Below are 57,260 nucleotides of genomic sequence, written 5' to 3' on the forward strand. Positions count from 1 at the left end.
CGATGCCGGCTCAGATCCGTTCGACGGTGCGCTTTATGTGTTCCGCGCCAAAAGAGCCGACCGAATAAAGATCGTATGGTGGGATGGCTCCGGCGTGTGCCTCTATTTAAACTACGTGCATTCATACTACACCTCCTTCAGCTTCAGTTGAGGGTTTTAGCACCAGTGACGTCGTGAGGGCGGCGGCTCGATCGACAAGACGATTCCATCGGCTGCATTGCTTGCGGGGCAGGTTCGATGTGGGAATCTCGTATAGGCAATAGTGTGCATTGTAGGCATGCCTGGTAACGAGTCCATGTTCAGCCCACCTTGCGAGGGTCGTTTCGTGGATGTTAAGGCGCGCCGCGGCTTCCCGTTTTGTCAGCATTCCGCGATCTCGCAGTCGGTCATAGCGCGAGCGCAAGCCATAGCGATGGACGAGATATGCGACCCGCAAGGCCGTGAAGCGGGTCTCGTGGCGGCCAGGGCGCGCTGATCCACCCGGGCGATATCCTTGCTGGTTGAGAAGTTCGGCAATCTCTGAACAGATGTGTTTGTCGAGGAGCTTGTCGATCAACTCGACGATACCGGGTTGCGTCTTGACCTGCTGCGCGGAAGATTTTGGGCTCATTGTGGTGAGCGTTTGGATTTTGCCGCCCTTGAAGCGAACATGAATTTTGGTGGTTCGTTCCGCCGGCACCTTGATGAGGGTGACATCTTCGATGATGTGGGCGAGCAGCCGTTTGCGTTCACGATCCGGCGTGTCTGGATCTGCCCAAAGCTTTTTGAAGTCGACGGTCATCGCGGTCAGCCGCTCGCGAACAGCTTCATCGAGGAAGAGCTGATCCTGCTCTCGCGCGCGCTCGCGATCGTCGCGGGCTTCTCCCGCCTGGCGCGGAACAATGCTGACTGGCAGCGTTTGCTGGAGATCTGCGCACTAGCCGACACCCTGATCCTCGATGAGGATGGCGTCTACGATCCGTCAAGCTTCAATGACCGCCTCCTGCTCGGGCTCAAGGGCACAATGAGTGAGGCCGAGTTGCATGTGATCAAAGCAAGGCTGCGCGGCGGAATCCTCAACAAGGTCAGGCGCGGCGAGTACCGCTGCGTCTTGCCAACCGGGCTGATCTATGACCACTCCGGCAACGTGACGTTCGATCCCGACACTCAGATCAGGGAGACAATCGTCCATTTCTTCGACACGTTCTCTCGCGTGGGCTCCGCATGCCAGACCGTCAAGGCCTTTCGCAAGGAGGGCCTTCTGTTTCCCTCGCGTCTGCGCAACAGCGAGACCACGGTGTTTCGGACACTGACCGCGTCAACGGCGATACGCGTCTTGAACAATCCGCGGTATGCCGGCGCCTACGCCTATGGACGCCGGCGCTATCGACGAACCATCGACGGTAAGAAGACTCTGCAGCGGCGTGACCACGATGACTGGCTGGCTTGTATCCCGGATGCCCATCCCGGCTACATCACGTGGGAGCAGTTCCAGGAGAATCTCAAAATTCTCAAGACCAACGGTCCAAACGGCTTGAGAAGGCGAGGTTCTGCTGGCCGCGGATCGGGCATCATCGGGTGCAGCTGAATGCTGCGCAGTTGATGGCACTGGTGGATGGGATGGACTGGAAGCGGGTCCGGACCGCGGCGGACGGCGGCGGACGAACCTGGGCGACCATCGCAACGCTGCTGCAGACGGCGAAAATGAACAACGTCGATCCGTTCGCCTGGCTCGCCTTAACACTTCAGCGTATCGCCAACGGCTGGCCGAGCAGCCAAATCGACGCGCTTATGCCATGGAACCACGCAGCCTGACGGCCTCAGCTTGCCGCTTACGCTACTCGAGCGGGAAGGAATGGTAAAGCGGACCGTTCGTGCGGAGATGCGCTAGGTTTCCACCTTGAACGAAATTTCTCAGCTACTCCCGCAATAGGCAGCGAAGCGAAGCACCATGATCGTGCGACGAATGCCCATTTTCGGCCGGATAAGCCCAGTGGTGCGACCGGCAAGTCATTGATTATTCGTGATCCGTGGCTGACTCTTAATCAGCGGGTCCCAGGTTCGAGCCCTGGTGCGCCCACCAAGGAAAAGGCCTTCTTTTCCAGTACCTTCGCGAGATGGCGGTCGAGACCAATACGAGTCTCGTGCGACGTTTTTTGTGGACGGCCGTCGCGCGACCGCATTGCTACGCGACTTTCCCTTTGTCTCTGTATCTTCACCCCATTCGATACAGCGCGCAGATCGGATGGTATAGGTCGATAATGTGCTCGTCGTAGAATAGGATATTAGGGCGAGCAAAACGGACAATCTGCTGGCCCGTCGCCGCAGGGTACGGCTTGCTGCAAAACCAGAACCGGACCGTTCGGGTCGGGCGTTCGATTCGCTCCCCCGCTACGCGTTCCCACTGTTTCCTGCCAACCTACGATCTTCCCTGATCCCCCCACGCTTGTGGCAGCACCAGAAGCCACCGTCGCGCTACGCCTTCGCATCTGGTATCAGGCAGGAATATCCTCGTTTGGCGAGGCGCTCGTGGTACATGCCGGCATGGAGCGTGCCGTCTCCCGCCATCACACCTATCGTAGCGCCCACCAGCCCTCGGTCCGCGAGCGCGTCTGCGACGGCGTCCACGATGTGGAGGATCGGTACCGAGGTTCTGACCTTCCGCACATTGTCCGAAGGCGGGACAGCCTAGCCGCGACACGGATGTAGACGTTCGCATGGTCACGCCGCGCCAATGTCAATTTCGAGTTGCTTCAGAATCTTGCTGGGGGTCGTGTCAAGTGCTTTCGCCAAGCGAAAGAGCGTGACGATCGTGGGGGATTTCAGCCCTCGTTCGATCTGACTCACATACGTCCGATGAATAGTCGCCCGATCGGCCAGCTCTTCCTGCGAAAGGCGAGCAGAAAGCCTTAGGCCAGCAATGATTTTTCCGAAGGCCAGATTGGGGCTTTTCACACCCTCACAGTGTTGCCTTGAACACTAAAGGACTACAGACTATAGTATTCAAGCTCGCAGCCTTGGGGGCGCGGCTATTGGAAGGGATTATGCAGGAGACACCGCCGCTCGATCCTGATGTGGCTGACCTGGCTCCCACTGAGCCGGCGCCGACATTCTACGATGAGCAGCACGTTGTGACTTACATTCGCCTTCTGCAGGCCGAGGGTGAGGGGGCGGACTGGCGGGACGTGGCCCGAATCGTCCTACATATCAATCCGGAGCGTGAGGCGGACCGCGCGCACAACGCATACCAGAGCCATCTCTCGCGCGCTAAATGGATGACGGAACGGGGACGTGTCTTACGTGGTGTAGGGTCGAATTAGAAGAAATCCGTCGATTCAAGCGCGGATATAGAAATCGTATCCCCCAGCCAATGTGTGGTGATCCGGAGGCACCACGTGGTGTCAAACTAGGGACTTCCCACTACGCGGTCGTTTGTAACTATTGCGCCGCAATCCTTGTTGGCTGCTGCATATCGGAGGACGCAAAGCCTGAGTTCGACAGGCGGCCCCAGTGACAACCCGCTTCAGATGGTCATTGACGGTTGCGAACAGGTATGCGTCGAATGCCATTGGCACGGCGGTAGCCCTCGCCAGAGCGAGTTCGCGGAGGTCTTCCGAATAGGGTCGCATCATCCATGCTGGCCGCCGTTCCCCAGCGTGGAGTTTGAATCAGAAATCGTCTCTGGGAATCTCGATTCCGGCAAAAGAACATGCTCTAGGCGCGAGCCAATCGCGAGTCGCGTCAGGATCAGCCGAGCAAGTGTCTACCGCGTTGTCGGACGCGAATAAGGATGCGTGGCTGTTAACCACTCTTCTGTGCATCGTGTATGTAGGCGCAAATCTTCAAATCATGAGAGATCAATAATGCAGGTGGGGAAGAACGAGACGCTTGCTGGAGTTCGCTTGATCAAGTTGCGGGACTTTCTCAGGTTTCACGAGGTAAGCTTTCCCGCTGAGGCCATTGGAGAGCAGTTCAAGGTCAATGGCGGCCGGAAGCAGGAAATCGAAGAGGCCCTGGTCAGGGCGGGCTATGTGATACGTCACGAGAATGACAAAACACACTATCTAGTTGCACCTCTTGGGAGGCAGCTATGCAATGCGAGGTTCATCTCGCGTATTTCGAGAGAGAAGGCCGAAGCCTTACTCCAAACCTTTCTGGTTCGCGTGGTCAGCATCAATGAACGCGACGAGCTCACGCACAAGGTTACTGGGGTGCGCGTATTTGGCAGCTATCTCACCGATAAGGCGGATTTGGGCGACATTGATCTCGCGGTTGCGATCAAAGCTCGGCGTGAATCCCACGTCAAAGAAAGCGTAGAGCGGGCGAACCAATCGGTTAGGGCAATCCGCAGCTTTCTCGACAGGATCACCTTCGGTCGGTCCGAAGTGAAAAAGCTTCTGAAAGGGGGCAGTCCCTATCTGTCCATCCATGAATTCGATGAGGTGGATGAGTTGGGAATTCCCTACAAGGTGCTGTTCCCAAGCAATGGGGCCAACTAGACTAACAGTTCGGGGACTGCGTCACGGCAAAACGTGCCTTGAGCCCGATCGCCTGCCAGACACTCCAGAGCCCGGCTTCCGGCAGGAAGTTGGGACTCTTCCTACCCGCAAACCGCAGGATCGAAACCAAGGCGCCGCGCGGCACGATCGCGACTTCTCCTGCACCCGCCACGAGGGTTAACAGGCAATGCAACCAACGATTATGACCGTGCGACGGATGCCCATTTTCGGTCGGACAGGCCCGGGGATGCGACCGGCAAGTCATTGATTGTTCTCAATCCATGGTTGACTCTTAATCAGCGGGTCCCAGGTTCGAGCCCTGGTGCGCCCACCAAGCTTTTCAATAGCTTAGGTTAGCCCTCGTAGTTGTCATTCCGACAAACGGCCGCGTCTATTCCGACAAACCGGCTGCTTTTGTTCGCTTCTCGCGGCGCTTCCGGGTCCCCGAGATCAGCTGTTTACGGGTCCGCTTTGCATAGATCGGCAATTGCCGTGCAGACCTGTGGCGGCCGGCTGCGCGCAGTTCCGCGTCGGTCAGGTCGCTGTCGGCACCCTCGGTGAAGCCGCCGTGGCGGAACGAGGTGAATGAAAGCTCGGATCAAATGCCGGCCGCGGCGACAATGTCCTTCACGACGCTGCGCAGGTAGCGGAGGTCCGTGCGCTCAGTATCCACGGTGGCGGAGTACGCGACTTGCGGTGCGCGTGATCGCGCCTGAAGACCAGACCCGAAACCGTGACCTGCTTGATGGCATTGAGCTCGGCCATCAGTTCGGGGAAAAGTGATTCGCCCCGATCATCGAAAAGCGGCCACCAGGCTTCCTCGCCGTTTCTTCGGATGCACGAACTTCACGCTATTGGGCCGCTCCTTGGGGCGGTAGTGCGAAATCTCAAAAGCTCCGACGACATGCTCCTCGCTCTGCAACCACTCCGTCAGCCCGTGAGACCGCCAGCTGTCGAAGGCCGGCAGAAGAACGTACTCGGCGCGCTCAACGGCCGCATTGTAGTTCTCACCGAGTCCCTTCGCCTTGACGTGACACCCTTGCGCACGTGCCCACGTTGGAGGCTCGAAGAAGTAGGCCCATCGGCCGTTGCGCAACGGCTTTCGCCTGCAATACCGAGGCAATCTCAGAGCGGTCTTGGGAGGTTTCGTACTAGCGCCCGAAGAGAGCCTGCGCGAGCGCGACGACTTACAGGCCGACGTTCCGCTGGCCGAGGCGGTGTCCCGCCTGCGGGCGAGGGCCCGGCCGGGCACCCTTGCGGCCGAAGCATGCGACGGTCGGGGCTTCGGTGGGTGTTGCCCCAAGTAAGCGTTTCGAGCATCTGCGCGATGAGCACCATGCCCAACCTCTCATGACCCAATTCCCTGGCATTCTCCCGCGAGCAAAATCAATCGCATCTGACGGAGCGAATGATCGGGTCAGTTTTGCGCAAAATGCGCAATAGGTCTTGAATACTGCGCGATATGAGCATATATGGCCACCGTTTGCTCGTTTTTATAGCAAAACGCGCAAAATGATCGGAAGTGCGCGGTGTGCGGGAGGACAACAGAAATGCAGGTTCCAATTAAGCGGGCGATCGAGAGCGTGCCGGGCGGGATGATGGTGGTCCCTCTGTTGGTCGGGGCGCTTATTGCGACCTTCTTTCCCGATACCCCGAAGTTTTTTGGCTCATTCACCGGCGCACTGTTCTCTGGCGCGCTGACAATTCTCGCCGTGTTCTACGTTTGCATGGGCGCGAGCATCGACTTCCGCGCGACCCCCTATATTGTGAAGAAGGGCGGCACCCTGCTGATCGTGAAGGTTGGCGTGGCCGTTGTCCTCGGCCTGATCCTCGGCCGCATTTTGGGAGAGACTCCGGTCGCAGCTGGCATGTTCGCGGGTGTCTCGACGCTCGCGATCGTCGCCGCCATGAACGACACCAATGGCGGTCTCTATATGGCGTTGATGGGCCAATATGGACGTCCGCGTGACGTCGGCGCCTATACCGTCATGTCGCTGGAGAGCGGTCCTTTCCTCACCATGATCACTTTGGGCGTCGCCGGCCTCTCGGCATTTCCATGGCAGACCCTCGTGGGCGCTATCCTGCCTCTGGTGGTGGGTATGATCATCGGCAATCTCGACAGAGAGATGCGCGACTTCCTGAGCCGCGCGGTGCCTGTGATGATCCCGTTCTTCGCCTTCGCGCTCGGCGCCGGCCTCGATCTGTCGAAGGTTTGGCAGGCCGGCCTGCTCGGCCTCGGCATGGGAGTGGCCGTGGTGGTTGTGACCGGCATTCCGCTGTTCCTCGCCGATCGCATCACTGGCGGGAATGGTGTCGCGGGTGTTGCGGCGGCCTCGACGGCCGGTAATGCGGCGGCCGTCCCGGCGATTGTCGCCGCGGCGAATCCAGCCTATGCGGACGCGGCGCGGCCGGCGACTATCCTCGTCGCGGCGTGCGTCGTGGTTACCGCAATCCTCGTGCCGATCGTCACCGCCTGGACAGCCCGCTTTGTTGGTCGCGACGTCGAGGAGCCTGCAGAAGAGAACAACGTGGCTTCTGCCGGCAAGATGACCCCCGCGGCGCGCTCGGTTGTCACTGAGGCAAGTCACTGAGGCAAAGTCACTGAAGCAGGTCGCTGAAGATGGCCCCTAAAGCGTTTTCGAGCGAAGTGGATACCGGTTCGCGTCAAGAAAACGCGTCAAGCCAAAGCTGGCTGATCGTCGCTGACGATCTCACCGGTGCCGCGGACTGTGCGATCGCCTTCGGCAGAAGGGGGCGTGCGGCTGCGGTGACGTGGGGTGAGGTGACCGACGCGTCGGGCTACCAGCTGCCCGTCCTGGCCTACGATGCCGCGAGTCGAGGCCTTTCGGCCGAGGCCGCTGCAGCCCGCCATGCCGATGTGCTGGCGCGCCTTTGCGAAGACGGACGTATTCTTTTCAAGAAGATTGACTCGACGCTGCGGGGGCAACCTGCAGCGGAGACTGCCGCCGCGCTTGCGCATCTCAAGTCACGGTCGGGTCCGGCCCTTGGCGTGTTCGCGCCGGCCTTTCCGGCCACCGGCCGGACCACCATCGACGGGCGTATCCTGGTCAGAGGCCGCCCCCTCGAGGAGGCCGAGGTCTGGCACCGCGACCACACCTACCCGAATGCCGATCTTGTCGACGTTCTCGCGACCGCGGGCGTTCGCGGTGAGAAGGTCAAGCTCGCTGCCGTGCGCGGTGGCGATCTCAAAGCCACGTTCGCGAGGCTCGCCTGGGAGGGCGACGTGGTCGCGGCCTGTGACGCCGAGACTGAACACGATCTGCGTTTGATCGCGGAGGCGAGCCTGCATGCATCGCCCGCAACGTTCTTCATCGGCAGCGCCGGCCTCGCGCATGCGCTGGCCGGCCTCGAAGTCAGCCATGCCGTCGAGCCGCTGCGCATTCCCACGAGCGCATCCGGCACCCTGATCGTGGTGGGCTCGCTCGCCGGCGCATCTCGCGCCGCCGCGCGCGAGCTGGAGGCGACCGGCACCGTGGCGCATTTCCCGGTCGCGCCGGAAACGCTGCTCAACGATGGTGCCGGCCGGGCGGCGCTCGCCGCGGACGTGATGAAACGACTTGCCGGCGGCGGCGATACACTGGTTGAGATCATGATGGATGATCACCCCGACATGTCGCTCGGCCCGCAGCTCGCCAAGGGGCTCGCCGACGCTCTTGAGGCCGTCGCACCCGCGATCGGCGCCTTCGCTGCGACCGGCGGCGAAACCGCCGCGGCGATGCTGTCGCGCTTCGGTGTCAACGGTATCCGTCTTGCCGACGAAATCGAGCCGGGCGTATCGCTCGGCCTTACTCTTGGCCGATTGTCTGTTCCGATCGCCACCAAAGCGGGCGCGTTCGGTGACGAGAACAGCCTCATCCGCATCAGCGAGCGGCTTCGCGCCGTCCGAACCAGAGGAAGTTTCATATGACTCGTCCGACCATTGCGATCACCATGGGAGATCCGGCCGGTATCGGGCCCGAGGTGATCATGAAGGCGCTGGCGCAGCCGCAGGTGCGGGCGATCTGCAATGCGCTGGTGATCGGCGACTCCAACCGTCTGCGCAAGGCCGGTCAGATCGTCGGCGTGCCGCTTGAGGTCGATGCGTTGAGCGACGCGAAGCAGGCGAATTTTGCGTCGAAGGCCGTGCAGTGCGTTGACCTGAAGCTGGTGCCGGACGATCTGCCGTTCGGCAAGGTGTCGGCGACGGCAGGTGAGGCGGCATATCGCTACATCGAGAAAGCCGTGCAGGTGGTGCAGGCAGGGCTCGCGCAGGGCATCTGCACCGCGCCGCTTTCCAAGGAAGCGCTGCATGCGGCCGGCCACAAATATCCCGGCCATACCGAGCTCCTGGCGCATCTGACCGGCACGCCGGAAGTATCGATGATGCTGGTGTCGCCGAAACTCCGCGTCATTCACGTGACCACGCATATCGGCCTGCTCGATGCGATCGAGAAGATCGAGCCCGGCCTCGTCGAGCGTGTCATCGCACGCGGGCATGACGTGCTGGTGCGCGCCGGCGTCGCCAATCCGAAGATCGGCGTCTGCGCCATCAATCCGCATGCCGGCGAGAACGGGTTGTTCGGTCGCGGCGAGGAAGCCGCGAAGATCGCGCCGGCCGTGGAAGCCTGTCAGCGCAAGGGCTGGGACGTGCACGGCCCCCTGCCTGCCGACACGCTGTTCTTCCTGGCCGGCCGCGGCGACTACGACATGGTGGTCGCGATGTATCACGATCAGGGCCATGGACCCATCAAGGTGCTGGGGCTGGAAGCCGGTGTGAACATCACTGTTGGTCTGCCGGTGATCCGCACCTCGGTCGATCACGGGACCGCCTTCGACATCGCGGGCAAGGGCATCGCCGACGAGCGCAGCCTGATCGAAGCGCTGCGGCAGGCGGTCGATCTCGCGCCGAAGAAGGCGGCTTGAGGGGGCTGCCCGGGCTCCTCAGGATGAGGAGCGAGATGCGCGTTAAGCGCAGACATTGCGCGGCCGATGCATCGTGGTATCCATCGGCCGTGCCGCGAAGCCGATACGGTCGAGCTCGGCTGACGGCAATGAATCCGGGGGCTGAGGTTCGATGTCGATGCGCAGCAAGGAGCGTCACGCTCGTCTGTTGGAAGCACTGAACGCGGGAGAGATCGATGTCGACGATCTCGCGCGGCGCTTCGACGTTTCCGCTTCCACCGTGCGGCGCGACTTGCAGCATCTTTCCAAGAACAATGCCGTGCGCCGCACCTATGGCGGCGCCATTCTCACCGCCCACGCGAACGAGACGACGCTCGAGCAGCGCCTCGCGGTTCAGGGCAAACAGAAGCAGGCGATCGCGCGCGCGGCGATCGATCTGATCGAGGATGGCGACACGCTGATTCTCGATGCCGGCTCGACGGTCGCAGCCTTCGGCCGACTGCTGCAGCATCGGCGGCTGCGCATCATCACCAACAATCTTGCGCTGCTGCCCTTCTTCGCCAAGGCTCCGAGCATAGAGCTTGTGGTGTTGGGCGGCGCGCTGCGCACCACCAGCATGAGCACCATGGGGCCGCTCGCCAATGAGGCGTTGCGGCGCATGACCGCGGACCGCGCCGTCATGAGCGCCGACGGCGTGGTGAATGGCCGTGGCCTGTGCGAAGCGGATCTCGAACAGGTCGCACTGAAGTCGCTGATGATGCAGCAGTCGAAGGAAGTCATCGTTCTCGCCGACGCCAGCAAGCTCGGCCGCGCCGAACAGATGGCCTGGGCGCCGCTGCCGCCGCGCTGGACTCTGGTGACTGATGTCGGCGCATCTGAGGAGCAGTGCAAGCGTCTCGCCGACGCGGGAGCGCGCGTGATCGTTGCCGGCGTTCGCTGAGCCGGCATCGCAATTTTTCGCGTGATCGGAGAAAAATATCGACCGAGGCGGGGTTGCGGTAAGGAATCGCTGAACCGGGGCGCAATGCCGTCAACTTGAATCGCCATATGCTAGGTGGCGATCACCAAACGAGGTTCGCCATGGCGTGCAAGTCTTGGAGTGGTTCTTGGAACGGCACTTGGATCGGCTCTTGGATCAGCCGGCTTGGCGCGCCGCTCGTCGCTTTTGCTTTGACCGTCGCGCCGCTGGCTTCGCCGGTGCACGCCGTTGGGGACGCTCGCAAGGTGAGCGTGGTGTCGTTCGGCCTTTTCGGCGATCAGGGCGTGTTTAGAAGCGAGGCGACCGGCGCAGCACAGGTCGTAGCGGGTCGTTTCGGGAGCGGCCCAGTCAACGTGCAATTCAATTCGAAGAAAGGCGGAGGTGCAACGATTGAAGGCCTGGCTAAGTCCTTGCAGGCGGCGGCCAATGGGATGGACGCCGAGAATGATGTTCTGTTCTTGATTCTCACCTCGCACGGCTCCCCCGACGGGCTTGCAATCAAAGCCGGGCGGCTTACGCAAACGCTCACGCCGTCCCATCTCGCCGCCATGTTGGGGCGGACCGGCATGCGATACAAGGTGGTGGTCATCTCTGCCTGTTATTCCGGGGTCTTTATCCCTCGTCTCGCGAACCCCGATACGTTGGTCATCACCGCGGCCGATGCCGACCATTCATCGTTCGGCTGTCGGGACAAAGCCAAGTGGACCTACTTCGGCAACGCCTTTTTCAATATCGCACTCCGGCAAGCCAGAAGCCTGAAGAACGCCTTTGTCGTTGCACGCTCGCTCGTCCAGCAGCGAGAACTGCGCGCTCGCTTCGAGCCGTCGAATCCCCTGATGGCAGGCGGCGCAAACGTGCAGCCGTTGCTCATTGCGCGTCCTTGAGGACCGGCCGCGTTTGCGGCCGGCGCCGGTGGGTGCCGTCAACCTCGTCCATGTTGATCTGGTCACCGCATCGCGCCGCATGTCTGCTACGGGCCCCTTAGCGGACTTGATTGGCGTTATGGCTGACTTCCGCTTTGCCGGAGATAGCCGACTTCACCGCCAAAGGGAGAGACTGCTTCTGTCGGTGCCTCTCCGTCGGCCGAAGGCGAGGATCGTGGATGGCACTGTCACGTTCACTCATCAGCAGGTGAGCTTGCCTGACGCCGTTGCGAACTTTGGTGTGAACGAAAACAGCACGTATCTGGTGCGGTTTCTGGTGCGGTCGTCGCGCTGCGGGCAACGAGAACGAAGTAAGTCTATTGATCTCATTGGTGGGCCCGGCAGGACTCGAACCTGCAACCAGACCGTTATGAGCGGTGGGACAATCGTCGCCGCTGTTAAGTTTCCTGCCTTTTCGTCGAATTCGACCACGTTCGCCGCCCTTCGTGCGGGTTGTTATTGGCGCGAAACTGGTACGGATTGTCAGTAGTCGAATCTTGGACCAGGACGTTGCGTTCTGTAGGTGATAACGTGAGAACGCACTCAAGCCCAGCGATCGACGGCAAGCGACCTCCATACGGCAGCGCGCCGGCAGATCGCCGCGGCCGGCCAAGGTCAGCCTCATAATTCAGGCTATGGGAAGGAATCAAAAGCGGTTCATGACAAGCCAGGCGAAACATAACGTGAGTTTCTGGGAGCGTCTAAAGACAGAGGCATCTGCTGAGTGGCGCGCCTACACCGAGCATCCCTTCACGAACGGATTGGCAGACGGCTCGCTCGCCGAACCGGCATTTCGTTATTATCTTGCTCAGGATTACTTGTTCCTCACCGAGTTCGCGCGCGCCTACGCGCTCTCGGTCTACAAATCGCCCAAGCTTGCCGACATGCGTGAAGCAGCGGCCGGTCTTTCGGCCATCCTTGATGTCGAGATGAACCTTCATGTGACACTCTGTGCCGGTTGGGGTCTGTCCCCAAGCGACCTTGAACAGACCCCTCCGGCGGCCGAGATGCTAGCCTATACTCGCTACGTGCTGGATGCTGGAATGCGCGGCGATCTGCTGGCACTCAAGGTGGCGCTGGCCCCATGCGTGATCGGGTACGCGGAGATCGCGAAGCGGCTGGCTGCCCAACCCGATGCGAACGCTGCGACGAACCCCTATCGCGTGTGGATTGCCGAGTACGCTGGTGCGCCATACCAAGAGGTCGCGGCGAAAGCGGGAGCACACTTGGAACGTCTCGCTGATCTCTACGCCACCCCGGCCCGCGAGGCAGAGCTGATTGCGATCTTCAAGGAAGCTACTCGTCTCGAGGCAGACTTCTGGGAGATGGGCTGGCGCGCGGGCCAGCGTGTCGAATAGCGCTTCGGAAACTGTCATGCTTATAACCTGAAGGTCATCGGTTCGAATTTGTTGGCAAAGCTATCCGCAGATTTGGTCTCAATTGGGCTCTCTTTGATGATTTTGGTGGGTCCGGCAGGACTCGAACCTGCAACCAGACCGTTATGAGCGGCAGAATAGCGATCAGCTTCGTCGCCTTTGCCACGCATTCGGTCGCTTCTGCTCGCGTTTGTTACGTTTTGATGATGTCGCTCCCGCTTTGGTCGCCAGCCAGCGATCAGTCAAAACGTCTCGGTAACCTTGCTCAGGCGAGGGGGACGATCCGGGTCAAATCCGCGCGCGCATGCCGCCTGCTCGATCATCCGGTAGGCCGGAACGAGCATGGTGATCGGGTCGGTGGCGGGGGCATCCTCGACCAACCAAGGCAGCGAGCCATGCGGTCCGCCGCAGAGATGCAGCGCGATCTTTTGCTCACGCAATTCCTCTGCCAGTGCGTCCACCGTGGCCGCCGTTTCATCCATGAGGCGCATCATGACAACTGGCGTGCGCGACGATAGCGCGGCACGTGGCCCATGCTGCAGCTCGGCGGCGCTCAGTCCGATGGAGGGCAGGCGCATGATTTCCGAAAGCTTGAGCGCGATCTCCCTCGCCGAGCCCAGGCCCAGGCCCCGAGCCGCCACAAACACAGCTGATGCCTTGACGAGATCATCGGCAATCTCCGACCAGTCGAGCGCCAGCGCGCGGTGCAGGCGCTCGGGCAGCCGGTCGAGGGCTGACCGCAGCGCACGATCTTGCGCCAGCTCGGCAACCAGTCCGGCACTGGCGGCCATCGAGCCGATCACGGTCTTCGTGGCCGCTACGGAGTGTTCTTGGCCGGCTTCGATCGGAACGACGAATTCCGCTTCGTCAGCCACCGGCGACGACGTCGCATTGACGATGGCAATCGTGCGTGCGCCCGAGGCTCGTGCCGATCTGGTCGCTGCGACGAGATCCGGGCTGCGCCCCGATTGCGAGATTACGATGAACAGCGCATCGCGGAGCATCAAAGGTGTGCGAAATGCCGTGATCACCGAGGGAGCACTTGCTGAAACGGGAAGGCGAAGCCGCGTCTCGACAAGATATCTCAAGAAAACCCCGGCATGCCCGGAGCTTCCCCGACCACACACGACGCACAAAGGGGCGGAGTCAATCCCAATCCGCTCTGCGATGTCGCGCATGGCGGGTCGGCTGCGAACAATGTTAGCGACAACATCCGCGCTTTCCCCGATTTCGCTCGCCATCGCGGATGTCGTCACGGCTCAACCACTCCGCCTCGGCCGCGTCCCGCCGCTCCCTTTGGGAGTCGGTCACGATGCGAGTCACGATTCTTGGCAAGCTCGACAAACACTTGCCGAAGGTTGCCGTCACAGTTCTCCAGAACGGTCTTCGCATCAACCCTGTCGACACCGAGCGCCAGAAGGACTGCAATCTTGATGTCTCCCTCGGCCTGCTCGAGCGAGCGTGCCGCGTGCGACGGATTACAGCGCGCGATTTGCGCCACCATGGCCTCGGCGCGCCGCTTCAGCTTGGCATTGGTCGGCGGCATGTTCACCATCATGCCGCGATATACCCGGCCAAGGCGCAGCATGATCCCCGAGGAGATCAGGTTGAGCACGACCTTCTGCGCGGTGCCCGCCTTCATCCGCGTGGAGCCGGCGATCAGCTCTCGGCCGGTCTCGACCAGGATCGGAAACTTTGCCAATGCCAGCAGTGCGGTGCCGGGATTGTTGGCGACACCAATCGTTACCGCATCGAAAGACCCTGCCTGCTGCAGCGCCGCGACCGTGAACGGCGTTGTGCCGCTGGCGGCTACCGCAATCACCACGTCGTGCGGCGTGAGCCGTGCGGCGCTGATCTGCGTGACTGCATCATCGACATCGTCCTCCGCGCCCTCGATGCTGGTGACGAACGCGCTGTCACCGCCGGCAACGACGAAGCGGACGCGCTCGCGGGGCCAAGCGAAGGTCGGCGTCAGCTCGGCGCCGTCCTGGACCGCCACGCGGCCTGACGTGCCAGCGCCGATATATACAATGCGCCCGCGGTCGCCCAGCACCGTCTTGGCCGCTTCGGCTGCCGCGGTGATCGCGGGAAGGGCATGGCCGATCGCGGCGACCGCCGCAAGCTGGCCCTCCCACATCGCTTCCATCGCTGACGTCAGCGACCATGCATCAAGGTCGGCAAATCTGGGATCGACTTCTTCGGTGGCCATATCGGTGATCCAAGCACCATCAAACGCGGAACTTCGAAGCCTGTTCATGGTCAGTTTCTCTCTTGGGCGGGTCCAGCTTGCGCAGGTCGAGCCGCCCTCGGGCCACAAGCAGCGCGCCGGCCGCTGCGTCGGCGTCAGGACGCCTCAGGCGGGCGCGCAGGTCAGGGGTTAGCCAGGGCGTAATCGCATCCGCGAGCCCGCCCACCAGCGCGAGCCGGTCAATTCCTTTAGCCAGGAACAGATCAAGCAGATCGCCAATGGCATCGGCCGCGCGTTCGACAATGCGGCGGCCGACCGGATCGCCCTGATTGGCATGCCGCATCACGGTCGGCGCGAACGCGGCGTAGTCGGTGGCCCGAGCTTCTTCAGACCACGCTACGGCCTGATAAGGATCTTGATCGAATGCGCCCAGCACCTCTGCAAGCAATGGTGTCAGCTCGCCGCGGCGATCCGCGGCCCGCAGCGCCAGTCGAACGACCTGCAGGCCAATGTCGGCGCCGCTGCCTTCGTCCGAGACCGGGAAGCCGTAACCGGCGATGCGGATCTCGCTGCCGCCAATCAGGCCGACACCCACCGAGCCCGTGCCGGCCACCACGATGGCCCCGTCCGCGCCGCTATGGGCGCCGAGACAGGCAGCTAGGCCATCGCTGATGAAGATAACGGACGCAAAGGGATGCGGGATCTCTTTGAGCGCCGCTTCCGCGCCCCGGCGACCAATGCCGGCGAGGCCAATTCCGGCGTGCATCCGCGCGAAATCCTCGCGCGTCAGTTCGGACTGTGCGGCCGCCGCTTCGGTGGCCTCCATGATGGACCGCCAGGCCCGGTCGAAGCCAATTCGGGTCGTGGCAGGCCCCGAGCTCGCTTCACCGAGTACCCTGCCGTTTTCGTCCTCGATCCGGGCGCGGCAGCGGGTTCCGCCCCCATCGATACCGAGATAGGTGGTACCTTTTGTTTCCATGAGAAGTTAACGCAAGGATTTAGCTCCGGGTCCCTGAAGCCCGTTGTGTACATATTGGGACCTGTACAGCACGGGGACTCGCCTCACGAGTCCGTGATTGCCATTCTCGGATCAGCACTTATGGGCCAAGCTGGGTCTTCCGTGGTTTTCTCGATTGCGGCGCAGCACATCTTTGACGGTGCCGACATGCGCGGGCCGGGGTTGGTCAGGATATCGCAGGGGCGGATCGAAGGCATTACCGAGGAAGCGCGCGCCTCGATCCACCTTCCCCGAGATGCGATACTTGCACCCGGATTCGTCGATGTTCAGGTGAACGGAGGCGGCGGCGTTCTTCTCAACGACCAGCCAACGGAGGCCGGCGTTCGCCGCATCGTCGAGGCGCACCGCAAGGCCGGCACCACGGGCTGTTTGCCGACCCTCATCACCGATCGAAGCGAGGTCATCGAACGATTGGCTGTAGCAGCTCAGGCGTGCCTCGAAATTCCTGGCGTGCTCGGCTTTCATCTGGAAGGTCCGGCCCTCAACAGGTCTCGCAAGGGCATTCATCCGGAAGCCGAGATACGCGTGCCCGATCGGCGCGATCTCGCCGCCATCAAAAGCTTCGGGCACCGCGGTCGCTCCATGGTGACCTTGGCCCCGGAATGCGTGCCCGCGTCCATGATCGATGAATTGATCGGCGCCGGATTGCGTATCGCGGCCGGCCACAGCGACGCCACCGCAGCCGAAATCGGGCAGGCGGTCGATCGCGGTGTCTCGGGGGTGACCCATCTGTTCAATGCCATGTCGCAGTTGAACGCCCGAGAGCCGGGCTTGGTGGGCGCCGCGCTGGGAGATGACCGGTTGTTTGCAGGGATCATCTGCGACGGCATCCACGTTGACCGCGTCGGCTTGCGTGTTGCCTTGCGCTGCAAGGGACGCGATCGATTGATGCTGGTTACCGATGCCATGCCATTGGCGGGCACGAGCGACCGGCAATTCCTGCTACAGGGAAGGGAGATCACGTTGCACGACAATCGCCTGACTGACCGGGATGGCACGCTCGCGGGCGCTCACCTCACCATGATCGAGGCGGTGCGCAACGCTGTTGCGCTTATCGGAATCTCCCTTGTCGATGCTCTTATCATGGCTTCCCGGACGCCCGCAGCATTTCTAGGCCTTGGGTCCGAGCTTGGACGGATCGCGCCCGGATACCGCGCGGATCTTGTCGCCTTTAATCCGAACTTTGAGGTCGTTGGTACATGGATAGGCGGTGTTGGTTCGATGGGCGAGGCGAACAAGGCTTCCGAGCGAGGTTAGATGCGCAACCAGCCCATCGTCGTGCAGAAATACGGTGGTGCCTGCCTTGAAACACCGGCGAAGATTCGCGCGGTTGCGCGCAGTCTCGCCGACCTGCACGGCAGTGGGAAAGGCACCTCTGACCGGGAAAAATGCGCCTTGTCCCTTCATCCTTCCAAGTAAGCTGTTGCAATCGCAGCAAATGCGAACGCCCTCCGAGCGCACCATAATTCCAGAGCGGGGATGCGACGTCGCTATTGGCTTCACACTGGCCGAGCATCCGGCTTGAGAATTGGTGAGAAATTGCGCGAAGTCACTTGCTACCATAAGGCGCGCGTTGCGCTGGTTAGTCAATGTTGCTGACGGTAATTCCCCGGAATTGCTGGCGCGCCAAACCCGGTCTGGGATACCTCATTCAACGCACCCGGTTCTTGTCAAGTCAACGTCCGCCCTGCATTCGCATCGAACATATTTGGAAATGATCATGCGTAGCATAGCCTTGATGATTGCATTCGTGATCTCGTTTACCGCACCGGCGTTAGCTCAAAAAGCCGAGATCGAGGCCACCAATGCGAAATGGATTGAATTGTTCAACAAGGGCGACTTCTCGGGAGTTGCGTCACTCTACAGCACGGATGCGACCGCATTCCCGCCAGGTACCGCGATGGTTCACGGCCGATCAGCCATCGAGGCAATGTGGAAAAGCATGGCGGAACAAGTTGGCGATCCGAAGCTCGCAACCCTTGACGTTAAGCCCCTTGGCCCATCCGCGGCGCGCGAGATTGGGACGTTCGCCCTCAAGACCAAGGGACCGACACCGAAGGATGTGACTGGAAAGTATGTCGTGGTTTGGGAGAAGGTCGGCGATGATTGGAAGCTGACCACCGACATCTGGAACGAGGGCAACTAGGCATCTCTGTTCATTGCTGTGTTTCGCGCCAAACGCGGCTTTATGTTGAGTTGGCTGATGCACGGTCGAAGGCGCGCGCGATCTGGGCCCCATGGCATCGCTTGGCAGCGCCCAGCTTTCGCCGGAGCCAATGTGTTAAACTGGCTGAGATGTCTCGCGATCGGTGCTTCCATTTGCAGATGTGCCTTCGCAGGTCTCTGCAATGTGCTACCCTTATCCCTATTGGCCATAGGTATACCATGACAGGTATTGCAGAGTGGCTGGCATCGATCGGTTTGGGAGAGTACGCCGATCGTTTCGCAGAGAACGCTATCGACCTCTCGGTCGTCGGCGATCTCACGGAGCAGGACCTCAAGGACCTCGGCGTCCTGCTTGGGCACCGGCGCAAGATGCTGCGCGCGATTGCGGCACTTGAGGATGATGTCGCTGCATCGGACCAAGCGGCTGCCAAACCAGCGCCGCGAGACGGCGCCGAGCGGCGCCAAATCACGGTCATGTTTTGCGATCTGGTGGGCTCGTCGGCACTTTCGGCCCGGCTGGACCCGGAGGACTTGCGCTCGATAATCGGCGACTATCACGCCTGCATCGCTGAGGTTATCGCCCGGAGTGAGGGCGTTATCGCGCGCTACATGGGGGATGGCGTGCTTGCCTATTTCGGCTACCCTCTGGCGCACGAGGACGATGCCGAGCAGGCGACACGCGCGGGGCTGTCACTGGTCGATGCCGTGGCCAATCTTCAGACAGATATCGGCACCAAGCTGCAGGTTCGCGTTGGCATCGCTACCGGCATGGTCGTCGTGGGCGATCTGATCGGCGAAGGCGCCGCCAAGGAGCAGGCGGTGATCGGTGAGACACCGAATCTGGCTGCTCGTCTGCAGCAGTTCGCCGAGCCCGGTACGGTGCTGATCTCCGAGAGTACGCGCCAGCTCACCGAAGGATATTTCGAATACTGCGATCTCGGCTCCATCGCGCTGAAAGGATGGGCGGAGCCAATACCTGCCTGGCAGGTGCTCGGGACGACTGGAGTCGAAAGCCGCTTTGAGGCTCAGCACAGGACTCGATTGACGCCCTTGATCGGGCGAGACGAGGAGATCGAGCTGCTGTTGCGGCGCTGGCAGCATGCCTCTTCGGGCGAAGGTTGCGTAGTGGTTCTAACTGGAGAGCCAGGTATCGGTAAGTCGCACATCGCGCTGGCGCTTCAAGAACGGCTCCAAGCCGAACCACACATTACGGTCCGCCATTTCTGCTCGGCGCACCATACCAACAGTGCGTTGTATCCGTTCATCGACAATCTCGAACGTGCTGCCCGTTTCGAAAGAGGTGAAGCGCCGACGGAGAAGTTTGCCAAGCTTGAAGCTCTGCTGTTGCGGTCTGGCGCCGACGCAGATCGTGTGGTGCCGGCTCTAGCAAACCTTCTGTCGCTACCGGTCAGTGACCGCTACCAGCTGCCCGAGCTCAGTCCGCAGAAACGCAAGGAGATGACGTTGGCGGCATTCTCGGCTCAGCTCGAAGCGTTGGCGGCGCGGCAGCCAGTGTTCATCATCTTTGAGGATGCCCATTGGTCGGACCCGACTTCGATGGAGCTGCTCACGATTACACTGGAAAAGGTACCACGACTCCGAGTGCTGCTGCTCATCACCGCGAGACCAGAGTTCACGCCGCCCTGGCCTGGTCATGCACATGTGACGACCGTCTCGCTTACACGGCTGAACCGGCGCAACGGGGCGGCCTTGATCGAGCGCGTCACGGCAGGCAAGACGCTCCCGGAGGAGGTCTTGGACCAAATCCTCGCTCGCACCGACGGCGTGCCCCTGTTCGTCGAGGAACTGACCAAGGCGGTGCTCGAAACCGGCTTGCTGCAGGAGCGAGACGACCATTACGTGGTCAGCGGTCCGCTACCCTCGTTGGCGATTCCAACGACATTGAACGCATCGCTGATGGCTAGGCTCGACCGATTGGCCCCCGTGAAGGAAGTTGCTCAGATCGGCGCCGTTGTGGGGCGCGAGTTCTCGTACGAACTGCTGAGCGTGGTCGCCAAGCTGCCAAGGCAACGGCTTGAGGAGGCGCTTGCCCAGTTGGTTCAGGCGGAGTTGATATTCTGCCGAGGCGAGATACCCCGGGCGGTCTACACCTTCAAGCATGCGCTCGTGCGGGACGCCGCCGAAGCGGGACTTCTGAAGAGCCGACGCGCAGCGCTGCATGCCGCCGTCGCCAACGCTTTCGAGCAACGATTCCCGGAAATTGTGGAGTCTCAACCCGAGACTCTCGCACTCCACCTTACCGAGGCGGGATTGTTCGAAAAGGCGGGAGAATATTGGCTCCAGGCAGGCAAGAAAGCGGCCATGCGCTCCGCCAACCTCGAAGCGATCGCACACTTGCGCAAAGGCATTGAGCTCTCGGCCCATTTGGCCGACGGTGCGCTTAAAGACCGGCTGGAGCTTGATTTCCAGTACGCGCTCGGGCCCTGCCTCATTGCCACCCAGGGGCCGGCCTCGCCCCAGGCGGTGGCGACCTTTGCGCGAGCGCGCGAGCTGTGCCAGCGGCTCGGAGATCCCCCCGAGCGACTACAAATCATGTTTTGGTTGACCACCGCGAGCGTCATTCGCGGCGAGTTGCCGGTCGCCGAGGAAATGATCTCGGTGTTGCTCGATCTTGCGGAGGGTCGGGGTGATCGACCAACATTGCTCAACGCGATGCGTGGGCAAGGGATGATACGCCTTTTCATGGGAAATCTCGTAGGTGCCCAGGAGGTGATCGAACGGGCCTTCGAAGCGTTCGAAGCGAGCAGCGAGCATGACAGATTGGCGGCGCGTGCTGCCGGCCAGGATGCGGGTGTGGCCGACCTGGCTCTGATGTCATGGGCACTCTGGCTGCAGGGCCGTGCTGATACGGCACTCGCGCGTGTAAATGCCGCCCTTCAGCGTGCCGACGTCATCAGTCATCCGCATTCGCAGGCCTATGGATGCTATTATGCATCCATTGTCCACGCTCTTCGGGGTGACTTCCGAAAGGCACACCGTTATGCCGATCGTTGTCTCGCCTTGTCGGAAGAGCTCGGATTCCGGCAGTGGCGAGGATTGGCTCGCGCCATCCGGGGGATAAGCGCCGCCTTCCTTGATCCTTCGTCCGCTGCGCTCGAGGAAATCCGCACGGCGATGAACGAATATCGCGGCGCGGGCTATCAGCTTGGCATCACAGCACTATATGTGCTCCTGAGTGCCGCTTTGTTATCGAGCCATCAAAGCGAAGCCGCGCTCGAACTGATTGAGCAGGGTCTCGCTACAACCGGCCGCAATAGCGAACGGATATTTGAGGCCGAGCTGTATCGATTGAAAGCGCGCGTGTTGCTCGTCCGCGATGCACCGGAGGCCAGCACCGATGCACGATCACTGCTCGATCACGCATTGACAACTGCGAAAAGTCAGCGCGCCAAGGCCCTTGAACTTCGAGTAGCAGTAGACCTCGCCAACTTGTGGATCGATCAGGGCAGAACCAGCGAAGCGCTCGACCAGCTCGTGCCCATCTACGGCTGGTTCGTCGAGGGTCTTGAAACGCAGGATCTGAAGCAGGCAAAGGCATTACTCGACCGACTGCAGTAATTGCGCCTCGACTTGCGGATATTGGAGCTTGGCTCAGCAGGTCGGCCTCAAGGCTGCTTTACCTTGCCGTTACGCAGCCCGCCTTCGACATTCGTGATATGCCTCCTTAACCTCTCGCCATCCCGCCTCATCGCTTTCCGCAGGATTCTCATTTATGAAATGTGGCCCGTCATGCGGCGGACGTTTTCCGTGTTCGTAGTATGCCTTGATTGCTTGTTCAGCAGCGATCCTTCCCAACTGTCTCCCGCTGTCCAGGTTGCTGTGGTTCCATTTGAAACTGATGTGCCCCGGCACATGAATCTCGACGATTGTGCCCTTCCACGGATGCTCTCCGGATTTTGGCTTGTCGTACCGCACGTGGTATTTGAAGAGCTTGACGTCATCTTCGCCAACGGTCGCTGCGAACAATTGGCAGAGATTGGCCAGGGCATCGTGAAGGTTTTCCGGTTTGCGGACTTGCTTTGAATCGACGATCCTGCTCACCCATATCTCGTCCAGCTCATCGCCCGGCTTATGATGCTCCTGGAGCAAGCTCTCGAAGTTGACCGTATCGACCAGTGCTCCTTCGCAGTAGGTAACTCCGTCGATCTCTACGGTTTCTTCCACGAAGGGAAGGGCTGAACACGCACATAAGCTGGATGCGCCGATAGGCACTTTGTACTCTTTCCCGTCGACCTTCTTGTTCTCATCGACCTTCTTGGGCATCGGGCGGTTGGAAAACAACGCGAGTTTATGCTCATCGAGATTCCAGGCGTTGTGGAATATGAATGGCTTTTCGGGTCTTCCCAGCGCGTCGAAATTTATGCTCTTCATAAACTGGCTGTGTGGATAGTTGATCCTGGAGAGGCCGGTGACTTGGGACAGATACATCATTGACGTGAGATAACGAACGAAAGGATTTGGGGCCAGCACCTGATTAAGAACCCATCTGTTTACGTCTCCCTCATCCGGGCTCGTGAACTTCTTCCCGCCGTCCGTGTCGGGCTGTTGAGCGAACCAGAGCGACATGGATTCCCTGAAGGCATTCGCGACCCTGTTTGGGTCCCACAAATCCTTATAGGTATTGGGATCTGCGACGAAGTTGGTCAGAGCCTTGCCGATGCTTTCCCAATCCGGGCCGAACACCGTGTTTATGGGAAAGCGCCTATAGCTTTCGTCGTCTCGAAACACGCCATTCTTGAAGAATTGATGGGTCTGTTTCGCCCTGTCTTTATTATCAACGTTGTCAAACTGATTGTAGACGATCCCAACCCAGGCGCCGATGCAGGACAATGCCCACACGTCAAAGGTTATACCTGCGTTGGCAAGAGCTTCCAGAACTCCAATGTGCAGCCCTGCCGCCGGACCACCACCGCCGAGCGTAATCGCCCTCTTCACCATTGGTTCCTCCATCAAATTGTTTGCATGGCTTATTCTCTGATCAAGTCTCTGAACCGCGTAAAACTAAAAGACTGGTCGTTTGCTGGGTCCGCGGGCTTTCGGCCGCACCGAATGCCGTTGAATCCAACTCGACAACTCATTGATCGCAGCGTTGCGAAACACGATACGTGCGACGGAACGGTGGACGTCGAGGTTCGGCGCCTTCTCGAGCCTGCTGATCGCGCTGGGCGCACGCCGGCCGAGAGCTCGAGCAAGCATATCGCGGTCTGGCCCGCCCATTTGTGAACCAATTCACGGAAGATATTTATCGCTGATGTTAGTAGGGGAGATGTTGTCCAATTGTGGCTTTCGCTTCTGGCCCATCGCGACATATTGCGCTGCCGCACGAACCTGGTCGCTATAGGAGCAAAGCGGACGTAGTAAGCTCAATCTCTTCAGACAGACGGGTCGTGTTCGGCGTAGCAAGCAGTGGTCGGTTGGTTCGACGCCAGGGGAAAAAGAGATACCTCCCTTATCTGCCGTGTTTGGGATCCTGTCCCGCCGAGGTGAAAGCTCAAGTATGACGATCGGCTTCCGGCTTACTTCTTTGGCCGAGGGGCCGCGCGGAAGATAAAGCACGTCCAGCCTGTCGCAGACGTTGGCCAGCCTGTTCCCGGTGACTCCGAATTCCTCGGCCGGCCGGATCATTCACCTAGCCATTGATGTAGAAGCAATAAAACATCAGCGCCAAGGCGTGGCGAGATCCCCCTAACCTTCGCGGATCAGCCGCCTTCGCTTCTGGCAGATGCCCAGCTCGATACGTGTATAGGCCTGACGAACAAAATAAGCCGGGATTTCGAGAGGAAATCCCTGCCTAGACTAGAGCAACGTGACACCTGAAGTGCGTCGCCAAGGCAAATGGCGATCCAAGCGCCGTCGGCGAGCTCGCAGCGATGCTGATTTGACAATAGCAGAGCAAGATCTTGCCGATCGAGAAACGTCAATTCTGTGTCCTGGTTTCGGACAGCAGCCAGTCGCGGAATGCAGCAATCTCCGGCCTGCCAACGTCGGTTTCGCGGCCGACGAGGTGGTAACTGTCGGCGGTTCGTACCACCAGCGGATGGATCGCCAATAGTCGTCCCGCTTTGAGATCGTCCTGGACCAGTTCCAGATGCGCCACCGCGATGCCGAGCCCGTCGATCGCCGCTTGATAGGCTAGCGAGGAATTGCCGAACGACAGTCCTTCGCGAAAGCTCCCGGGTGTGACGTCCGCCGCCTCAAACCAGATCCGCCAATCGTGCGGGCGCTTCATTGAATGAAGTAACGTGCGGTCGAGCAGCTCTCGTGAATCGTGCACGGGTGGATGCTTGTTGAATTCGGCGGGGCTACGAACCGGCAGCAGCTCGATCGGAAACAGCGTGTCGTAACGCACGCCGGGCTTTGGAATGGCGGGAGTCTGAATGGTGAAGTCCACCTCGCCAGCGCTCACATCGACGAGATCGTTGGCGATCGTGACCTGCACATTGATGCTTGGGTAAAGGGTATGGAAGCGCGCGAGCCGCTTGACCAGCCATTTCATCGCCACCGTGGGAAACAGCCGTATCCGCACCACGCGATTCTGCTTGTCCCGGCGGCTGACCTGGGTCGCGAGTTCGATGCGATCAAAGGCTTCGGCAATGGCCTGCGCGTACTGTTCGCCCTGCGTCGTCAGCTTGACGTCGCGTTGATTACGGACGAACAGGCGCAGGCCAAGGAAGGCTTCGAGTTGGGCGATATGCCGGCTGACGGCGCCCTGCGAGACGTTGAGTATTTTGGCGGCGTGGGTGAAGTTCTCGGAGCGGGAGGCGACCTCGAAGACGCGAAGTGCATTCAGCGGGGGCAATTTTCGGGCCATCAGCGCCTCCCACTGAGGGCTGATCGCGTCCGCGCCGCATTCTCTGTGTTGCTCTGAAGATAAGTTATCGTCGTGATGAGTAAATTAGCATACTCGGCCCAAAGCATTCCGCTTATTTTGCCCGCATAAGCGGCGCTGAAGGCCGCTACTTGCGGGAGAAACGCTTTCTATGACCACCCCCGTTAACGCCGCGGGCCGGCTTGACCGGCTCCCGATGGGCGCATTCCAGTGGCGGATTCTCAGCCTGATCGGCCTCGGGATGTTCTTCGACGGTTTCGACAACCAGATGGCCGCCGGCGTGTTGGGCGCCCTCGTTAAGGAGGGCTGGTCGAACATGGAGACCAATGCCCACTACATTTCCATCACCTTTGCCGGCCTCGCCATTGGCGCGCTGATGACGGGGTTGGTCGGTGACCGGTTCGGCCGGCGTTTTGCCTATCAGTTCAATCTTCTGATTTTCGGCAGCATGTGCCTGCTCTCGATGCTCGCGCCCTCGATGACCTGGCTGATGGCGATGCGTTTCTTCATGGGAGTAGGGATCGGCGCAGAATATGTCTGCGGTTACGGCATGGTCAGCGAGTTTGTGCCGCCGCAACGGCGCGGATGGGCGCTTGGCCTGATCAGCGTGGTGTCGATGGCATCGACATTCGCTGTGAATTTTACCGGACTATTCGTCATTCCGGCACTTGGATGGCGGCCGATGTATCTGATCGGCGGTTGCGGCGCATTATGGGTCTGGTTCCTGCGCCGCAAGCTTCCGGAGTCGCCGCGCTGGCTCGAAGCGCGCGGCCGTTATGAAGAAGCCGAAAAGATCATGCAGGATATCGAAGCTGAGGCCTCGAAGGCGGGGCCTCTCCCGCCGGTGATATCAGTGGCCGCGCCTGCGCCGGCCTGGGTACCGATCTCCATCCTGTTCTCGCGCGGCGTCGTCACCCGCACCTTGCTCGCGATGGCGGTTTGCATCACCTGCCTGGTCGGTTCCTACAGCTTCTCCTATTGGGTGCCGACCTTCTTCGTCAAACAGGGACTGAGTGTCACGAAGTCGCTCAGCTTTGCGCCCGTCATGGCGCTGGGCAGTTCGCTCGGGCCGCTGGTCGGCATGCTGACCTCCGACTGGATTGGACGCCGTCGCGGCACCATGTTTGCGGCCTTATGGTGTGGCGTGTTCGCGCTGGCGTATTCGCAGCAGACCGATCCCGCCTGGGTGCTGATCTTTGGCTTCCTGTTGCAGGGCGGCATGAGCCTGATGATCGGCTTCACCATGCGATGCTAGTCGCCTTTGTGAACTTGCGCGCGAACGAAAAAGAAGCACGTATCTGTGCGGTCGCCGCGCTGGGGGACAACGAGTATCCAGTAAGATGTTGATCTTCTTGCACTCAATCCTGCAACCAGAACGTATGCGTGGCCGAACGAGGGTCGTTGACCTTTCGTTTCGGGGGCGAAGTCGCACTGACGGTCTCATGCTCCGAGCACCGGCTCCTTGCCGGTGAAGGCCCTGAGTATATTCGCCGTCAGGCGCGAAAGACCGTTGTCGCAGCCGTCCCAGGCCAGGGCGCCGGCATAGGCGATGGAGCCGACCGAAAACACCCAGCCGCCTCCATCGATCGGAAACAGGACCATGTCCGATCTCACCACGTCAGGCCGCTGTGCGCCTCCCTGATCCGGGAGCGAAAGAGTGAGATCCTCGATGACGAGCTGATACTCGTTGCCAAGCCCGGTCGAAGTCCCGAGCACATAGGCATGCTCGGGACTTCCGAGCGTAACGTCGTACCTGTCGACCTCGTCTCCCACCGCTCCACCCAGCACATAGCCGTAATCGCCGACGATTTCCTCAGTGATGCCGTCGAACAATTTCGCGGCGGGCGAATTGTAGCTCGCCTCCAGACGCCGATAGCCGCAGCCCTTCGACCATCCCTCCGATGCGAAGCCCACGCCTAGCATCTTGTTCGGGGCGCGGCCGCGCGTGCGCCAGATGCCGCCGGCTTCAGGCGTCGCAACATGGGTCCGTTCGCCATAGGGGGCATCCCAGCAGCGCGTGCCGCTGTTGTCGCGGCGCACCTCGATGACCCAGGGTTTTGCACCGAGCCGGCTCGTTACCCAGTAGAAGCCGTTGCCGCCAAGATACATGACCCGTCCGCCGTCATGCAGGTATCCGTCGAGGATATCGAGGCCGGTTCGTGTCCAGTATTCCGGGTGCGAGCCCGTGACGATCGCCGCGTACCGGTCGGCCAGGTTGCGGCCGCCACGTTCGAAATCCTCGTCGGTTGCGACATGATATTCGATGCCGAGGTGCTCCAGCCATTCGACGATGTACATGTCGACGGGAAAGTGACGGTATGAGCCCGTTAGCCAGTTCGGAAAACCAGGGCGGACGTTGAACAGCGGTCGTCTGCGGCCCGAATAGCGAACCGGCGTTCCGTCGGCATGGGTATCGTAGCAGGAGCGGCCCGGCTCGGGATGTGAGAACAGGTACTGTTCGTCCTCGGGCACCACCTTGTCATGAGGCATCACCGATGAGAAATCGAGCGAAGCCAGGTGGTCGTTCGCATAGGCCAGATAGGTGTTGGTCGGCACCAGGAACAGCACGGGTGCCGAGGTGCCCAGGACCGGTCTGACAAACAGCGGAAAATGATTGCGGCGTCCGCCGGCCTCGAGCCGAACTGCGTAGACTCCGCTTTGAAGGTCCTCCGGCAGGCGGAATTCGAGATTATACCTCCAGCCGGCATCCACCATGTCGTCGTCGTGGAATTGCAGCGCACAGTACTGCTCGGGAACTTCGACGAAGGAGTCGCTTCGCCCGTCCCAGTTGCGTCCGGTCACACCGCGCTCGACGCCGTTGACAAGGTGCCCCTGTTCGCCTCCAGCGTCCGGCTCAATCGTCTCCGACGCGAAGTCCCTGCCGAGTTTCCATGCTGCCCATGCCGGCTGCGTGGGAGTCTTCCCCGCGTGCCATGCGGCGATCATCTCGGCGGATGGCTTCGCGAGGTGCAGCGTTGGCGAGTCGATCTTGCCATTATATGGCTCCAGCGGCGACCCGGACCGGCCGATGCCGGCCGCCGCGAGCAGGAGCGTTGCCGCATTTGCCGTCGCGCCGGTTGCCGCGCGGAGCGTGCGTTGTGCCCCAACCTTGGCATCAAGACGCCTGAGGTCGATGCAGACCTCGCCGTCGCCGATGGTAGTCAGGATCGAATACCAGTGTTTGGCGATGATCGCATCCGACAAGACTGCGAGCGTTGCGCTGCCCATTCGAAGCGCAAGACCGCCTGAGATGATGACGAGCGCGACGTCGCCAATCGACCAGATGGCCTGGGGCGCGCTCCGCTCGGGGACGGTCGGCCATGCCCAGCAATGGACGCTGATCGCCGCATCGTTGATCGGTGAGGGAAGCGGAAATTCGGCGTGCGAGCCGACCACCGTGGATTGCACGCCGCCGGAAACGGTGCGGTCGAGCACCGACGAGAAATCGACCACCTTGCCCTCGATCGCTTCGTCGCGCCCGGGACCCGAGACCAGTCGCACGAGGCTTGCGCGGACGGTGGCGTGCGGCGTGCTGATCGCGAGCCGGACGACATCGCCGGGCTCGCAGGACCACTCCTCGAAATAAGCCTGGATATCCATCTGACGCCGCCCACGCTCGCTGGTTAAGTCCGCTTCGGACGCGCAATGTCCGAGCGCGCCCATCATTCGCGGATCAAAGCCGGCGGGGAAACATCTGTTGCGGCATTCTGGAGTCCGGGAGCAACAACACTGGAGAAACGGACAGGCGCGCCGCGGCTGGTCCCGAAAGTCCGCGTCACGATCCGCGCAGGAACCGGTCGCCGAGCGCGACCGTTCCGTCGGTGTAGCCCGTACCCAGGCGTCGCGCGGTTTCGGTGTCCGAATGCGAAGCGAGCCAGGCCGTCAGCAGCATGCGCCTGAGCATCACGAACGCAGGCAGCATGGCCTCGTCGTCGCGCGAGACCGGTGCGACGGTCCGGTATCCCGCAAGCCACGACTGCTGGAGCAGGTCCATCACCGGCTCGTGCTCGATGAAGCTGACGGCCGCGGCGAAGTCATAGAAGAACCACGAGAAGCCGCAATCGTCGAAGTCGATGACGCCGAGCCGGTCGCCTTCGACGAGCAGGTTGGCGAGGCGGAGGTCGGCGTGAACGAGGCCAAACCGCTGCTCGCCCCTTCCGTAAGCCTCGACGCGCCGTTCAAGTTCGTCGGCGACCCTCTGCAGCAGCCTGCGGCCATCGTCGCGCAGGCCAAGACCGGCGCGCCAGTCACCCCATAGTGGCCGGCGGCCCAGCATGGCATCGAAATCCCAGACCTTGCGCTGGAACGTTGATGGCAATGTCCATCGGCGGCTGTGCGCGTGAAGCCGCGCGCTGGTCGCGCCGAGCTTGCCGAACCAGGTGGCCAGATCGTCCGAGGCGTCCGGCTCCTTGCCGCTGAGGAATTCGAATGCAACGACGTGTCGTGTCGCACCACTCAGGGGAATGGGGCATAACAGGTGTCCGTCCCGATCGGCGACCGGGCGCGGCGTGAGCACCACGTTGTCTGCGATCACGGCGTCGATCCAGGCGAGCTCGGACGCAATCTCGTCAGGTGAGTGATAGCCGGGCCGCTGCACGCGCAACACGAGTTTTTGCCGAGCGGCCGGATCCTGCGCGAGAAAGGTGGTGTTCTCGGAATGGCTGAGAAAGGCGAGCGTCGATTGCGATGATAGTCCCCAGCGCGGCAGGCTCGCGGCAAGAGAGGCCTGCATGCTCTCGATGAGGCCGGGAGTCATCATCGCGGCCAACCGACCGTCTCGGGCTCCGCGAGGTCAAGAAGGCTCGCGATGATGCGATCGGGAACGACGTCCGCCACCGCATTGAAAGGGACGTCGCTGGCGAGCAGGATCGACCGCATGCCGGCGGCCTTTCCTGCTGCGATATCGGTGCCGATCTGGTCGCCGACCATGACGGTCTCATGCCGGGCGGTGCCGAGATGCGCCAGCGCCTGTTCGATCAGGAACGGTTGCGGCTTGCCTAGCACGATCGGCTTCGTATTGGGAACGGCCGCTGCAACCGCGGCCGTGATCACGCCGACGCAGGGATCGTAGCCGTCATGAACCGGCGTCAGGACATCGGGATTGGTGGCGATGACGGTTGCGCCGGCGAGTGCGGCCCTGACCGCGGTGCGCAGCTTGGCGTAGTCGAGCGTGGCATCGAAGCCGAGCACGACGATCTTGGGCTTGACGTCGGTCAGGTGATAGCCAATGTCCTCGATCGCCTCGAGCAGTGGTCGTTCGCCGATCGCAAACACGGGCGTGGTACGCGGCCAGCGCCGTTCGAGCAGGGACGTGACCGCCGAAATCGTCGTGAAGACCTGTGACGGTTCGGCCGGAATGCCGATGCGGCTCAGCTTGGCGGCAAATTGCGCGGCGGATTTCGTCGAATTGTTGGTGACGAACGCATAGGGCAGGCCCCGCTCGCTCCATCCGCGAAACGCCTTGACGGAGTCGTCGATCGGAGTGTCGCCGCGATAGGCGACGCCGTCGAGATCCGAGATGACGCCGCGAATGGGATGGTTGGCCGGAGCAATGCGCTGTTCCAATGCTGGGATTCCGTTCAGTTCCGCGAGCGTGATCATATGGTTGTCTGCATGGCGTTGCTGCTCTGTGCATCCATGATTTGTGTGCTGCACATTGGAAAGGCGTCCTTGCCTTGCCGGTGTGCGCCATGCGTCCGGGAGCGGAAAATCTCCGTGCGCGACTGCGGCGCCCCGGGAGTGTCAGCAACGGAATCGTGGAGCAGCAGGAATCGGGCGATTGCGGCCTTTGGTCTAGGCTTTGCAGGCGTGAAAGCCACGATTTGTGCAAGACGATCGAAACGGCTGAGTGCCTTGCGGCCTCGAGAGCAGTTTCAGCGTTGCCGAAATCATCGAGGGATTACCATATGATCAACCGCAGAGACTTGATGTTAGGGGGATTGGCCGGGGCCGCGGCGTTCGGTTTCGGGCGGGTCAATCCCGACTTTCTTGTGAATTCCGCCTTTGCCGCCGAAGGCAAGACACTGCGCTTTCTCGGCGCGGAAGCGCTGACCGGCAACTGGGACCCAACCACCCATACCAATCTCGGCCAGCTCATCGTCGAGGGCTTCGTGTTCGGCTACCTGACGCGGGCGCCGATGCGGCCGGAGAAGCCGGACGAGCTGATCTTCGAGCTGGCTGAATCGATGAAGCCCATCGACACCTATACGATGGAGGTGAAACTCAGGAAGGGCGTCAAATTTCATGACGGATCCCCGTTCACAGCGGCCGACGTCAAGGCGACCTATGAATATGGCTGCCAACCCGATCGTCCGGCGCAGTGGTACCCCGGTCTCGTCACCGTCGACGTCGTCGACGACTACACCTGCCACATCAACACGAAGGTGCAGGGCTATCCGGCGACGCTCTACTACTACCTGTCGTCCTTCCTGCCGATCATGTCGGCCAAGGACGTTGCCAATAAGGCGCAGCTCTCGGCGCGCATGAACGGCACGGGCCCCTACAAATATGTCGAGCAGAAAGGCGACACCACCGTTCTCGCCGCCAATCCCGACTTCTTCCTCGGCGCAGCGAAGATCCCGGGTGTCGAGTATCACTTCGTCGGTGACACCACGACGCGCACGCTGTCGCTGTTGAACGGCGAGGCCGACATCATCGAGCGGCTCGAGCAGGAGCAGGTCGAGACCATCTCGAAGGATGCCCGCTTCAGCATCCACAAGGCGGTTTCGGTCGAGAACAAATACCTGTTCTTCCGCTGCTCGAAGAAGCCGTTCGACGATCCGCGCATTCGCCTCGCCGCATGCTACTCGATCGACCGCAAGCAGGTGCTCGACGTGCTCGGCGTCTCCGGCATCTATTCCAAGGCGCACATCTCGCCGGTCAAGTTCGGCTATGCCGAGGTGGCCGACTATCCTGAATTCGATCCGGACAAGGCGCAGAAGCTGCTCGCGGAGGCCGGCTTCCCCAAAGGCCAGGGCCTGCCCGAGCTCACCTATTACACGTCGGTCGGTTTCTATCCGAAGACGAAGGAATATGCCGAGTTGATTACCGGAATGCTCCAGGAGCAGGGGTTTAAGGTCAATCTGCAGACGCTCGAAGTCGCGGCGTGGGGTAATTTGCTTTACGACAAGCCCGGCGGCGGTGAGGGCAACATGATCGACTGCGGCTGGTGCACCGGCTCGCCCGAGCCGGATCTCGTGCTGCGCACCCACTTCCACTCCTCCTCCAAGCGCATCACCGGCATCGTCGACAAGGACATCGACGCGGTGCTGGACAAGGAGCGCAACGCCACGACAATCGAGGAGCGCAAGAAGATCCTGCAGACCGAGACGCTGCCGACCATCGCCAAGAAGGCCCCGGCGCTCGCATTGTTCACCTCGGTCTTCATCCATGCCTACAGCAAGAAGCTGGATGGTCTGTACATCTATCCGAACGGCATGCAGGACATGACCAAGGCAACATTGGCATGATGATTGCTCGGCAGGCCGGGTACGCCCGGCCTGCCGGTTCGCGAACGCAGGCCGGATTGGTCGGGTCTGGTCCTCATGAATTGCAAGGGTAGCTCTTCTCGATGTTGATCCTGGAATTCCTGGTCAAGCGGATCGCGCAGGGCATCCTGATCGTCTTCATCACGTCGTTGATCATCTTCACGCTGCTGCGCGTGGTGCCGGGCGATCCCGTGCGCCTGATCGTCGGCGGCATGGCGCCGGCCGATGTGGTCGAGAAGGTCGCGACCAAGATGGGGCTGCGCGACCCCATCATCGTGCAATATGGTCGGTACATGCGCGGGCTGGTACAGGGCGATCTCGGGCAATCCTATTTGCGGCCGCGCAGCGGCATGATCGCGACCGGCGGCCAGTATGTTGACCCGACCAAGTCGGATATGGCGCCGGTGATCGATCTCATCCTCGAACGCTTGCCGTTCACGCTGCAACTGGGCGGAATGGCGCTCGTGTTCGCGCTGCTGCTGTCGTTTCCGATCGGCATCGCGGGCGGGCTGCACCAGCATCGTTGGCAGAATGCGTTGGCGTTCGGAATGCAGTCGCTGTTCGTCTCGATTCCGAATTTCTGGCTCGCGATCGTTCTGATCCTGTTTCTGTCGGTGAAGCTGAAGCTGCTGCCGGCGCTCGGTTACCAGGGGTTTTCCTATGTCATCCTGCCGGCCTTCGTGCTCGCGGTGGAGATCGCCCCCTTCATCATCCGCACGCTGACGACCTCGCTCGGCGAGGTCATGCAAGCGCCGTTCATCGATGAGGCGCGGGTGCGCGGCCTGTCTCGCCGCCGCATCGTCTATTCGCACGCCCTGCGCAACGCGGCGGTGCCGCTAGTCAACCTGCTCGGGATCCAGCTTTCGACGCTGATCGGCGGCGTTCTCGTAATTGAATACATTTTCGACTATCCTGGCCTCGGCAATCTGACCGTGGTCTCTGTCGTCGGGCGCGACTTTCCGGTCATCCAGGGCATCGCCATCACGACCAGCGCCGTCTTTGTCTTCATCAATATCATCGTGGATTTGGTCGCCTATCTGGTCGATCCCCGCGTGGAGATCTGAGCATGACGGCCACCACGATCATCGCCGAGGAGCCCGCCTTGCCGGCGGCCCCAATCCGTTCCGTCAACCGCCGCATCATGGCCGCCGCCTGGCGCATGCCGAGCTTCAAGATCGGTTTCTTCATCTTCATGGCGCTGGTGCTGGCCTCGGCCATCTATCCCGAGGTGTCCTCGATCAGTGCGACCAAGATGGTGGTGAAGGACAAGTTCATGTCGCCGGTCTTTCTCGGCGACAAATGGACCTGGGATCATCCGCTGGGTACGGATCAGCTCGGCCGCGACATGCTGATGCGCAGCCTGATCGGCCTGCGCTATTCGCTGCTGGTCGGCGTCGTCACGGTCCTGCTCATCTTTGTCATCGGCTGCGGCCTTGGCCTGTTCGCCGGCTTCAAGGGCAAATGGTGGGACACCGTCATCATGCGGATCACCGATGCCCAATTGTCGATTCCGATGATCATCCTGGCGATCACCATTCTCGGCGTGTCGCGGCCGACGGTGCCGACCATCATAATCGTGCTGGCGCTGTCCGGCTGGCCGCTCTACGCGCGCGTGGCGCGCAGCGCCGCGGTCACCGAGCGCGGCAAGGAATATGTCCGCGGCCTGCGCGTGCTCGGCGCCGGGGACTGGCGGATCCTGTTTCTGTTCGCCGCGCCGAACATCCTGCCGCCGATCGCATTCGTCGCCGTGCTCGACGTCGCACGCATGATGATCTTCGAAGCGATCCTCGGCTTCCTGGGGCTTGGCATCCAGCCGCCGACGCCGAGCTTCGGCAGCATCATCGCCGACTCCCGCAAATACCTGATCAATGCCTGGTGGATCGCGACCACGCCGGGCGTGTTCCTGGCTATCGCGCTTACCTCGATCAACCTGATGGGGTCGGCGCTCGAGAAGGCGCGCAACCGCATCTATGGGGGTCTCTGAGATGGATCTCTCGCTCATTCTGGAGGTTGACGACCTCACGGTCGGCGCTTCGGCACCGGGCGCCGCGCCGATCCTCGATCACATCTCCTTCCGCCTCAACACGTCGGAGATCTTCGGCATCTATGGCGAAAGCGGCGCCGGCAAAACCGTGCTCAGCCGCGCATTGGCGAACTGGCTGCCGGAAAGTCTGGCGTATCGCTCCGGACGGGTCACGTTCGCCGGCCACGACATTCTCGGCGCCGGGGCGCGCGAGGTGCGGATCGGCCGCGACATCGCCTATATCGGCTCCAAGCCGCAAAGCTCGCTCGATCCGACGATACCGGTCGGGACCCAGATCGCGGAAAAGCTGCACAGCGTCAGGCCCGAATGGAATCCGCGCGAATGCCGCGAGCGGGTCGTGCAGCTCCTCGGCGAGGTCCGGATTCCATCGCCGAAGGAGCGCTATTGGGACTACCCGGCAAAATTTTCCGGCGGCATGATGCAGCGCGCGATGATCGTGGACGCGATTTGCGCCGAGCCCGCCGTCCTGATCGCCGACAACATTACCCAGCCGCTCGATGTCACCATCGCGGCACAGATCGTGGCGCTGCTCCACGACCTGTGCCTGCGCCACAGGATGGCGACAATCTATCTGTCGTCTTCCTTGCCCACGCTCGGCCAGTTCGGCGACCGCACGGCCGTGCTCCATCAGGGCCGGTTCGTCGAGCAGCAAGCGTTTGCCGGCCTGCTCGCCTCGCCACAGACCGACTACACGCGCAAGGCCATTGCCAGTGTGCCGCGCATGTGGGCGACCACCGAGGGCCCGCTGGCCCGCCGCAAGGCGCAAGACGAAGTGCCGCTGATGAAGGTGGAGCACGTTGTTCGGACCTATCGCGCGCGCAAGCGGGGGACGTTCAATGGCTACAGCAACGTGCAGGCGGTGCGCGGCGTAACGCTCGACATCATGCCGCGCGAGAATTTCGGTATCGTCGGGGAATCCGGCTGCGGCAAGTCGACCCTCACGCGCCTGCTGGCCTGGCTGGAGGTTCCCGACAACGGCAGCATCGTCCTCAACGGCACGTCGCTCGGGGCGTTGTCGCCGCGCGAGCTGATCCGCACCCGCAGCGAATTCCAGCTGCTGCTGCAGGATCCGTACAACGCGCTGCCGCCGCGCACCACCGTCGGCCGCATGATCGAGGAGAGCCTGCTGATCCGCGGCAATGTCGCCCGCGCGGACCTGCGCAGCCGGGTCATCGCAGCGATGGCCGAGGTCGGTCTTGCCGCCGAGCTCTATGACCAGCTCCCGAACACGCTCTCCACCGGCGAGCGCCAGCGCATCTCGATCGCGCGTGCCCTGATCCTCGATCCCAAGCTGCTGATCCTCGACGAAACCTTGTCCGCGCTGGATCAACGCGAGCAGTCAAGGCTGATCGACCTGTTCTCGAAGCTGCAGGAGAAGAACGACCTCACCTATGTCTTCATCTCCCATGATCTCGCAATGGTGCGCAGGGTCTGCACGCGCATTGCCGTGATGTATCTCGGTGAGATGGTCGAGATCGCCGACAACCGCGAGCTGTTCTTCGATCCCCAGCATCCCTACACCAAGGCATTGCTCTCGGCCGCCCCGACGCTGGAGGAGAAGCCGTTCAACCCGGCGGACTTCTTGCTGGAGGGCGAGCCGCCGAGCCCGATCGATATCCCGGCGGGATGCAGCTTTGCCTCGCGCTGTCCGAAGGCGTTCGGCCGCTGCCGGCTGGAGACGCCGAAGCTGGTCGAACACGCGCCGGGGCGCTTCGCCGCCTGCCACCTTCTCGACGGCGACCCGGCGCAGGCCGCGGCCTGAGCGCTCAGGGCCGTGGCTTGAACGGCCAGTCCATCGCGAACGAGCGCATGTCCTCCAGCGCCTTGGTCACCTGCAGCACGCCGAGATCGTCGAAGCGGTGCCCGGTCACTTGGACGCCGATCGGTAGATGGCGGGAATCGAATGCCATGCAGACGGTGGAGGCGGGCTGGCAGGTCTGGTTGAACATGGCGGTGAACAGCGTGTGCGCGAGCGGCGTCTCACGCGACACGCCGGGCTCCTCGGCCGGGAAATTCACCACCGGCAGCGTCGGGGCGATGACATAGTCCCAGCCCTCGAAGGCCGCGAGCAGCGCCGCCTTCATCTTGGCGATCCGGCCCAGCGCCCGGTAGAGGTCGGCGCCCGAATGTTTCGCCCCGCCAAGGCACCATGCGCGAACGTAGGGATTGATGTCGCGTGCGGTGTCGCCATGCGGCGGCAGCGATGCATATTCGAGATAGCCGCGCACCTGGAGGAACAGGTCGATCGGCGCATAGGCGTCGTCGGTGAGCGGAGAGGTGAATGGCTCGACGATCGCGCCGGCGCCGGCGAGCAGCTTGCCGGCCGCATCGACCGCGCTGCGAACCGTAGCTTCGGCCTTCATGCCGAAGCCCATGTCGGTGAGGACGCCGATCTTCAGTCCCTTCACGTCGCGCTTCAGATGCTCGTGATAGCGCACGCCATCGGCGGGCAGGCTCCAGGTGTCGCGCTCGTCCTGCCGCGTCAGCACGGTCAGCAGGCGCGCGATATCATCCACGCTGCGACCCATCGGGCCTGCCATGCGCATGGTGTCGGCCGGCAAATGCGGCACACGGCCATGGGTCGGCTTCAGTCCGGCCAGTCCGCAATGGGCGGCCGGAAGGCGGACCGAGCCTGCGATATCCGTGCCGACGGAAACATAGCCGGCGCCAGCGGCGACGGAGGCGCCTGCGCCGGCCGACGAGCCGCCGGTATTCCAGGCGAGCCCCCAGGGGTTGCGGGTAACGCCGTGCAGCGAGCTGATGCCCGACGCCATCAGGCCGCAATCCGGCATCGTGGTCTTGGCAAAGATCACCGCGCCGGCCTCGCGGAGCGCGATCGCCGGCGGCGAATCGTAGTTGGACGGCGGCAGGGCACGGTTGGCGCCGATGCCGTGAAAATAGGGCCAGCCGATCATGGCGACGCTGTCCTTGACCGTCATGGGGACGCCGTCGAGCGGACCCAGCGCGGTTCCCGCCTTCCATCGCGCTTCCGAGCCTTGCGCGCTTGCGATGGCTTGCTCCGGACGGAAGCAGAACAGCGCATTGATCGCGGGATTGACCGCCTCGGCATGGCCGAGCACGGTTCGCAACACCTCCACCGGCGACAATGCGCGCGATGCGTAGGCCTCCGTCAGCCCCGTAAGGCTCATCCCGATTAGTTCCGCAGCAGACATCTTGGCCTCGACAAATGGCGTTCTGGATCAGTGTCCGGATAGCGAAAGTCGCCCCTGTCGGGGTAGTGCCGCTGCCGTAAGGGCATGATTTGGTGGAGTGCGAGGCATCCCTTTTGCATCTGTCTTGATCGAATTTGTCATCAAACCGGGAGGCCCGCGACAGGCGGGCCGAACGACACCCGCGAGAGATCAGAAGTCGTCATGAGCCAATCTGGAACGCAAATCGCCACGGTCCGGAACTACATTGCCGGGCTCCCGGGATGGGGGACGGGCGATATCGTGATCGAGCCCGCCATTCCGGTCCTCGCCTCGCCAAGCTGGCGCGGGGTCGACGGCGCTCCCTGGCGCGCCACCAGGAACGGAAGCGGCGAGAGCATCTTCATCAAGAACATGGATGTGGATGCCAAGCTCTACATCGACGTTGCCTGCGCGTTCGAAGCGGCCCGGCGCGCATCCGATCTCGGTATCGGTCCCAAGGTGCTTGCGGCGGATCCGGACGCGGGACTTCTGGTCATGGAAGATCTCAACCGTGGCTGGCGGGTCGGCACGCTGGAGCGGATGCTGGAGCCGAAGATCGTCGACGCGGTCATCGCGGCGCGGCGCCTGTTCCAGGCAGGGGCGCCTCTGCCGCGGCGCATGGGAGTCTTCGACGAGATCGAGCATTTCTACGAGGCGGCAAAGGCCGCGAAGGCGCAACTGCCGTCTGATGCGGAATGGCTGGTCAAGGAGCTGCGTTTTGCGGCCGATGCCTTGAGGAAACTCGACATCAAACCGGTGCCAATCCATGGCGATGGCAATGTCTCGAACATCCTGATCAGCGACACCGGCGAGGTTCGCCTGATCGATTGGGATCGCGCCACGACGGCCGACCCGCTGGAGGACCTCGGCAGCTTCCTCGTCGAAGCCTTCGCGCAGGAGCCGGAGGCGCGCGACGCCTTCAGCCGCAACGCCGGCGGATTCGACGAGCGCGCATTCAGCCGCGCCCGCATCTACGGCATGGCGGATGATCTGCGCTGGGGCCTGATCGGCGCCGTGCTCGCCGCGCGGTCGGCGCGCAACACCTTTGAGTTTTACAAGTTCGCCAGCTGGCGCTTCGTACGTTGCCGCATGACGGTCCGGGAGCCGCGCTTTGGCGAGATGCTTCGGAGGATCGCATGACTGTCCGCAGGAAGCTCGGCGAGGGAGCGACAGTCCACGAGCGCAATATCGAGGCAGCGATCGCCCGCGTGCCGCAATGGCACGGCAAGGGGGCGGCCTATACCCCGCTGGTCGGCGGCCTCATGAATCAGAACTGGCTGGTCGAGATATCCGGCGATGGACGGCGCTACTTCATCAAGGTGCCCGGCGAGGGCTCGGAGATGTTCATCGATCGCGTGACCGCCAACGAGGCTGCGCGCAATGCCCACGCCATGGGCGTTGCGCCCGAGGTGATCTTTTTCGACGCCACGGACGGGCTCGAGATCAGCGAGTTCCTCGAAGGCTATCGCGCCTGCACCAATGCCGATTTCGGCGATGCCGCCATCCAGGCCGACGTTCTCGACCTTTACCGCCGCCTGCATGCCGGCCCGAAGCTCGGCCAGACCAAGACCATCTTCGACATGATCGAGGAACATATCGAGCAGGGCAGGGAGCTCGGCGCGCATTTCCCGCAGGACATGCCCTGGCTGATGCATCGCTACAATCAGGCCAAGTCGGCGTTCCTGGCGTCGGGTCTCGATCTCGTGCCGTGCTTCAACGATCCGATGCCGGGCAATTTCCTTATCTCGGCGGAATCAGGCGCCCCAAGGCCGATGAAGCTGATCGACTATGAGTTCGCTTCCAACAACGAGCGTAGCTATGAGCTCGGCGTCCTGTTCGCCGAGATGTTCTTCGACGAGCATCTGACGGAGGCCCTGATCGAGCAATATCTGGGCGAGGTGCGGCCGCAGATGGTCGCGCGCGTGATACTCAACCGGGCGCTCGCCGACCTGAAATGGGCGTCATGGGCGGTTGTGAACAGGAAGCTCAAGGACTGGGATTTCGACTATCAGAAGTACGGCGTCTGGAAATACATGCGTGCCCGCGACGTGATGTACGATCCCCGCTGGGATGGCTGGTTGCGGCTCGTCTGAGCCGCGCGACAGGAGGGCTTCCGCAGTTATTGATTGAGGATCGCGAGCGCCTGCTCGAGCAGGCTGTCGTTCGCGGCCGCGATGATCCGGCCATCGGATTCCGGCGACAGCGGCCGCCCCTGCCAGTCGCGGACGATGCCGCCAGCGCCCTCGACCACCGGAATCAGCGGCATGAAGTCGAACGACTTGAGGGAGGTTTCGACCACGAGATCGCAGTGGCCGGATGCGAGCAGGCCATATTGGTAGCAGTCGCCGCCAAATCGCCGGAACATGGCCTTCTGGCTGAGCGCATCGTAGCGGGCCCAGTCGCTCGGCGTGAAGAAGTCCGGCGATGACGTGTAGATCTGCGCGTCTTCCAGTCGCGTGGTGCGGCTCACCCTTGCCAGCTTGCCGTTGAAGGTGGTGCCTTGCCGGGTGCCGTACCACCGCTCGGCCAGCGCGGGCATATCGATCATGCCGGCGGTGATCGATCCATCTCTCTCGTCGGCGAGCGCGACGAGCGTGCCGAACAGCGGCATGCCGGAGATAAAGCTCTTCGTTCCGTCGATCGGATCGAGATACCACGTGTAGCGGTCCCCGGCCGTCGATCCCATCTCCTCGCCGAGGATGCCGTGATCGGGGAAGCGCGAACCGATCAGCTGCCGTAGCTCCATTTCGATCGCACGATCGGCGATCGTGACCGGCGTCAGGTCCGGCTTGCGCTCGAAATCGACGCGGGAACGGAAGTGCGTCACGGCGATCCGTCCGGCCACGTCGGCAAGCTCATTGAAGAACGAAGCGAGCTCGCTTGCGGATAATCTGTCTTGAATGTCGTCCAATGGTCGCTCCGGGCGGGAGGCGCGCCGACGTCGCGGGACGCACGACGCCTTGCCTTGGGATCGGGCGTTACGCGGTCTCGTGGACCGATTGCTTGTCGATCTCCCAATAGGGGGAGTCGAATCCGTTGCGCCGCGCCACTCGGGCGGCAGGGCTCCTCGGCTGCGGCGAGCGCCCGCCAGCGGCCGGCTGCGGCGCCGACACGGGCGCCTGGCGAACGTCGCGCGGCGCCACCTTGAAGTGCCGGCTGAAGCAGCGGGAGAAATGCGACACGTTCTTGAAGCCGACTTCGTAGGCGACCTCCGAGACGGTCCGCCGGCCCTTCGGATCGGCGACTAGGATTTCATACGCCCGCTGCAGCCGCTTGGTCTGGACGAACTGGCTGACCGTGGTCTCGTTGTCGTTGAACAGGCTGTACAAATAACTGAGCGAGATGCGGCTCGACGCCGCGATCTTCTTCGGCGACAACGACTGGTCACCGAGATGGCTCTCGATGAAGTCGACGATCCGGCGGCGCAGGTGATAGCGCGCGTTGCGCACATCGGTTGCGGCGCCGCGATCCTCCGATCCGATGGTCAGCGCGACGAAGCTGATCATTTCGGTCGCGAGCGCCTGGGGGTTCGGCGGCGGCGAGGCGACGAACAGTTCGGCCACGCTGCGGATCATGCCCGCCAGCAGGTGCGTCATCTGTTCGTTTGGCTTGAAGCGGCGACTGATGTGATCTTCAACCGAGACGAGCCGGCCGCGCAGCTCGGCGGCCGGAATCCGCAACATCAGGAAGCGCGCGGTCTTGTCAGACGACAATTCGTAGAAGGCGAGCTCGCTGAGCAGGACATATTCGCCGGGACGTGCGATCCCGATGCGGCTGTCCTGGCTGAATGCGACGCATCCAGTCTGCGGAAACACCAGCACATAGGCGGCATCGTGGATGCAGGCAACGCGTTCCCAGTTGCGGGCAAAGGCGTGATCCGGCCCGACGAGTTCGAGATCGAGGCGTCCGATCCGGGTCCGCCAATCCTGCGTGGGACCGGGGCCCTTGTCGTTGCCAGCATGAAGGCCGGTGTGTTCCTCGCGGGAAGCAACAGATGTCAGGCGTGCCATGGCTGGGCCTTTCTCAGGGTTGCGCAACGATGATCTCCGTTCCGGCTTCACGGAGAGCGGTTGCCAGAGCTCCCTCTGGCTGCCGATCGGTAACCAGGCGATCGATATCGGTCCAATGTGCGAAGACGGTGAGCGCACGCTGGTCGAATTTGCCGTGATCGGCCACCAGGATGGCTTCTGCGGCGCGCTTGGCCATCGCGCCATAGATGGCACCGGCCTCATCGTCGGCATCATTCGCGCCGCGCGCGCTGATGCCGGTCGCGCTCACGATGGCGCGGTTGGCCTCATAGCTGTTGATGTTCGCGATCGTCTGCGTGCCGAACACATAACCTTCGGTGGGGTGATAGCGGCCGGGACAGCAGAGCACGCGGATCGACGGATTGACGGCTAGCGCGGCCGCAATGGCGCAATCATGGGTGATCACGGTGATGTCGTGCGCGCGTGAGGCCAGCCGTCGCGCGATGTGAAACGTGGTCGCGCCGGCGCCGAGCATCAACACCTCGTTCGGCAGGATCAGGTCGGCGATCACCGCGGCCATCGCCTCGCGCTCGGCGATCATGATCGCCTTGCGATCGGTCAGCGCCGGCTCGAGCGCGAAGGGACGGGACGCCCCGCCATAGGTGCGGTTGATGAGCTTCTGCTCCTGAAGCTCCATCAGATCGCGCCGGATGGTCTCGCCGGAGACGCCGAGCACGGCGGCGAGCTCGGAAGCCCGCAGCGTCGGCGCGGCGGTGAGTTGCGAGATGATGTGCTTGTGGCGCGCGAGCTTCGAGAGGCGGTCGCCGTCGGCCTTTCGTGGCCGCTTGTCGGCCGCAGCAGGGGCGTCACTCGTCATTCCGCTGTCTCTCCGGCTGCAAACCTCTCCAGCGTCCGTGCCATGATCGTTCCCCAAGTGATGTTGTGAGTCCACATCAATTGTGTGGCATATTCCTCATTTTTTGGGCGCCGTGCTGCCTATGGAATTCGCAAAGGAATCATGGCGATCACATAAGGCACTGAAACATATGAAGTATGGCTTTGGAATGCGGAGCGCATGTCTGACGTTCTGGTGTCTCTTGCCTGCAATCTGCTTTTCAGTTGTGGGGATTCGCACATAGATCCAAGGTCGCAGTGGAACGGCTGGGGAATGATCGCCGCAGGGGACGGCTTTGGTCCGCGCAGGCCGCGGGCCAAAGGAAAGGCAGGCGATGCAGCAGGAAAAAGGGATTCTGGCGTTGAACGCCTTCGATCAGAGTCGGGTGTCGTCAATCGACCCAGCGCTCGGCGAGGCGGTGCAACGACGCCTGCGTTCGTTCGGAAAAGCCTCGGTGCTGTTCTATCAGGAGCCGATCAGGATGGCGCGCGCCGAAGGCGTCTATATGTTCGACGTCGATGGTCGGCGCTATCTCGATCTCTACAACAACGTGCCGTCGGTCGGGCATTCGCATCCGCGCGTTGTCGAGGCGATAAGCCGTCAGGCCGGCCTGCTCAGCACGCACACACGCTATCTCAACGACGTCGTCGATGGCTATGCGGAGCGTCTCCTGGCGACGTTTCCGCGCGGGATCGATCATCTGGTCCTGACTTGCACCGGCAGCGAGGCGAATGACCTTGCGCTACGGGTCGCGAAAGTGACAACCGGGCGGACGGGCTTCATTGTCACGGAGACCGCCTATCACGGCAATAGCGCCGCAGTGACTGATGTCTCGCCGTCCTCGCGTCCCGGTCAGCCGCTGCCGCCCCACGTGCGGGCAGTTCCCGCACCCGAGATGTATCGCAATCCGGTCGGCGATCCCGGCCAGCGCTTTTCCGACAGCGTTGCCGCAGCGATCACCGATCTCGAGCGAAGCGGCTTCGGCTTTGCTGCGCTGCTGGTGGACACGATCTTTTCGAGCGATGGCATCCATGCCGACCCTGCCGGCTTCCTGGCCCCCACCGTGAAGCTCGTGCACGAACGTCAGGGGCTGTTCATCGCCGACGAGGTGCAGCCAGGCTTCGGACGAACCGGGGCGGCGATGTGGGGCTTCGCGCGCCATGGCGTCGTCCCCGACATCGTCACGATGGGCAAGCCCATGGGCAACGGCTTTCCGATGGGAGGCGTCGCCATGCGCGCCGCGCTGCTCGATCGCTTTGCCGCGGAAGTGAAGTACTTCAACACCTTCGGCGGCAACCCGGTGGCCGCGGCCGCAGGCCTTGCCGTGCTCGACGTCATCGAGGACGAGGGCTTGATGCAGAATGCGCGCGAGGTCAGCCGTCACCTGATGGATGGATTGCGCGAGATCGGCAATCGCCACATGACCATCGGAGACGTTCGTGGTGCCGGCCTGTTCATCGGGCTCGAGCTGGTGCGCGACCGCGACAGCAAGGAGCCCGCACCGGAGCTCGCTAGCCTGCTGATCAATCGCCTGCGCCGGCGCGGCATCCTGATCGGTGCTGCCGGTCCGTTCGGCAGCACGCTCAAGATTCGTCCGCCGCTGTGCTTCGGCAAGGACCACGCCGACATGTTCATCACCGCGTGCGACGAGGAGTTGCGCGAGGTGGCCGCGTCGTGACGCGATCGCCGATAGCCCGCGATGCCACAGAAGCCGAAGATTTGAAGATCATGGATGCAAGAAGCGTACGAACTATCGCCGAGGCGAAGGCCCTTGTCGAGGAGCGGGGCCTGTCCCACGTCAAGCTCGGCATCGTCGATCTCGACGGCGTCATTCGCGGAAAATATCTCGCGCGCGACAAGTTCGTCGGCGCGCTGGAGGCCGGCTTCAGCTTCTGTGACATCGTGTTCGGCTGGGACTCCAACGACCAGATGTACGACAATTGTGCATTCACCGGCTGGCATACGGCCTTTCCCGACGCGACCGCGCGCATCGATCCTTCGACCTGCCGCAATGTGCCGACGGAAGAGAACATGCTGTTCTTCCTCGGTGAATTCGAGGGCGCCGCGGCGGGGGTGTGTCCGCGCCGGCTGCTGCGGCGCGTCATTGACCGCGCCGAGGGCATGGGATTCTCGCCGTCCGTGGCCGCGGAGTTCGAGTTCTTCGTGTTCGACGAGACGCCGCACAGCGTGCGCGAGAAGGGCTTTCGCGGCTTGAAGAATCTCACGCCAGGCTGGTTCGGCTATTCTATGCTGCGCGCCTCCGTCGAGTCCGAATTTCATCGCTCGCTGCTCAAGCTCTGCAACGAGATGGACATGCCGGTCGAAGGCCTGCACACCGAGACCGGACCCGGCGTGCTGGAGGCCGCGATCCAATACACCGATGCGCTCGCGGCCGCCGACCGCGCCGTGCTGTTCAAGACCTTCTCCAAGGTCTGGGCCGAGCGTCAGGGCAAGATGCTCACCTTCATGGCCAAATGGTCGAACGCCTATCCCGGACAATCCGGGCATCTGCATCTGTCGCTGCGCGACCGGGACGGCAAGCCGGTGTTTCATCAGAGCGGCAGGCCCGGCGACATGTCCGACATCATGCGCTGGTTCGTCGGCGGCCAGCAGGCGCTGCTTCCGGAGCTGCTTGCGATGGTGGCCTCGACCGTGAACAGCTACTCGCGCCTGATCCCCGGCTTCTGGGCACCGACCGACGCGACCTGGGGAATCGAGAACCGGACCTGCGCGTTGCGCGTCATTCCCGGCAAGCCGGCCAGCCAGCGCGTCGAGTACCGCGTCGCTGCCGCCGACATCAATCCGTATCTGGCGATCGCGGCCGCGCTCGGATCGGGCCTCTGGGGAATCGAGCACAGGATCGAACCGGACGAGCCGATCATCGGCAACGCCTATGAGCGCAAGCATCCGCCCGAGCGCGCGTTTCCGCGCACGTTGTCGGAGGCGGCCGACCGGCTGGTCGCCTCGCAGGCGGCGCGCAACCTGTTTGGCGACGTCTTCGTCGATCACTACGCGATGACGCGGCAGTGGGAGGAGCGCGAGTTCCGCAAGGCCATCACCGACTGGGAGCTCGCTCGCTACTTCGAGATCATTTGAGACGGATCCTCCCTTCCAAAAACGAGTGACATCACGTGAACGATATCGTCTGCATTTCGCCGGTCGACGGCAGCGAGGTTGCCCGGCGGCCCGTCGCAACGGGTGCCGAGGTCGCCGCGGCTCTCGCGCAAGCACGGAAAGCGCAGCAGGAATGGTCGAGCATATCGCTCGCCGAGCGCAAGGCCATGATGCTCGCCTTCCTGCACGAGATGCGGGCGCAGAACGACGAGGTCGTTCCGGAGCTCGCGATGCAGATGGGCCGGCCGGTGCGCTATGGCGGCGAACTGCGCAGCCTGGAGGAGCGCGTCCGCGTGCTGGTCGAGCTCAGCGATGAAGCGCTGGCGCCGATCGTGCCGACCGGGCAGCCCGGCTTCCGCCGCATGATCAAGCGCGTTCCTGCCGGCATCGTGCTGGTGATCGCGCCCTGGAACTATCCCTATCTCACCGCGGCCAACACCATCGTGCCGGCGCTGCTGGCCGGCAACGCCGTGATCCTGAAGCATGCCGCGCAGACCCTGCTGGTCGGTGAGCGCTTCCAGGCGGCACTGGACCGGGTCGGCCTGCCCAAGGGGGTGTTCAGGACGCTCACGCTCGACCATGTCATGACCAGTGAGCTGATCTCATCGCGCTCGGTCGACCATGTGAACTTCACCGGTTCGGTCGCCGGCGGCCGGGCGGTCGAGCGAGCGGCGGCCGGGACATTCATCAGCCTCGGGCTAGAGCTCGGCGGCAAGGATCCGGCCTATGTGCGGCCGGATGCCGATTTCGATTTCGCGGTCGAGCAGCTCGTGGACGGCGCCTTCTACAACTCCGGCCAATGCTGCTGCGGCATCGAGCGGATTTACGTGCATGAGCGGATCTATGACTCCTTTGTAGACGCCTTTGCCGGCCTGACCGCGCGCTACCGGCTCGGCAACCCGCTGTCGCGGGACACGACGCTCGGCCCGATGGCGGCGACACGCTTTGCCGATACCGTCCGCGCCCACATCGGCGAGGCCGTCGCAAAAGGCGCGCAGCCTCTGATCGATCCGGCCCGGTTCCCGGCGGACAAGATCGGTACGGCCTATCTGATGCCTCAGGTCCTGGTCGGCGTCGATCACTCCATGCAGGTGATGATGGAGGAGAGCTTCGGGCCTGCGGTCGGCCTCATGAAGGTCTCCTCCGATCAGGAGGCGGTTGGCCTAATGAACGACAGCCCCTATGGCCTGACTGCATCGGTCTGGACCGAGGACGCCGCCGCAGCCGAACGTATCGGTGACGGCATCGCAACGGGCACCGTATTCATGAACCGCTGCGATTATGTCGATCCCGCCCTGGCGTGGACCGGCCTCAAGGACACCGGACGTGGTGTCGGCATGTCGCGCCTCGGCTTCGAGGCGTTGACCCGCCCAAGATCGTTCCACCTTCGCATCGAGCATTGAGAGCAGCACATGGACGTTCAGATCACCGGCGCCTGGAATTTTCCGACGCGCGTCGTTACCGGCGCGGGCCGCATTGCCGAGCTTCCCGAGGCGTGCCAGACCAACGGCCTCACCAGGCCATTGCTGGTCACCGATCACGGGCTTGCCAAGACCGATCTCATCGCCAGCATCGTCGACCGTGTGCGCGAGGCGGGCATTCCGCTCGCCGTGTTTTCCGACGTGAAGACCAATCCGACCGAAACCAACCTGACGGCCGGCGTCGAAGCCTTCAAGGCCGGCGGTCATGACGGCGTGATTGCGGTGGGCGGAGGTTCGGCGCTGGACGTCGGCAAATGCGTGGCGTTCATGGTGGCGCAGTCGCGCCCGGTCTGGGATTTCGAGGACGTCGGCGATTGGTGGACGCGCGCCAACACCAAGGGCATCGCGCCGATCATTGCGGTGCCGACGACGGCAGGCACGGGGTCCGAGGTCGGCCGCGCCGGTGTGATCACTCGTGAGGATACCCATGAGAAGAAGATCATCTTCCATCCCATGATGATGCCCAGGATCGCAATCGAGGATCCCGAGCTCGCGGTCGGTCTCTCGCCGTTTCTCACCATGGCAACCGGCATGGATGCGCTGTCGCACTGCTTCGAGGCCTACTGCGTCAAGGCATTTCACCCGCTTGCCGACGGCATCGCACTGGAGGGGATGAAGATCGTCGATAACTATCTGCCGCGCGCGGTCGAGAACGGTCGCGACCTCGAAGCGCGCGCCTACATGTTCGCCGCGGCCTCGATGGGAGCCACCGCGTTCCAGAAGGGGTTGGGCGCGATCCACTCGATATCCCATCCGGTCGGCGCCCGATACGATACCCATCACGGGCTGACCAATGGTGTGGTCTTCCCTTATGTCCTGGTCTGCAACAAGGCTGCGATCGCCGACAAGATTCCGCACATTGCCCGCGCGCTCAACCTGCCGAGCCAAGACTTCGATGCCGTGCTGTCCTGGCTGCTGGCCTTCCGCAAGAAGCTCGGCGTGCCGCATACGCTCGCCGAGCTCGGGGTGAAGGAGACCGACGCCGGAACGATCGCGGCCGATGCCGTCAAGGATCCGACTGCGGGTGCCAATCCGCGGCCGTTGACCGAGCCGGAGTTCAAGCAGCTGACGCTGGCCGCCATTCGAGGCGATCTTGGAAGCTGAGCCGTGCTGAGGCTGCTCGTTCTCGAGGGCAACACGCTGGCCGGCCGGCGACGGATCGCCGAGACGGCGGGCGCAATGCCTGCGGAGAGCTATGCGGCGGTCCTGCGGTCGCTTGCACCTCGCGTCGTCGTCGACATCGCGACACCGGCGGATGCGAGCTTCGCGCTGCCGCAACCGCTCGAAGCTTACCACGGCATCGCGATCACCGGGTCGGCCCTCAATATCTACCAGCGAGAGGTCGAAGCGCTGCGGCAGATCGACCTCGTGCGCGAGATCTTCGTTCGCGGAGTGCCAATGTTCGGCTCGTGCTGGGGCTTGCAGCTCGCCACGGTCGCAGCGGGCGGCGAGGTCGGTCTCAACCCGGCGGGGCGCGAGGTCGGATTCGCGCGAAGGATCATGCTGACGGCTGAAGGCCGCGCTCATCCCATGCATGCTGGCCGTGCGGCGGTGTTCGACGCGCCGGCCATCCACAGCGATATTGTCACCCGCCTTCCGCAGTCCGCAACCGTCACCGCCTGGAATACCATGTGCGAGGTTCAGGCGGCGGAGATCCGTTTCGGTCGCGGGCTATTCTGGGGCGTGCAGTATCATCCCGAATATCGCCTGCACGACGTCGTCGCCGTCATCCAGCGCTACGGACAGCTCCTGGTTGACGAGGGTTTCTTTGCCGATCTGGACGCGCTCGCGCGTTATGCCGCCGACCTCTCGGCGCTCGAGGCGGACGAACGGCGTGGCGATCTCGCCTGGAAACTGGCACTTCACCGCGACATTCTGAGCCATGATTGCCGTCAGACCGAGCTGAGGAACTGGATTGCATCGCTGGAGCAAACATGACCGCATTGCATGACCTCATCGCGCGCTTTGCCAGGATCGGTGCGACCGACGACGGTGGCGTGTGTCGGCTGGCTGGAACGGCGCGCGACAAGCAGGCGAGGGACCTCTTCTTGCACGAGATCGCCGATCGCGGCCTTGTTCCGAGGATCGACGCGATCGGCAATCTATTTGGCGTGGCGATGCTGGCGCCGGCGTCCACGGACGTCGTCATGACCGGCTCGCACCTCGATTCCCAGCCGACCGGAGGACGATATGACGGGGTCTTCGGCGTGCTCTCCGGAATCCTCGCGGTCGAGGCCGTCAGGGAGCGTTGCCGTGCCAATCCCGGCGCCGCGCGACGCAACCTCGCCGTCGTGAACTGGACCAATGAGGAGGGGGCCCGCTTCCAGCCCAGCCTGACCGGCAGCTCGGTTTTCGCCGGCGCCCTGAGCCTGAAGGATGCATATGCGTGCAGCGACGCAGAGGGCGTCACCCTGGGCGAGGCGCTGGCCGCGATCGGCTATTGCGGGACGACGCCCCTCGAACACAATCCGGTGCGCTATGTCGAGTTGCATGTGGAGCAGGGCGATCGCCTGGAGCAGGCGGCTGGCGACATTGCCGCAGTGTCCGGCGCGTGGATGACGCGCAAGATATCGGTGATGTTCGAAGGCGACTACTCGCACACCGGACCGATGCCGATGGCGCTCCGCCGCGACGCACTGCGCGCAGCGGCCCGGGCTATCGAGGCGCTGTACCAGGAGGTCGCGAGGGAGACTGCGGGCGCCCATGCCTCCGCGGGGCGCATCAGCGTTTATCCCAACTCGCCGAATGTCGTGGCGGGCCGTGTTCGGGTCTGGTTCGAGATCCGGCATGAGGCCGAAGCCGTGGTCTCGGCGATCAGCGATCGCTTTCTGAAGCGAATCGCGCGTGAGTCGGGCGAGATCGGCGTTGGTATCTCGATCGCTGCCGACGAGAGGCGAGCGGGGACCGTGCTTGATCCCGGCGGCGTGGCACTGGTTCTTTCTGTCGCCGCGGATCTCGGTTTCAAGGCCATGACGTTCAAGACCATCACCGGCCACGACGCGCTGGCGATCCAGAAATCTGTTCCGTCCTCGCTGATCTTCGTCCCGAGCGAGGGCGGGCTCAGCCACAATCCGCGCGAGTTCACGGCGCCCGCGGCCCTCGACAAGGGCTACGCGGTGCTGACCGAGGTGCTGTGGAGAATGGTTACCGCGAAGGCGTGAGGCATTTCGGGTGGATGATCCTAAATGGGCGATGAAGGGACACCACCCGACAAGTAACTGATTTGCTGGTGGGTCCGGCGGGACTCGAATCTGCAACCAGACCGTATGAGCGACGATCGCGTTTCTTCGCGAGGAAAGCCGACCAAGGCGAAGCGGACCGCCGAGATCGGTTTGGACCCATATGACGGACCTCGTGCGCATTGAGCCCAGTTACGGAACCAGTATCGCAATCGATAAACTTCGATTTGCTCTGCAAGCCTTTCTTTTGAACGAGCCGATAAACGCTTCGGGCACGAAGGATTATTTCGGGATGATGTTGAGCAGGAATTCGGCGATGGTCTGCTCTTTGGCTTTGCCGGCGTAGACTGCAACGGCCGGCCACGGCGATGCCGCAGAAGAAGCCATAGCCGCGGCGGGCGGATAACGGTAGTCATCCCTTAATGATGAGGCGCCCCAGGAACGCATTGCAGGCCCGCTCGGCTTCAGCGAACGAACTGAAGGGAGACCCGGACACGTGAGCCGCTGGCATATTCAGAAAGTCGGGGCGATATGATGCAACAAAGCCCGGCTCTCCATGCAATCCAGGTCCACTCCGGCTCTCGTTGCTGATGACGAATGAATAGTCGTCGCTGCTTGCGATCCAAATCTCCAGTTCAGTATCGACTCGGCGGAAGTGCAGGGCCATTTCACCCTCACAAACTTTGGTCCTCCGTGATCATCCACATGGGACGCTTAGTCTGCTTTTGTGCGGTTGGCCGCTTCTGCCTCCCGCGCCAGCCGTTCGGCCTTTAGGCGCTCTCGATTATCATGGACCGCTTTTTGCGCTTTGGCGTAATCCGTCATAGCATCCTTCGGCCTGACAGTTTTGAACGCCTTGTTTGCTTCGCGTTCCGCAGCCGTCGGCGCCCGTCGGTCTCGCTCTTTAATCATTGTTGACCTCCCATTTGGGCTGACTCATTCAACGCGCGAAGCAAGCTTTCGATCCTATTATGGGGCAATGATCTTGAGGCTGTGATCATTTTAGATTTCTGTCGCGGCGTACCCTTGTGAAACCGCTCCGGCCTTTTGATGAGCTTGCGCTTGCGGCTGGCCTGATCGTCTTGGCTGGCTGTACTGTCGGTCACCTTGTGGATTGCGTCGCCTGCCAATTCGCGGGCGCGCTCCCTGGGCCTGTGCCGTTCAGCGCGCAGCGCCGTGGGCGATACAGTTAGCTCGAACTCGATGAGCCGGCGGACGTCCTCAGAGCGGCCGGGAGTATCGTCCTGCTTTGCCGCCCAGGCATCGACGACAGCCCGTAGGTCGGCTGACAGGCGAATTACGACTGTCCGGCTTGTGCATCGTCCCGGGATGTCGAGACAGGCGATGGCGCGACAATCGCGGCGCACCCAGCATGGCATGAAATCACCCGGAGTTTGGCAGGATATCACCTTGCCGGATGTGGTCCGGATTCTAATGCTCGGAGCCTCGGAACAGAGACGTCCTGAGCCCCGAATCCCTGCGGCGCAACGCACGCGGAAGGACGCGACGGTCGGAAAATGTCTCTGAGGGAGGAATCGGATGCCACAACTGTCGCCCGAGCGCACGCGAAAAATCCTTGCCGATAGCGCGTTCAGAGAGCTCGTCTCAGGCCGCGCGAGGTTGCGATGGTGGCTCTCCATCCTGACGCTGGTCATGTTCTTCGGCTTCATTGCGCTGATCTCGACCGCAAAAGCCGCGCTCGGCGCGAGTTTCGCCGGCAGCGCGATGCCGCTCGGCTTCGCGCTCGCCCTTCTCATGGTTGCGGCGATCATCGCTTTCACCGCCTTCTATGTTCAGCGCTCGAACACGCGCTTCGACGAACTCGCGCGCAGAGTCAATCGGGAGCTCGGCCGATGATCGCCAGATGGCTGCTGATCGCACTTTGCGTGGTGTTTCCATTCGCGGCGATGGCCCAGGGCGCGTCCGCCGCGGCGGCGCGTGGGCCCGACTGGATCGCGATCGGAATGTTCCTGATTATCGTCGCCGTCACGCTCGTCATCACCTGGCGCTCGGCCGGCAGCACCGGATCGAAGGCGGGCTTCTACACCGCCGGACACGCGATCACGCCGGTGCAGAACGGTCTGGCGACCGCTGGCGATTTCCTGTCGGCGGCCGCATTTCTCGGCATATCCGCGCTGGTCTACGCCAACGGCTTCGACGGCTTCATTTACGCGCTCGGCTTTCTCACGGGATGGCCGATAGTGCTGTTCCTGATGTCGGAGCGTATGCGCAATCTGGGCAGCTACACCTTCGCGGATGCCGCCGCGTTTCGCCTGCAGCGGACGCCGGTCCGGCTCGTCGCCGCGACCGGAAGTCTCGTCGTTGTGCTGTTCTACCTGATCGCGCAGCTGATCGGCGCGGGCAAGGTGATCCAGCTGCTTTTCGGCATCAACTACATCTTCGCCGTGCTCGGCGTCGGCGTGCTGATGATCCTTTATGTGATCGTGGGCGGCATGCAGGCGACCACTTGGGTTCAGATCACCAAGGCAGTGCTGCTGCTGTGCGGCGGAACGCTGCTCGCGCTGGCTGCCCTGTGGCATTTCGAGTTCAGCCTTGGACGGCTGCTGGAGGCCGCAAGCCACGTCCATCCCAAGGGAGCCGCTATTCTGGTCCCCGGCGGACTGTTCGCCGAACCGGTGTCCGCCATCTCGCTCGGCCTCGCGCTAGTGTTCGGCACTGCCGGCCTGCCGCATATCCTTATGCGGTTCTTCACGGTGAAGGACGCCGCCGCGGCCCGCAAATCGGTGTTCTATGCGACGGCCTGCGTCGCGTATTTCTGCTGGATCATTCCGGTGCTGGGCTTTGCCGCCGCAGCGATCCTTATGACGGATCCGAGCTATTTCAATGTCGCGGCATCCGGGCAGTTCAACAAGATCGCCGATCTGGTTGGCGGGCCGAACATGGCGTCGATCCATCTCGCCCACGCGATGGGCGGTCCGCTGCTGCTCGGATTCATCTCCGCGGTGGCATTCGCGACCATCCTTGCCGTCGTCGCCGGCCTGACGCTCGCCGGCGCCTCCGCCGTCAGTCATGACATCTACGGCCAGGTGCTGGCCGGCGGCAAGGCATCCGAAGCGCGCGAACTGCTGGTCTCGAAGGTCTCGGCTGTGGCCATCGGCGTCGTTGCGGTTCTGCTGGCCTACGCCTTCGAGAACCAGAACGTGGCGTTCATGGCCGGACTTGCGTTGTCGGTGGCCGCGAGCTGCAATTTTCCGGTGCTGGCGATGGCGATGTTCTGGCGTGGCACCACGACGCGCGGCGCCGTCGCCGGCGGTCTCGCGGGCCTCGTCGCGTCGGTCGTGCTGGTCGTGCTGAGCAAGACGGTCTGGATCGCCGTCCTCGGCTTTCCGACGGCGCTGTTCCCCTACGACAATCCGGCTCTGGTCTCGATGCCGCTCGCCTTCCTGTTCGTCTGGCTGTTCTCGGTAACGGATCGCAGCGAGCGCGCTGCGCGCGAACGCGAGGCGTTTGCGGCGCAGTTCATCCAATCCGAGATCGGAGCGGCTTTGGCCAGCGAGCGGCCGGCTCTCGCAGCCGCAGCCTCGTGACAATGGACGGCACGGATCGAGGAACCTGGAAGGCAGCATGACCAACGCAGTTCAACTCGACGAGACCCACGACCCGGCACGGCGGAGTTTTGTCGAGACGGCAAACGGCAGCGCGACCGACTTCCCGATCCAGAATCTGCCGCTTGGCATCTTCAGCACCGCGGCCGATCCGCAGCCCCGGATCGGCACCGCGATCGGAGATTTCGTCTTCGACTTGAAGCGAGCGCTCGGTTCCGATGAGCACCTCGCGGCGCCGATCCGCCAGGCGCTCCAGCAAGGCACGCTCAATGCGCTGTTCGCGCTCGGACCTATGGCGATGCGGGAGCTGCGCCGCCGCGCCGCCGATCTGCTGGGGCAGGGCAGCGCGGCCAATGACACCAGGCGCCGCGCCTCCGAATTGCTGACGTCGATCGCGGATGCGACGCTGCATCTGCCCACACGCATCTCGAACTACACGGACTTCTACGCCGGCATCTATCATGCGCGGGCGGCGGGCGCGCTGCTGACGCCGGAAAATCCGCTTCCCGCGAACTACAAATGGGTGCCCATCGCCTATCACGGCCGTGCCTCGTCGGTGCAAGTGGGGCGCGGGATGGTGCGACGGCCACTCGGGCAACGCCCGCCCACGGTGGCGGGCGCAGCGCCGGGCTTTGGCCCGTGCGAACGGCTGGATTTCGAGCTCGAGATGGGCTTCTACCTCGCTGCCGGCAACCGGCTCGGCAATCCCGTCCCGATCGCCGAAGCATCGCAGCAGATCGTCGGCTATTCGCTGCTGAACGACTGGTCGGCGCGCGACATCCAGCGCTGGGAGATGTTTCCGCTCGGACCGTTCCTCAGCAAGAGTTTTGCTACCTCAGTGTCACCGTGGGTCGTCACGTCGGATGCGCTGGCGCCGTTCCGCGTCGCGGCGCTGGCGCGGCCGGACGGCGATCCGCGTCCGCTCGACTATCTGTTCGACGCGGCCGATCAATCGCACGGCGGACTCGATGTCCACCTCGAGGTCCTGCTCTCGACCGCGCAGATGCGCGCCGCGAACCAGCCCGCCGCGGCGATTCTCACATCCAATGCCAAATACCTATACTGGACCCCGGCGCAGATGATCGCGCATCACAGCATCAATGGCTGCAATCTGCTGCCGGGCGACCTGATCGGCACTGGCACCATTTCGGGGCCTAGCCCGGCGCAGCTTTCGAGCATGCTCGAGTTCACCGCCGCAGGATCGAGGCCGGCCGCGCTTGCGAGCGACGAGAGCCGCAGTTTCCTCGAGGATGGCGATGAAGTCACCTTCCGGGGCCGCTGCAGCCGGGAAGGTTTTGCGGGCATCGGGTTCGGCTCATGCGTCGGCCGGATCGGGCGGGCGGACGTCGTCATTGCCGGAAACAACCATGCCTGATGGCGGGAGGGTGATATGGAGTGTCAATCGCTGCTAACCTACGCACAGCTCCAGAACGCGGCGCTCGATCCAGACGACTTCCGCTTCGGACAGCTCCTGACATTGGCGGTCGGGTTATCGCTGCTGCTGGTCACGCGTCTGGCGACACTGCTGGCCGCTGCGCTGTAGGGTGACGGAAGTCCGACGGCGAGCGGTTGGTCCACTTCTTGAACGCCTTGCGGAAGCTGGTAGCGTCGGCAAAGCCGACACGCTCGGCGACCTGATCGATTGCCAGATGGGTGTTCTCGAGCAACTCCGTCGCAATCGACTGCCGCATCCCGTCGACGATCGACTGGAACGACTGCCCGTCCTCCGCCAGCCTGCGGTGGAAGGTTCGTAGCGACAGCCCGAGCTGCGATGCGATCTCCGGCGCGCCGGCAAATCGGTTCGGACTGTTGAGACATGCGGCTCTGATCCGCCTGACCAGCTCGGATTCGCCGGGCCGCTCGGTCATAACGACGTCACAGAGCTGCTGGCAGATCTTCGCGGTGATCGGGTTCGCGTTGGGGCAGGGCAGATCGAGCACCTTGGCGTCGAAATGCCATTCCATGCGATCGGCGCCGAAGTCGATCGGGCAATTGAACATCCGCTCGTAGTTGCGCCAGTGCACGGGCGCGGCAAACGGAAAGATCATCCGCTTGCTCGGGAATGGCGACTCGAGGATGCGGCTGAACACCGCGGTCATCGAGCTGCGCCAGAATTCCGCGGCGAACGGCAGCAGCTCGCCGAGCGGGTCGAGCCCATGGCTGCGAAGGATCGCGGTCGTCCCGTGCTCGATCCGGAAGCTGATCTGCCTGACCGCCGGCCCGGCCATGGTGATGTGATCGAGCGAGAACATCAGCGCTTCGCCGAATGTCCGGCTCGACACCAGCGCATAACCGTAAATGCCGTAATCGCTGATGCGCTGCCGAGCGCCTGCGAGCAACCCTATATCGGAGCGCTTCGCCAGCCGCATCGCGTTGCGGTAGATCGCCAGCCGCTGGCGGTGCGAGATGCGAGCGTGGGGATCCTCGAGCTGGGAAGCATCGAGACCGGTCCGCGCAAACAGCTCCCGAACCGACACGCCCTGTGCCGCCAGCTCGGCGGCCAGCGCGCCGAGTCCGAGCAGGCTCTGCGTCGGCGCATCGGGGTCGCTCGAGATCGGCATCACGATCTTGATCGGCTTCATGGCACTTCCTCCACGTCCGGCTGGCACAGATTGACGGGCCGACGAACGGCTCTTCCGGCCGTTTGGCAATTTTCGACATCATAATTGGCAGAGCTTGACGTTGTCACGTTTGTTATGACGGACGACATTCAAATCATCAGAACAGCGGGATCTGCGCCGGGCAGGCCCGCAGCGAGGAGACGTCTGACCGCCGTGACGCTGCGTCGAAAGCGCTGCCGGCCGGCTTTTGTATCGAGCGGAGGGAACCTGATGACGACAGTAGTTCACGAGATGGACGGCAAGGTTGGCGTGGTGACGCTGGCGAAGCCGCCGCACAATTTGCTCGACGACCAGCTCATCAACGATGTGGTCGGCGCCTACCACGCGGTGGTTGCGGCCGGCTGCCGCGCTATCCTGCTGCGTAGCTCGATGCGGCACTTCTGCGCCGGCGCGGAGATGGCGTCCTGGGGAATCGGCACCAAGCTGCACACCGATCAGGCCGGTCTCGAAAAAATCTGGCGTAGTCTCGAGGATGTACCGGTTCCCACGGTTGCCGCCGTCAATGGCGGCGTGCTTGGCGGCGGGCTTGAGCTCGCGCTGACCTGCGACATGATTATCGCAGCGAACACCGCGTTCCTCGGCCAGGTCGAGGTTGCGGTCGGGTTGCTGCCGCTGCTCGGCGGCACGCAGCGCATCGCGCAACGCGCCGGCATCGCGCGGGCCAAGGAGATCGCGATGCTCGGCCGCCGTCACACTCCCGAGGCGTTCGAACGCTGGGGCATCATCAACCTCGTCGTCCCGGAAGCCGAATTGGGCGCGTCATCGATGACCATGGCCCGACAGCTCGCCGCTGGCCCGACCAAGGTCATCGCGGGCATCAAGATGCAGGCGAAC

48 protein-coding genes, 1 tRNA gene and 2 pseudogenes (1 of these 51 running past the window's edge) are annotated in these 57,260 nt (G+C 62.6%); 34 read left to right on the forward strand and 17 right to left on the reverse strand.

Features of this window, described 5'->3' with window-relative positions:
* The 3 genes and pseudogenes from tnpB to ACZBJS_RS31215 form a co-directional block, all read left to right on the forward strand.
* Positions 1 to 151 (forward strand): IS66 family insertion sequence element accessory protein TnpB (tnpB, locus tag ACZBJS_RS31205; RefSeq protein WP_463439719.1); only part of this gene is annotated, 151 nt, incomplete at its 5' end.
* A 498-nt stretch (positions 152 to 649) separates the two neighbouring features.
* A pseudogene (locus ACZBJS_RS31210) lies at positions 650 to 1,489 on the forward strand (recombinase family protein); the annotation flags it as partial.
* 137 nt (positions 1,490 to 1,626) lie between these two features.
* A pseudogene (locus ACZBJS_RS31215) lies at positions 1,627 to 1,794 on the forward strand (transposase domain-containing protein); the annotation flags it as partial.
* Positions 1,795 to 2,700: 906 nt separating this feature from the next.
* On the opposite strand, the gene ACZBJS_RS31220 reads toward ACZBJS_RS31215, so the two are convergent.
* Positions 2,701 to 2,934 carry a helix-turn-helix domain-containing protein gene (locus ACZBJS_RS31220; protein WP_253589666.1) on the reverse strand — a complete coding sequence of 78 codons (234 nt, stop codon included), beginning with the start codon at positions 2,932 to 2,934 and terminating at the stop codon, positions 2,701 to 2,703.
* A gap of 89 nt (positions 2,935 to 3,023) precedes the next feature.
* On the opposite strand from ACZBJS_RS31220, the gene ACZBJS_RS31225 reads away from it, so the two are divergent.
* From ACZBJS_RS31225 to ACZBJS_RS31235, 3 genes are all read left to right on the forward strand, one after another.
* On the forward strand, positions 3,024 to 3,299 hold the full coding sequence (locus ACZBJS_RS31225) for a DUF2285 domain-containing protein (protein WP_253589667.1): 276 nt from the start codon (positions 3,024 to 3,026) through the stop codon (positions 3,297 to 3,299).
* A gap of 543 nt (positions 3,300 to 3,842) precedes the next feature.
* Complete coding sequence (locus ACZBJS_RS31230; protein WP_456855593.1) at positions 3,843 to 4,478, forward strand: hypothetical protein; 636 nt, start codon at positions 3,843 to 3,845, stop codon at positions 4,476 to 4,478.
* A gap of 244 nt (positions 4,479 to 4,722) precedes the next feature.
* Positions 4,723 to 4,812: transfer RNA gene (locus ACZBJS_RS31235), tRNA-Ser, on the forward strand.
* Between the two features lie 459 nt (positions 4,813 to 5,271).
* On the opposite strand, the gene ACZBJS_RS31240 is transcribed toward ACZBJS_RS31235, so the two are convergent.
* A complete protein-coding gene (locus tag ACZBJS_RS31240) occupies positions 5,272 to 5,574 on the reverse strand; it encodes a hypothetical protein (protein ID WP_316398265.1) in 303 nt (100 codons plus the stop codon).
* Positions 5,575 to 6,028: 454 nt separating this feature from the next.
* On the opposite strand from ACZBJS_RS31240, the gene ACZBJS_RS31245 reads away from it, so the two are divergent.
* The 6 genes from ACZBJS_RS31245 (at position 6,029) to tenA (ending at position 12,640) form a co-directional block, all read left to right on the forward strand.
* Entirely contained in the window at positions 6,029 to 7,069 is a 1,041-nt protein-coding gene (locus tag ACZBJS_RS31245) for a 2-keto-3-deoxygluconate permease (RefSeq protein ID WP_463439699.1), read from the forward strand.
* Positions 7,070 to 7,098: 29 nt separating this feature from the next.
* Positions 7,099 to 8,406: a four-carbon acid sugar kinase family protein gene (locus tag ACZBJS_RS31250; RefSeq protein WP_168857131.1), complete on the forward strand. Its 1,308-nt coding sequence runs from the start codon at positions 7,099 to 7,101 to the stop codon at positions 8,404 to 8,406.
* Positions 8,403 to 9,401, forward strand: a complete 999-nt coding sequence (gene pdxA / locus ACZBJS_RS31255; protein ID WP_057020626.1) for a 4-hydroxythreonine-4-phosphate dehydrogenase PdxA — start codon at positions 8,403 to 8,405, stop codon at positions 9,399 to 9,401. Before ACZBJS_RS31250 ends, pdxA begins: the two co-directional genes overlap by 4 nt.
* A gap of 151 nt (positions 9,402 to 9,552) precedes the next feature.
* On the forward strand, positions 9,553 to 10,320 hold the full coding sequence (locus tag ACZBJS_RS31260; protein WP_076834264.1) for a DeoR/GlpR family DNA-binding transcription regulator: 768 nt from the start codon (positions 9,553 to 9,555) through the stop codon (positions 10,318 to 10,320).
* A 140-nt stretch (positions 10,321 to 10,460) separates the two neighbouring features.
* Positions 10,461 to 11,243: a C13 family peptidase gene (locus ACZBJS_RS31265; RefSeq protein ID WP_463439700.1), complete on the forward strand. Its 783-nt coding sequence runs from the start codon at positions 10,461 to 10,463 to the stop codon at positions 11,241 to 11,243.
* A gap of 722 nt (positions 11,244 to 11,965) precedes the next feature.
* Positions 11,966 to 12,640 (forward strand): thiaminase II, encoded by a 675-nt coding sequence (tenA, locus tag ACZBJS_RS31270; RefSeq protein WP_229188777.1) that lies wholly within the window; start codon positions 11,966 to 11,968, stop codon positions 12,638 to 12,640.
* Between the two features lie 260 nt (positions 12,641 to 12,900).
* Here tenA and ACZBJS_RS31275 read toward each other — a convergent pair whose 3' ends face one another.
* The 3 genes from ACZBJS_RS31275 to ACZBJS_RS31285 are packed head-to-tail and all read right to left on the reverse strand — an operon-like array spanning position 12,901 to position 15,825.
* Positions 12,901 to 13,899: an SIS domain-containing protein gene (locus ACZBJS_RS31275; protein WP_463439701.1), complete on the reverse strand. Its 999-nt coding sequence runs from the start codon at positions 13,897 to 13,899 to the stop codon at positions 12,901 to 12,903.
* An 11-nt stretch (positions 13,900 to 13,910) separates the two neighbouring features.
* A complete protein-coding gene (locus ACZBJS_RS31280; RefSeq protein WP_463439702.1) occupies positions 13,911 to 14,867 on the reverse strand; it encodes an N-acetylmuramic acid 6-phosphate etherase in 957 nt (318 codons plus the stop codon).
* A 19-nt stretch (positions 14,868 to 14,886) separates the two neighbouring features.
* Entirely contained in the window at positions 14,887 to 15,825 is a 939-nt protein-coding gene (locus tag ACZBJS_RS31285; protein WP_076834256.1) for a glucosamine kinase nucleotide-binding domain-containing protein, read from the reverse strand.
* A gap of 120 nt (positions 15,826 to 15,945) precedes the next feature.
* On the opposite strand from ACZBJS_RS31285, the gene nagA reads away from it, so the two are divergent.
* The 4 genes from nagA to ACZBJS_RS31305 all read left to right on the forward strand — a co-directional run bounded on the left by nagA (position 15,946) and on the right by ACZBJS_RS31305 (position 21,609).
* Positions 15,946 to 17,121, forward strand: a complete 1,176-nt coding sequence (nagA, locus tag ACZBJS_RS31290) for an N-acetylglucosamine-6-phosphate deacetylase (protein WP_463439720.1) — start codon at positions 15,946 to 15,948, stop codon at positions 17,119 to 17,121.
* Positions 17,122 to 17,283, forward strand: a complete 162-nt coding sequence (locus tag ACZBJS_RS31295) for a hypothetical protein (protein ID WP_156436543.1) — start codon at positions 17,122 to 17,124, stop codon at positions 17,281 to 17,283.
* 301 nt (positions 17,284 to 17,584) lie between these two features.
* Entirely contained in the window at positions 17,585 to 18,010 is a 426-nt protein-coding gene (locus ACZBJS_RS31300; RefSeq protein ID WP_463439703.1) for a YybH family protein, read from the forward strand.
* Between the two features lie 239 nt (positions 18,011 to 18,249).
* A complete protein-coding gene (locus ACZBJS_RS31305) occupies positions 18,250 to 21,609 on the forward strand; it encodes an AAA family ATPase (RefSeq protein WP_463439704.1) in 3,360 nt (1,119 codons plus the stop codon).
* 69 nt (positions 21,610 to 21,678) lie between these two features.
* On the opposite strand, the gene ACZBJS_RS31310 is transcribed toward ACZBJS_RS31305, so the two are convergent.
* Together ACZBJS_RS31310 and ACZBJS_RS31315 are read right to left on the reverse strand one after the other, a co-directional pair.
* Positions 21,679 to 22,989, reverse strand: coding sequence for a patatin-like phospholipase family protein (locus ACZBJS_RS31310; RefSeq protein WP_463439705.1), 1,311 nt, complete (start codon positions 22,987 to 22,989; stop codon positions 21,679 to 21,681).
* Between the two features lie 979 nt (positions 22,990 to 23,968).
* Entirely contained in the window at positions 23,969 to 24,862 is an 894-nt protein-coding gene (locus ACZBJS_RS31315) for a LysR substrate-binding domain-containing protein (protein ID WP_463439706.1), read from the reverse strand.
* A gap of 169 nt (positions 24,863 to 25,031) precedes the next feature.
* Between ACZBJS_RS31315 and ACZBJS_RS31320 the strand changes: the two genes are divergently transcribed.
* Positions 25,032 to 26,135: an MFS transporter gene (locus tag ACZBJS_RS31320; RefSeq protein ID WP_463439707.1), complete on the forward strand. Its 1,104-nt coding sequence runs from the start codon at positions 25,032 to 25,034 to the stop codon at positions 26,133 to 26,135.
* 185 nt (positions 26,136 to 26,320) lie between these two features.
* Here the strand turns inward: ACZBJS_RS31320 and ACZBJS_RS31325 are convergent, their stop codons facing one another.
* From ACZBJS_RS31325 to ACZBJS_RS31335, 3 genes are all read right to left on the reverse strand, one after another.
* On the reverse strand, positions 26,321 to 28,480 hold the full coding sequence (locus ACZBJS_RS31325; protein WP_310885658.1) for a N,N-dimethylformamidase beta subunit family domain-containing protein: 2,160 nt from the start codon (positions 28,478 to 28,480) through the stop codon (positions 26,321 to 26,323).
* Positions 28,481 to 28,655: 175 nt separating this feature from the next.
* A complete protein-coding gene (locus ACZBJS_RS31330) occupies positions 28,656 to 29,639 on the reverse strand; it encodes a phosphotransferase enzyme family protein (protein WP_463439708.1) in 984 nt (327 codons plus the stop codon).
* Positions 29,636 to 30,445: an HAD-IIA family hydrolase gene (locus ACZBJS_RS31335; protein ID WP_245311788.1), complete on the reverse strand. Its 810-nt coding sequence runs from the start codon at positions 30,443 to 30,445 to the stop codon at positions 29,636 to 29,638. Before ACZBJS_RS31335 ends, ACZBJS_RS31330 begins: the two co-directional genes overlap by 4 nt.
* A gap of 341 nt (positions 30,446 to 30,786) precedes the next feature.
* On the opposite strand from ACZBJS_RS31335, the gene ACZBJS_RS31340 reads away from it, so the two are divergent.
* The 4 genes from ACZBJS_RS31340 (at position 30,787) to ACZBJS_RS31355 (ending at position 36,173) form a co-directional block, all read left to right on the forward strand.
* On the forward strand, positions 30,787 to 32,349 hold the full coding sequence (locus ACZBJS_RS31340; RefSeq protein ID WP_316398274.1) for an ABC transporter substrate-binding protein: 1,563 nt from the start codon (positions 30,787 to 30,789) through the stop codon (positions 32,347 to 32,349).
* Between the two features lie 101 nt (positions 32,350 to 32,450).
* Complete coding sequence (locus ACZBJS_RS31345) at positions 32,451 to 33,431, forward strand: ABC transporter permease (protein ID WP_092083050.1); 981 nt, start codon at positions 32,451 to 32,453, stop codon at positions 33,429 to 33,431.
* Between the two features lie 2 nt (positions 33,432 to 33,433).
* Positions 33,434 to 34,351: an ABC transporter permease gene (locus tag ACZBJS_RS31350; protein ID WP_057020612.1), complete on the forward strand. Its 918-nt coding sequence runs from the start codon at positions 33,434 to 33,436 to the stop codon at positions 34,349 to 34,351.
* Between the two features lies 1 nt (position 34,352).
* Positions 34,353 to 36,173, forward strand: a complete 1,821-nt coding sequence (locus ACZBJS_RS31355) for an ABC transporter ATP-binding protein (protein WP_463439709.1) — start codon at positions 34,353 to 34,355, stop codon at positions 36,171 to 36,173.
* 4 nt (positions 36,174 to 36,177) lie between these two features.
* Here the strand turns inward: ACZBJS_RS31355 and ACZBJS_RS31360 are convergent, their stop codons facing one another.
* The gene (locus ACZBJS_RS31360; RefSeq protein ID WP_463439710.1) at positions 36,178 to 37,560 is read right to left on the reverse strand and encodes an amidase; all 1,383 of its coding nucleotides are present in this window, start codon (positions 37,558 to 37,560) and stop codon (positions 36,178 to 36,180) included.
* Between the two features lie 225 nt (positions 37,561 to 37,785).
* Here ACZBJS_RS31360 and ACZBJS_RS31365 point away from each other — a divergent pair, with 225 nt between their 5' ends.
* The gene (locus ACZBJS_RS31365; protein ID WP_063790183.1) at positions 37,786 to 38,742 is read left to right on the forward strand and encodes a phosphotransferase family protein; all 957 of its coding nucleotides are present in this window, start codon (positions 37,786 to 37,788) and stop codon (positions 38,740 to 38,742) included.
* A complete protein-coding gene (locus tag ACZBJS_RS31370; protein ID WP_168856098.1) occupies positions 38,739 to 39,695 on the forward strand; it encodes a choline/ethanolamine kinase family protein in 957 nt (318 codons plus the stop codon). Before ACZBJS_RS31365 ends, ACZBJS_RS31370 begins: the two co-directional genes overlap by 4 nt.
* 26 nt (positions 39,696 to 39,721) lie before the next feature.
* Here ACZBJS_RS31370 and ACZBJS_RS31375 read toward each other — a convergent pair whose 3' ends face one another.
* The 3 genes from ACZBJS_RS31375 to ACZBJS_RS31385 all read right to left on the reverse strand — a co-directional run bounded on the left by ACZBJS_RS31375 (position 39,722) and on the right by ACZBJS_RS31385 (position 42,447).
* On the reverse strand, positions 39,722 to 40,513 hold the full coding sequence (locus ACZBJS_RS31375) for an inositol monophosphatase family protein (RefSeq protein ID WP_168856097.1): 792 nt from the start codon (positions 40,511 to 40,513) through the stop codon (positions 39,722 to 39,724).
* A 67-nt stretch (positions 40,514 to 40,580) separates the two neighbouring features.
* Positions 40,581 to 41,612 (reverse strand): helix-turn-helix domain-containing protein, encoded by a 1,032-nt coding sequence (locus ACZBJS_RS31380; RefSeq protein ID WP_463439711.1) that lies wholly within the window; start codon positions 41,610 to 41,612, stop codon positions 40,581 to 40,583.
* Between the two features lie 13 nt (positions 41,613 to 41,625).
* Complete coding sequence (locus ACZBJS_RS31385) at positions 41,626 to 42,447, reverse strand: DeoR/GlpR family DNA-binding transcription regulator (RefSeq protein ID WP_463439712.1); 822 nt, start codon at positions 42,445 to 42,447, stop codon at positions 41,626 to 41,628.
* A gap of 352 nt (positions 42,448 to 42,799) precedes the next feature.
* Between ACZBJS_RS31385 and ACZBJS_RS31390 the strand changes: the two genes are divergently transcribed.
* The 6 genes from ACZBJS_RS31390 to ACZBJS_RS31415 are packed head-to-tail and all read left to right on the forward strand — an operon-like array spanning position 42,800 to position 50,221.
* On the forward strand, positions 42,800 to 44,143 hold the full coding sequence (locus ACZBJS_RS31390; RefSeq protein WP_463439713.1) for an aspartate aminotransferase family protein: 1,344 nt from the start codon (positions 42,800 to 42,802) through the stop codon (positions 44,141 to 44,143).
* 50 nt (positions 44,144 to 44,193) lie between these two features.
* Complete coding sequence (locus tag ACZBJS_RS31395; protein ID WP_463439714.1) at positions 44,194 to 45,561, forward strand: glutamine synthetase family protein; 1,368 nt, start codon at positions 44,194 to 44,196, stop codon at positions 45,559 to 45,561.
* Between the two features lie 35 nt (positions 45,562 to 45,596).
* Positions 45,597 to 46,982, forward strand: a complete 1,386-nt coding sequence (locus ACZBJS_RS31400; RefSeq protein ID WP_057020604.1) for an aldehyde dehydrogenase family protein — start codon at positions 45,597 to 45,599, stop codon at positions 46,980 to 46,982.
* 9 nt (positions 46,983 to 46,991) lie between these two features.
* Complete coding sequence (locus ACZBJS_RS31405; protein WP_168856093.1) at positions 46,992 to 48,164, forward strand: iron-containing alcohol dehydrogenase; 1,173 nt, start codon at positions 46,992 to 46,994, stop codon at positions 48,162 to 48,164.
* A gap of 3 nt (positions 48,165 to 48,167) precedes the next feature.
* Positions 48,168 to 48,998, forward strand: a complete 831-nt coding sequence (locus ACZBJS_RS31410) for a type 1 glutamine amidotransferase (protein ID WP_057020602.1) — start codon at positions 48,168 to 48,170, stop codon at positions 48,996 to 48,998.
* Positions 48,995 to 50,221 carry a Zn-dependent hydrolase gene (locus ACZBJS_RS31415; RefSeq protein ID WP_316398276.1) on the forward strand — a complete coding sequence of 409 codons (1,227 nt, stop codon included), beginning with the start codon at positions 48,995 to 48,997 and terminating at the stop codon, positions 50,219 to 50,221. Before ACZBJS_RS31410 ends, ACZBJS_RS31415 begins: the two co-directional genes overlap by 4 nt.
* Positions 50,222 to 50,521: 300 nt before the next feature.
* Here the strand turns inward: ACZBJS_RS31415 and ACZBJS_RS31420 are convergent, their stop codons facing one another.
* Together ACZBJS_RS31420 and ACZBJS_RS31425 are read right to left on the reverse strand one after the other, a co-directional pair.
* Positions 50,522 to 50,686, reverse strand: coding sequence for a hypothetical protein (locus ACZBJS_RS31420; protein ID WP_158074243.1), 165 nt, complete (start codon positions 50,684 to 50,686; stop codon positions 50,522 to 50,524).
* A gap of 267 nt (positions 50,687 to 50,953) precedes the next feature.
* Positions 50,954 to 51,151 (reverse strand): hypothetical protein, encoded by a 198-nt coding sequence (locus tag ACZBJS_RS31425; protein ID WP_076834229.1) that lies wholly within the window; start codon positions 51,149 to 51,151, stop codon positions 50,954 to 50,956.
* 627 nt (positions 51,152 to 51,778) lie between these two features.
* Between ACZBJS_RS31425 and ACZBJS_RS31430 the strand changes: the two genes are divergently transcribed.
* From ACZBJS_RS31430 to ACZBJS_RS31445, 4 genes are read left to right on the forward strand one after another with little or no spacing between them, the layout of a single operon-like run.
* Positions 51,779 to 52,096, forward strand: a complete 318-nt coding sequence (locus ACZBJS_RS31430) for a DUF485 domain-containing protein (protein ID WP_083715219.1) — start codon at positions 51,779 to 51,781, stop codon at positions 52,094 to 52,096.
* Positions 52,093 to 53,787: a cation/acetate symporter ActP gene (actP, locus tag ACZBJS_RS31435; protein ID WP_076834226.1), complete on the forward strand. Its 1,695-nt coding sequence runs from the start codon at positions 52,093 to 52,095 to the stop codon at positions 53,785 to 53,787. Before ACZBJS_RS31430 ends, actP begins: the two co-directional genes overlap by 4 nt.
* A gap of 37 nt (positions 53,788 to 53,824) precedes the next feature.
* Positions 53,825 to 55,180, forward strand: coding sequence for a fumarylacetoacetase (fahA, locus tag ACZBJS_RS31440; protein WP_463439715.1), 1,356 nt, complete (start codon positions 53,825 to 53,827; stop codon positions 55,178 to 55,180).
* A gap of 15 nt (positions 55,181 to 55,195) precedes the next feature.
* Complete coding sequence (locus ACZBJS_RS31445; RefSeq protein WP_158074242.1) at positions 55,196 to 55,348, forward strand: hypothetical protein; 153 nt, start codon at positions 55,196 to 55,198, stop codon at positions 55,346 to 55,348.
* Here ACZBJS_RS31445 and ACZBJS_RS31450 read toward each other — a convergent pair.
* On the reverse strand, positions 55,311 to 56,387 hold the full coding sequence (locus ACZBJS_RS31450) for an AraC family transcriptional regulator (protein WP_463439716.1): 1,077 nt from the start codon (positions 56,385 to 56,387) through the stop codon (positions 55,311 to 55,313). The genes ACZBJS_RS31445 and ACZBJS_RS31450 overlap by 38 nt on opposite strands.
* A gap of 249 nt (positions 56,388 to 56,636) precedes the next feature.
* Here ACZBJS_RS31450 and ACZBJS_RS31455 point away from each other — a divergent pair, with 249 nt between their 5' ends.
* A protein-coding gene (locus ACZBJS_RS31455) for an enoyl-CoA hydratase/isomerase family protein (RefSeq protein ID WP_456816407.1) crosses the window boundary here: on the forward strand, positions 56,637 to 57,260 show its 5' portion. The gene runs 144 nt beyond the window's last position; the window shows 624 of its 768 coding nt (coding positions 1-624); it begins with the start codon at positions 56,637 to 56,639; its stop codon lies off the right edge, out of view.

Source organism: Bradyrhizobium sp. KZN70725 (genome assembly GCF_055264925.1).

Excerpts from the sequence above, each read along its gene's own strand:
- ACZBJS_RS31225 (WP_253589667.1), top strand. The coding sequence starts at position 3,024 with ATGCAGGAGACACCGCCGCTCGATCCTGATGTGGCTGACCTGGCTCCC.
- ACZBJS_RS31230 (WP_456855593.1), top strand. The coding sequence starts at position 3,843 with ATGCAGGTGGGGAAGAACGAGACGCTTGCTGGAGTTCGCTTGATCAAG.
- ACZBJS_RS31245 (WP_463439699.1), top strand. The coding sequence starts at position 6,029 with ATGCAGGTTCCAATTAAGCGGGCGATCGAGAGCGTGCCGGGCGGGATG.
- ACZBJS_RS31250 (WP_168857131.1), top strand. The coding sequence starts at position 7,099 with ATGGCCCCTAAAGCGTTTTCGAGCGAAGTGGATACCGGTTCGCGTCAA.
- pdxA (WP_057020626.1), top strand. The coding sequence starts at position 8,403 with ATGACTCGTCCGACCATTGCGATCACCATGGGAGATCCGGCCGGTATC.
- ACZBJS_RS31260 (WP_076834264.1), top strand. The coding sequence starts at position 9,553 with ATGTCGATGCGCAGCAAGGAGCGTCACGCTCGTCTGTTGGAAGCACTG.
- ACZBJS_RS31265 (WP_463439700.1), top strand. The coding sequence starts at position 10,461 with ATGGCGTGCAAGTCTTGGAGTGGTTCTTGGAACGGCACTTGGATCGGC.
- ACZBJS_RS31275 (WP_463439701.1), bottom strand. The coding sequence starts at position 13,899 with ATGGCGAGCGAAATCGGGGAAAGCGCGGATGTTGTCGCTAACATTGTT.
- ACZBJS_RS31280 (WP_463439702.1), bottom strand. The coding sequence starts at position 14,867 with ATGGCCACCGAAGAAGTCGATCCCAGATTTGCCGACCTTGATGCATGG.
- ACZBJS_RS31285 (WP_076834256.1), bottom strand. The coding sequence starts at position 15,825 with ATGGAAACAAAAGGTACCACCTATCTCGGTATCGATGGGGGCGGAACC.
- nagA (WP_463439720.1), top strand. The coding sequence starts at position 15,946 with ATGGGCCAAGCTGGGTCTTCCGTGGTTTTCTCGATTGCGGCGCAGCAC.
- ACZBJS_RS31295 (WP_156436543.1), top strand. The coding sequence starts at position 17,122 with ATGCGCAACCAGCCCATCGTCGTGCAGAAATACGGTGGTGCCTGCCTT.
- ACZBJS_RS31300 (WP_463439703.1), top strand. The coding sequence starts at position 17,585 with ATGCGTAGCATAGCCTTGATGATTGCATTCGTGATCTCGTTTACCGCA.
- ACZBJS_RS31305 (WP_463439704.1), top strand. The coding sequence starts at position 18,250 with ATGACAGGTATTGCAGAGTGGCTGGCATCGATCGGTTTGGGAGAGTAC.
- ACZBJS_RS31310 (WP_463439705.1), bottom strand. The coding sequence starts at position 22,989 with ATGGTGAAGAGGGCGATTACGCTCGGCGGTGGTGGTCCGGCGGCAGGG.
- ACZBJS_RS31315 (WP_463439706.1), bottom strand. The coding sequence starts at position 24,862 with ATGGCCCGAAAATTGCCCCCGCTGAATGCACTTCGCGTCTTCGAGGTC.
- ACZBJS_RS31320 (WP_463439707.1), top strand. The coding sequence starts at position 25,032 with ATGACCACCCCCGTTAACGCCGCGGGCCGGCTTGACCGGCTCCCGATG.
- ACZBJS_RS31325 (WP_310885658.1), bottom strand. The coding sequence starts at position 28,480 with ATGGATATCCAGGCTTATTTCGAGGAGTGGTCCTGCGAGCCCGGCGAT.
- ACZBJS_RS31330 (WP_463439708.1), bottom strand. The coding sequence starts at position 29,639 with ATGATGACTCCCGGCCTCATCGAGAGCATGCAGGCCTCTCTTGCCGCG.
- ACZBJS_RS31340 (WP_316398274.1), top strand. The coding sequence starts at position 30,787 with ATGATCAACCGCAGAGACTTGATGTTAGGGGGATTGGCCGGGGCCGCG.
- ACZBJS_RS31345 (WP_092083050.1), top strand. The coding sequence starts at position 32,451 with ATGTTGATCCTGGAATTCCTGGTCAAGCGGATCGCGCAGGGCATCCTG.
- ACZBJS_RS31350 (WP_057020612.1), top strand. The coding sequence starts at position 33,434 with ATGACGGCCACCACGATCATCGCCGAGGAGCCCGCCTTGCCGGCGGCC.
- ACZBJS_RS31355 (WP_463439709.1), top strand. The coding sequence starts at position 34,353 with ATGGATCTCTCGCTCATTCTGGAGGTTGACGACCTCACGGTCGGCGCT.
- ACZBJS_RS31360 (WP_463439710.1), bottom strand. The coding sequence starts at position 37,560 with ATGAGCCTTACGGGGCTGACGGAGGCCTACGCATCGCGCGCATTGTCG.
- ACZBJS_RS31365 (WP_063790183.1), top strand. The coding sequence starts at position 37,786 with ATGAGCCAATCTGGAACGCAAATCGCCACGGTCCGGAACTACATTGCC.
- ACZBJS_RS31370 (WP_168856098.1), top strand. The coding sequence starts at position 38,739 with ATGACTGTCCGCAGGAAGCTCGGCGAGGGAGCGACAGTCCACGAGCGC.
- ACZBJS_RS31380 (WP_463439711.1), bottom strand. The coding sequence starts at position 41,612 with ATGGCACGCCTGACATCTGTTGCTTCCCGCGAGGAACACACCGGCCTT.
- ACZBJS_RS31385 (WP_463439712.1), bottom strand. The coding sequence starts at position 42,447 with ATGACGAGTGACGCCCCTGCTGCGGCCGACAAGCGGCCACGAAAGGCC.
- ACZBJS_RS31390 (WP_463439713.1), top strand. The coding sequence starts at position 42,800 with ATGCAGCAGGAAAAAGGGATTCTGGCGTTGAACGCCTTCGATCAGAGT.
- ACZBJS_RS31395 (WP_463439714.1), top strand. The coding sequence starts at position 44,194 with ATGGATGCAAGAAGCGTACGAACTATCGCCGAGGCGAAGGCCCTTGTC.
- ACZBJS_RS31405 (WP_168856093.1), top strand. The coding sequence starts at position 46,992 with ATGGACGTTCAGATCACCGGCGCCTGGAATTTTCCGACGCGCGTCGTT.
- ACZBJS_RS31415 (WP_316398276.1), top strand. The coding sequence starts at position 48,995 with ATGACCGCATTGCATGACCTCATCGCGCGCTTTGCCAGGATCGGTGCG.
- ACZBJS_RS31420 (WP_158074243.1), bottom strand. The coding sequence starts at position 50,686 with ATGCGTTCCTGGGGCGCCTCATCATTAAGGGATGACTACCGTTATCCG.
- ACZBJS_RS31425 (WP_076834229.1), bottom strand. The coding sequence starts at position 51,151 with ATGATTAAAGAGCGAGACCGACGGGCGCCGACGGCTGCGGAACGCGAA.
- ACZBJS_RS31430 (WP_083715219.1), top strand. The coding sequence starts at position 51,779 with ATGCCACAACTGTCGCCCGAGCGCACGCGAAAAATCCTTGCCGATAGC.
- actP (WP_076834226.1), top strand. The coding sequence starts at position 52,093 with ATGATCGCCAGATGGCTGCTGATCGCACTTTGCGTGGTGTTTCCATTC.
- fahA (WP_463439715.1), top strand. The coding sequence starts at position 53,825 with ATGACCAACGCAGTTCAACTCGACGAGACCCACGACCCGGCACGGCGG.
- ACZBJS_RS31445 (WP_158074242.1), top strand. The coding sequence starts at position 55,196 with ATGGAGTGTCAATCGCTGCTAACCTACGCACAGCTCCAGAACGCGGCG.
- ACZBJS_RS31450 (WP_463439716.1), bottom strand. The coding sequence starts at position 56,387 with ATGAAGCCGATCAAGATCGTGATGCCGATCTCGAGCGACCCCGATGCG.